The organism is Pseudomonas sp. GL_091, assembly GCF_057837725.1.
This window is the reverse complement of the sequence record NZ_CM174451.1, coordinates 5,521,372-5,577,222: the sequence shown is the minus strand read 5'-3', so window position 1 is coordinate 5,577,222 and position 55,851 is coordinate 5,521,372. Positions and strand designations below refer to the sequence as shown.

Genomic DNA, 55,851 nt, shown 5'->3' with positions numbered 1-55,851 from the left:
TGCAGCCAGGCCACTCCGGACTACGCCAGAGGCTGATCACCCATCGACAGGCCTCAGTTGCCGATGGTCATTTGTCCCGCTGCATCCTGGTCAAAATATTGCGGAATCGGGTAGTTGAAGCTATTCAGCCAGCGCTGCATGGCCAGGTCACGTTCGGTGGCCGAAGCGGTTTGCAGTTTAGTGGAGGCAACCACACCGCGAATCTGCAGCTGCAACCACTGTTCGGTGCCTTGTTGATACGGCGAAGAGGGGCCCGGCTCAATGGCCCAGGCAGTGGTGGACAGGCAAGCCATGCACACGATCAACAGCCTTTTGGTATTCATCTCGACTCCTCGTACGTTCTACTTGTTCGCACTGGTAGCGGCATCGGCTACCTCAGTCTTGCGATTCCCATCGGTAGCCACCACTTTTTTGGCGGAGGCCTTGAGTTTTTCCGCGCGGGTTTGAGCCTCTACGACTTGCTTGGGGCTCAAGTCGGCGCGGGTCACGAGGTCGGCAGCCGCCTTCCAGTTATCCTGGTAGATCAGCAGCGTCACCATATTGAGTGCCGCCAGTGTGTTTGCCTGTTTGAGCTCCATGGCGGTCATGAACTCAAAGCGTGCTTCAGGGATCCGTCGCTGATTGAGGTAGACGACTCCCAGGTCATTGCGCATCCTGTCGTCGGTGGGGGCCATCTTCACCGCACGCTCAAGGTGAGTGGCAGCGTTGGCGTTATCATTTTTGGCGGCGGCCAACTGGCCCAGGCCATGTTCCCCTTCAGCCGCCAGACAGGTGCCGAGCAAGCTTTCGTACAACGGCTGCGCGTCGCCGCTACGCCCCATCAAGCGCAGCACCCGAGCCTTGCGCAGGCGAACCTGGACCAGGTTATCCGGCAAACCTTCCAGATTCGCCAGGCTGGCATACAAACGGCCTTCTTCGGCCATGTTGTCGGCCAGGTTCAAGGACAGTTCCTGCTCCGAACCGGGCTTGGCACAGCTGGCCGGTCGCGAAGACAGGCCATTGCTGGCACAACCTGCGAGCATTAATGTCGCCGCTATTGCAATGACTGCTTTCATCGAATGTCCCCTGGCTACAACACGTTGAACGCCTGGCCAATGGCAATACAGCTGGCCCGGCAAGCGTGCAAAGTCACCATTACGCGTGAGGGCGAGGCAAGTCTGGTTCAGGCTTCGGTTCATTGCGAGAGCCCGCTGAGACTGTCGAAGTCGCCATTTTCCAGGAAAAACATGCGGTAGAAGTTCGGGTCGTAATTGCGCAGCTGCTCGCCAGGCAATGACGGTAGTTGTGCATTGGCCGCCAGTGGCTGGACCAGATGCGGGGTGACGATCATCAGCAGTTCGCGCTCTTCACGGTTGATGGTGTTGTCGCGGAAAAACGCGCCCAGAACCGGGATATCGCCCAGCCCCGGAAACTTGTTCACCTGGGAGTCGTTGTGGGAGCTGATCAGGCCGCTGATGACGAAGCTTTCGCCGTCGGCCAGGGAGATGCTGGTATCGGTACGGCGCACGGTCAGGGCCGGGACTACCGTGCCGGCGATGCTCACGGCGTTGGTGAAGTCCAGTTCACTGACTTCCGGCGCCACCTTCAGCGCGATACGGTTTTTCCCGACGATGGTCGGCGTCAGGGTCAGGCGGATACCGAATTCCTTGTACTCGATGGACACGTTATCGCTGCCTGAACTGGGCACCGGAATCGGTATTTCACCGCCGGCCAGGAAGCTCGCACTCTGCCCGCTGAGCGCTACCAGGCTTGGCCGCGCCAGGGTGTAGGCGAAACCGCTGCCTTCCAGCGCGTTGAGCGCCACCAGGGTATTGCCGGTTGCAAAAGTGAGGTTGAAGTTGTTGTTATTCACCGGTACCACCGGTGTGACAATGCCGCCGATGGTGGGCAAGGTTCTCGGCGAACCGAACAGGAAGTTGCCGCGAATGCCGAAAATCGAGGCGGAGGCTTCCTTGAGCTTGGTCCGGCTGACTTCAACGAAGCGGATATCGGTCTGCACCTGGCTCGGCAGCAGCGGGTCGTCGGAGGGCACCGACGGCACGCTGGCCAGCGCCGCCGTGGCCTTGCCCTTGACGAACACCATGCTTTGGCGCGGCGTTTTCGAACAGGCGGTCCAGACCATCAGGCTGGTGGTCCCCGGCGCAAGGCCCGTGAGTATGAACGCGTTGCTGCCGCTGGGTTGCACGTCGGCAATCTTCGGGTCACCCACTGCCAGTTGCGTTACCGGAACGGGGCTGCGCAGTTCACTCTGCAGCCCCTGACCGACCTCGTACGTTGTCGGCCAATTATCCAATTGCGGGCAATTGGCCGGCGCGGCCTGAGCCGCATCCACGCTGAGGCCCATCCAGAACAGGCCATGGAAAATTCGCTTGAAAGCGGGCACGGTACGAAGGCTCATTAAGTACATCCTCACTGGATAGACCGTCTTTAGGCGGACTGAGTTGTCTCGGATCACTTCACGGGGATCGGGCTATCCCCCCCAATGCGCCAGACCACTCATCCATGGCCCTGACGTTATTCTTTGCGCGCTACACACGAACGGGCGCACTTCGCTGATCTGGCGGGATAGCGAGCGACCTTTGCTGAAACGGTTTTTAGTGATCCGGTTACCTGGACTGCCCGTCGGAGCAATACTCGCGCCTATGGGCCGACCTGGTTCCCCCGGAAAGTCATCGGCACTGAAGGTACAGAGCCGAAAAACGCCTGCCAGGATCATGGTGAGGTAACTCCTTTTGCCAATCCGCTGTCTGATCACTGAAGCTGACGTGGAAAATCGAGCCGTCATGACTTCTTATTGTTTGAAGGTAGTTCAATCAAACCAAAGTGCCATGAATTTAAACAAAACCATTGGTGCAAAGGCTGGAGATAGGCGGGTGGGCAAGGTCGCAGCACAGTGCGGTTGCCTGAAATTGACGGGTGCGCTGAAGGCCATAAACAAAAAAGGCCCGCATGCTCAAGCATGCGGGCCTTTGGCATCACTGATTGAAGATCAGTGCTTGCTGTCCTGGTTTGACAACGCCAGCAGCTGCTTTTCCTGGTTCCAGTCGAAAGGCTCGTCGTTCTGTTCGGCTTCGAAACGGCGCTCTTCCAGTGCCTGATACAGGTCGATTTCATCATCGGGCATGTAATGCAGGCAGTCACCGGCGAAATACCACAGCAGGTCGCGCGGGACCAGGTGAGCGATTTGCGGATAGCGCGTGATGACCTGGCACAGGATGTCCTGGCCCAGGTACTGGCTTTCGATCGGGTCGATCGGCAGCGATGCAAGCAGCTCGTCGAAGCGCTCAAGGAACAAGGCATGACTTTCGTCGGGAACCTGCTCGGCCTCACCTACGGCGACCAGGATGCTGCGCAGGTGGTCGAGTAAAACGAGATGATCGGCAACGATGTTGGACACGAGATAAGTCCTCAAGAGCAAAACGGGCGCGGGAGTATAAAGCGCCTGCGCCCGTTTTTACATGCTTGAAGGGATCAGCGGACTTTTCCCTTGGCCAGTGCCAAAGCCTTTTGATCAAAGTCATCGACATCGATCACCTTGCGCCGGGCCGCTTCGGCTTCACGCAGGGTTTGGGCTTCCACCGGCTGCAACACGCCAGCCTCGAGCGCGGCATCGATCACCGACTCGCCGGCCAGCGGTTTGACCTGGCCACTCTTGAGTGCCACGTGCAGTTTTTTCTGCAGCGGTTGTGCGGCGCTCAACAGATTGCAGGCGTGTTGCAATGCCCCGACCGGATCGTCGCTCGCTTGTGGGCGATAGCAACCCAGGAGCAATTCCTCCAGGGCTGGGTCACCCTTGGCACGGCCAATCAACCCAGCGACTTCGGCACCGAGTTTGTCCGATGGCCCTTTGTGCCGGCGACCGAACGGGAACACGATCACCCGCAACAGGCAGCCGACGACTTTGTTCGGGAAATTATTCAACAGCTCATCCATGGCCCGATCCGCCTGGCCCAGGCTTTCTTCCATGGCCCAGGCCAGCAGCGGTGTCATGTACTGCGGTGAGTCGAGATCGCTGTAGCGCTTGAGTGCGGCCGAGGCCAGGTAGAGGTTGCTCAGCACGTCACCCAGCCGTGCGGACAGGCGTTCGCGGCGTTTCAGTTCACCACCCAGCAGCATCATGCTGAGGTCGGCGAGCAGGGCGAATGCAGCGGCCTGACGATTGAGGGCGCGGAAATACCCCTGGCTGAGTTTGTCGCCCGGGGTGTGTTCGAGGTGGCCGAAACCGAGATTGAGCACCAGTGTGCTGGCGGCGTTGCTCACGGCAAAACCGATGTGCTTGAGCAGCAGACCATCGAATTCTCTGAGCGCCTGATCCTTGTCTTCACGGCCGGCGAGGGCCATTTCCTTGAGCACGAAGGGATGGCAGCGAATCGCGCCCTGGCCGAAGATCATCAGGTTGCGCGAGAGAATGTTCGCGCCTTCGACAGTGATGAAAATCGGCGCGCAATTCCATTTGCGGCCGAGGTAATTGTTCGGCCCCATGATGATCGCCTTGCCGCCGTGCACATCCATGGCATCGCTGATGCAGTCGCGGCCGCGCTCGGTCAGGTGGTACTTGAGAATCGCCGACAGCACCGACGGTTTCTCGCCCAGATCGACCGCGTTGGCGGTCAGCATGCGGGCGGCGTCCATCATCCAGGTGTTGCCACCAATGCGCGCCATGGCTTCCTGAATGCCTTCGAAAGTGGCAATCGGCACATTGAACTGCTCGCGAACCTGAGCGTATTGGCCCGTCACCAGACTGGTGAACTTGGCCATGCCAGTGCCCACCGCCGGCAGGGAAATCGAACGCCCGACCGACAGGCAATTCATCAGCATCATCCAACCCTTGCCGAGCATCTCCTGGCCGCCGATGAGGAACTTCAGGGGAACGAACACGTCCTTGCCTGAGTTCGGGCCATTCATGAACGCGGCGCCCAACGGCAGGTGCCGGCGGCCGATTTCGACACCGGCGATGTCGGTCGGAATCAGTGCCAGGCTGATGCCCAGGTCTTCCTTGTCGCCCAGCAGGTGATCCGGGTCGTAGGCCTTGAAGGCCAGGCCGAGGAGGGTGGCCACCGGGCCGAGGGTGATGTAGCGCTTTTCCCAGTTCAGGCGCAGGCCGAGGACTTCCTGGCCCTCCCATTCACCTTTGCAGATCACCCCGGAGTCCGGCATGCCGCCGGCGTCGGAGCCGGCCAAGGGGCCGGTGAGGGCAAAGCACGGGATGTCATCGCCGCGTGCCAGGCGTGGCAGGTAATGATTGCGTTGTTCGTCGGTGCCGTAATGCAGCAACAGTTCGGCCGGGCCGAGGGAGTTGGGGACCATCACGGTGGAGGCGAGGTCGCCGCTGTGGCTCGCCAGTTTCATCGCCACTTGCGAGTGGGCATAGGCGGAGAAGCCCTTGCCGCCAAACTCCTTGGGGATGATCAAGGCGAAAAAGCCGTTGTCCTTGATGAACGTCCAGACTTGCGGCGACAGGTCCATGGTTTGACCGAGCTGCCATTCATTGACCATGGCGCAGAGTGCGTCGGTCGGCCCATCGATGAAAGCCTGTTCCTCTTCATTCAATTGCGCCTTGGGATAGGACAGCAGCTTGTTCCAGTCTGGACGGCCGCTGAACAGTTCGCCGTCCCACCAGACCGTGCCGGCGTCAATGGCATCGCGCTCGGTTTGCGACATGGGCGGCAGGGTTTTCTGGAACCAGTTGAACATCGGCGCGCTGAATAATTTGCGGCGCAGGTCGGGCAGCAGCAAGGGCGCGGCGACGGCGGCGATCAATACCCAGTAAACCAGCAACAACCAGCCCGGCGCGCGGCTGAAAGCGCCCATTGCCACGACATAGACGGCCACGATGCTCAGGGCGGGCAGTGGGGCGATGCGGCGATGGGCCAAATAAGCAATCCCGACCAGCAGAACCAGTATCCACAACAGCAGCATATTCATTCCTCCGTGAAACCAGGGCGAACCAGCCCACAGAGCTTAGACGGCATCCGCGAAACAGGCTGGTTGGAGCGATGTGTTTGGAATCGTGGGAAAAACGTTCATTGAGCGAGCGGCAATGCGCCCATGTTTGGCCGAAATGTCGTTATCTCTGTGCTGAAGCTCTCGCTAGACTCGGGGCTTCCCCAGGAGATTATTCTCATGCACGAGTATCTGAGTCCCGGCCGCTTCATCGATAGTGACCATCCGTCCGTGGTGGAGTTCGCCGAACAACACCGTGGCGCCAGTCGCGATCCGCTAGAGCAGGCGATCAGTCTCTATTACGCCGTGCGCGAAGCGGTGCGCTACAACCCGTACACATTCAGTCGCGATCCGCAGACCCTGCGCGGCAGTTATGCGCTGGCGGCCGGGGAGAGTTACTGCGTGCCCAAGGCCACGCTGCTGGCAGGTGCAGCGCGGCATTGCGGGATTCCCGCACGGATCGGCCTGGCGGATGTGCGCAATCATTTGTCGACGCCACGGCTGCTTGAGTTGCTCAAGAGCGACATGTTCGCCATGCACGGCTACACCGAATTCTATTTGCGGGATCGCTGGGTCAAGGCGACACCAGCGTTCAACCGCAAACTCTGCGACCTGTTCAATGTGGCGCCGCTGGAGTTCGACGGGATCAACGACAGCGTTTTTCATCCCTTCAACCGCGATGGCGCGAAGCTGATGGAGTACCTCGTCGATCACGGCCAGTTCGCCGACGTACCTGAAACGTTCTTTTTCGAACACTTGGAAAAATGCTATCCGCACCTGTTCGGAGAGCAACAGCAAGCGCTGTTGGGTGACATGCAGAGCGATTTGAGTCGCGCCTGATCCGGCGTATGCTGCCTGCCCACTTACCGAAAAAGAGGCGGTCATGCTGAAGATCTGGGGTCGGAAAAACTCGTCGAATGTCAGAAAACCATTGTGGGCCGCCGAAGAACTGGGGCTGGCCTACGAGGCTATCGACGCAGGTGGTGCCTTTGGTGTCGTCGATACGCCCGAATACCGCGCCATGAATCCCAATGGTCGCGTGCCTGTCATTGAAGACGACGGTTTTGTGTTGTGGGAATCCAACGCCATCGTGCGTTACCTGATGGCCTTGCATGCTGACGGCACGGCCTGGTACCCGAACAATCTTAAGGCCCGCGCCACTGCCGATAAGTGGATGGACTGGACCACCTCAAGCTTTGCCGGCCCGTTCCGCACCGTGTTCTGGGGCGTGCTGCGTACCCCGGCAGACCAGCAGGACTGGACCGCCATCAAGGCGGCGATCAAAGAATGCGACACGCTGCTGGCGATGGCCGATCAGGCGTTGGCGAACAAGCCCTACCTGTCCGGAGACGAGATCGGCATGGGCGATATTCCCCTGGGCAGTTTCATTTATGCCTGGTTCGAGATGCCGATCGAGCGTGCGCTGCAACCCCACCTGGAGGCCTGGTACGCACGGTTGAAACAGCGTCCGGCGTATCAAAAGGCGGTCATGACCGCGTTGACTTAATACTCACTATCGACACGCTTGACTGTACTTGTGTGGCGGCGACAAGCACCATTGTGCTGGTTCGCTGCGGCTGTATTGTTCGCCGCCGCCCATACTTATCCCTTTCCTCCCTTCTTGGTGCGTAAATCAGATATGAGTTCCGCTCTGTCCATCCGGCAGCTAACCAAAACCTACGGCAACGGTTTCCAGGCCCTGAGTGGTATCGATCTGGATGTCGCCGAAGGTGACTTCTTCGCCTTGCTCGGCCCCAACGGCGCCGGCAAATCCACGACCATCGGCATTCTCTCGACCCTGGTGAACAAGACCAGCGGCACGGTGAATATCTTCGGTCACGACCTGGACAGGAATCCTGCGCAGCTCAAGCGTTCCATCGGCGTGGTGCCTCAGGAATTCAACTTCAACCAGTTCGAAAAGACCTTCGACATCGTCGTGACCCAGGCCGGCTACTACGGCATCCCGGCGAAAATCGCCAAGGAGCGCGCCGAGCAGTACCTGACCCAACTCGGCCTGTGGGACAAGAAGGACGTGCCGTCGCGTTCACTGTCCGGCGGCATGAAGCGTCGCCTGATGATTGCCCGTGCGCTGGTGCATGAACCACGCCTGCTGATCCTCGACGAACCGACTGCCGGGGTGGACATCGAACTGCGTCGCTCGATGTGGAGCTTCCTCACCGAGCTGAACCAGAAAGGCATCACCATCATCCTCACCACCCACTACCTGGAAGAGGCTGAGCAGTTGTGCCGCAACATCGGCATCATCGACCACGGCACCATCGTCGAGAACACCAGCATGAAGCAGTTGCTTAGCCAATTGCATGTGGAAACGTTCCTGCTGGATATGAAGAACACGTTGCAAGTGGCGCCTCAGTTGATCGGCTACCCGGCCAGACTGGTCGATAGTCACACCCTGGAAGTCCAGGTGGACAAGTCCATGGGCATCACCGCGTTGTTCACCCAGTTGGCGCAGCAGAACATTGAAGTGCTGAGCCTGCGCAACAAAACCAATCGCCTCGAGGAGTTGTTCGTGTCCCTGGTGGAGAAAAATCTGTCGAAGGTGGCGGTATGAGTTCCGAGCTGCGCCCCAACCTCGTAGCACTCAACACCATCGTTTACCGTGAAGTCCGGCGTTTCACCCGGATCTGGCCGCAGACCTTGCTGCCGCCGGCCATCACCATGGTCCTGTACTTCGTGATCTTCGGTAATCTGATCGGCCGGCAAATCGGCGACATGGGTGGCTTCACTTACATGGAGTACATCGTGCCGGGGCTGATCATGATGTCGGTGATCACCAACTCCTACGGCAACGTGGTGTCGAGTTTCTTCGGCAGCAAGTTCCAGCGTTCCATTGAAGAACTGATGGTCTCGCCGCTGTCGCCGCACACCATTCTGATCGGCTACACCCTGGGTGGCGTGCTGCGTGGCTTGATGGTGGGGATCATCGTGACCCTGCTGTCGCTGTTCTTCACCCATTTGCAGGTGCATCACCTTGGCGTGACCATTCTGGTAGTGGTGCTGACCGCGACGATCTTCTCGCTGCTGGGCTTCATCAACGCCGTGTTTGCGCGCAACTTCGATGACATTTCGATCATTCCGACTTTCGTGCTGACACCACTGACCTACCTGGGCGGGGTCTTCTACTCGATCACCTTGCTGCCGCCGTTCTGGCAGACCGTGTCCCTGGCCAACCCGGTGCTGCACATGGTCAACGCATTCCGTTACGGCATCCTCGGTGTATCGGATATCCGCATCAGCGTGGCCATCGCCTTCATGCTGGTCGCGACCGCGGTGTTGTATCTCGGTAGTGCGCGGTTGCTGGTCAGCGGGCGCGGGATGCGTACCTGAGGGATACCGCGTCGCTTTCAATCGCGAGCAGGCTCGCTCCCACAGGGGATCTTGTTCGCCGCGTAGATTGAATGTGGGAGCGAGCCTGCTCGCGAAGGCGTCAGCCCAGACACCACAAAAAAACGGCCTCCCAAGTGGAGGCCGTTTTGCATTATCACATCCGGTTCTTCTTGCGCCGCTTCCACTGTCTGGCCACCCACCAGCGCCAATACATCATCACCAGGAAGTAGGCCAGTGCACCGAGTGCCAGCCCCGTCACTACCGAGCCCAGCAGAAACGGTTGCCACAAGGTCGAGATTTCACCCCTGATCCATTCCCAGGTCAGTGAGTCCGGCAACTGCCGGGCGGGAACGTCCATCAGCCAGGCACCGGCCTGGTAGGTGCAGAAGAATACCGCGGGCATGGTGATCGGGTTGGTCAGCCAGACCAGGCTCACGGCAATCGGCATGTTGCCGCGCACGATAATGGCGAGGATGGCCGCCAGCAGCATCTGCAGCGGGATCGGCAGGAACGCGGCGAACAGCCCCACTGCCATGGCGCGGGCAACGGAGTGGCGATTGAGGTGCCACAGGTTCGGGTCATGCAACAGCGTGCCGAGAAAGCGTAAGGACTTGTGTTCCCTGATGCTCATCGGGTCTGGCATGTAACGTTTGAATAAGCGCCGGGGCATAAGGCTTCTCGGTCGGTCAGGGCGGCAAGTATGTCTGGATTCTATGAGCTGCCCATTCAGATTTTGTGACAATTATTGACGACGCCCATCCGACGGGCGGGCTAAGCCTTGAGGGTACTCTCAAGGACGGGCTTATGCGCACAGGGATGATGGCGCTGGCGTTGGGTCTGCTGACCTTGCGCTTTTTACCGGCACTGCCGCCGGTCTGGTTGTGGCTGGCGATGCCGGTGGCGGGTTTGATGTTGCTGCCGTTCAGGACGTCTCCGGTGGCGTTTTACTTGTTCGGTTTGAGCTGGGCCTGCGCGAATGCGCAGTGGGCGCTGGACGACCGGTTGCCGCCGACGCTGGACGGAGAAACCCGCTGGGTCGAAGGGCGGGTCACCGGCTTGCCCCGGCATGACGACGGTGTCGTGCGATTCGAATTGACCGACATCCAGTCCCGGCGTACCCGGCTGCCGCGGCAAATGCGCCTGGCCTGGTACGGCGGGCCGCCGGTGAGCAGTGGCGAACGCTGGCGCCTGGCAGTCAAGTTGAAGCGCCCGGCCGGGCTCCTCAATCCGCAGGCCTTCGATTACCAGGCCTGGTTACTGGCACAACGCATCGGGGCGACCGGGACGGTCAAGCAGGGCGAGCGTCTTGCACCAGCCCAATGGGCCTGGCGCGATGGAATCCGTCAGCGTTTGCTGGCGGTGGATGCCCAAGGGCGAAGCGGCGCGTTGACGGCATTGGTACTCGGGGACGGCGCCGGGCTGAGTCGCGAAGACTGGCAGGTATTGCAGGACACCGGCACGGTGCATCTGTTGGTGATTTCCGGGCAGCACATCGGATTGCTGGCGGGCGTCGTGTATCTGCTGATCGCCGGCCTGGCCCGCTTTGGGCTATGGCCGAACCGTCTGCCATGGTTGCCCTGGGCGTGCGGCCTGGCATTCGCCGCTGCGCTCGGTTACGGGATGCTGGCCGGATTCGAGGTGCCGGTGCAGCGGGCCTGCCTGATGATTGCAATGGTGTTGTTGTGGCGTCTACGGTTCCGTCATCTCGGAGCATGGTGGCCACTGTTGTTGGCACTCAACGGCATATTGCTGCTGGAGCCGCTGGCGAGTCTTCAGCCTGGTTTCTGGCTGTCTTTCGCGGCCGTGGCAGTCTTGATATTGACCTTCGGCGGACGTTTGGGGCCCTGGCGTTGGTGGCAGACCTGGACCCGTGCCCAATGGCTGATAGCAATCGGGCTGTTCCCGTTGTTACTGGCTTTGGGGTTGCCAATCAGTCTCAGCGGGCCGCTGGCCAATTTGTTCGCGGTGCCCTGGATCAGTCTGGTGGTCCTGCCACCGGCGTTGCTCGGGACGCTGTTGCTGCCGGTGCCTTACGTGGGTGAGAAGTTGCTGTGGCTGGCGGGCGGCCTGATCGACGGCTGGTTCAGGGGGTTGGAACTCGTCTCCGGTCAGGTGCCCGCGTGGGTGCCCGCAACAGTCCCGCTATGGGCCTGGGTAATCGGTGCCAGTGGCGCCTTCTTGCTATTGCTGCCGCGAGGCGTACCGATGCGCCCGTTAGGGTGGCCCATGCTGTTGATGCTGGTTTTTTCGCCCAGGCCGATGTTGCAGGAAGGCATGGCCGAAGTCTGGCAATTGGATGTCGGTCAGGGCCTGGCGATCCTGGTGCGCACTCGGCATCACACGTTGCTGTATGACGCCGGACCGCGTTTCGGTGAACTCGACCAGGGGGAGCGGGTGGTGCTGCCGACGTTGCGCAAACTGGGGGTGAAGGGGCTCGATCTGATGCTGATCAGCCACGCCCATGCCGATCATGCCGGTGGTGCCCCGGCGATTGCCAAGGGCTTGCCGGTGAAACAGGTGGTCAGTGGTGAACCGTCAGACTTGCCTGTGGAGTTGCAGGCCGAGCGGTGTGAGAGCGGCCGGCAATGGACCTGGGATGAAGTCGATTTCCAGCTTTGGCATTGGCCATTGGCCGGCGACAGCAACCAGAACTCCTGTGTCTTGCTGATCGAGGCCAATGGCGAACGGTTGCTGTTGAGTGGCGACATCGATGCCGCCGCCGAGAGAGCCCTGCTGGACAGTCCGTTGGCCCTGCCCACCGATTGGCTGCAGGCGCCACACCACGGCAGTCGCAGTTCGTCGTCCAAGGCCCTGCTGGATGTCCTGCAACCTAAAGGTGCGCTGATCTCCCGCGGGCAGGGCAATTCGTTTGGCCATCCGCATGCGACGGTCATCGCGCGTTATCAAAAACGTGGAATGGCGATCTACGACAGCGCCGAACAAGGTGCCATTCGTCTGCAACTGGGACGCTTCGAGCCGCCGTGGTCAATGCGTCAGGAACGGCGTTTCTGGCGCGATCCGCCGCCCTTGAACAGATAACCGAGCGTTATTAAAGCCCGACCGGATGCGACATCACGGTCTTCGGTGCTTGCACCCCCTATGTTAGAGTGGCGCACTTTTTCGAGGGGACTGTCACTGTGTGGGAATTGGTCAAATCCGGCGGCTGGATGATGTTGCCGATCATTCTGAGTTCCATCGCGGCCATGGCGATCGTCGCCGAACGCCTCTGGACCCTGCGAGCCAGCCGCGTGACCCCGGAGCACTTGCTCGGGCAGGTCTGGGTCTGGATCAAGGACAAACAACTCAATAAGGAAAAACTCAAGGAACTGCGCGCCAACTCCCCGTTGGGCGAGATCCTGGCGGCCGGCCTGGCCAACTCCAGGCATGGTCGCGAGATCATGAAGGAGTGCATCGAAGAGGCCGCACAACGGGTCATCCATGAGCTCGAACGCTACGTCGCCGCCCTTGGCACCATCGCCGCCATGGCGCCGTTGCTGGGCCTGCTGGGTACGGTGCTGGGCATGATCGATATTTTCAGTGCGTTCACAGGCAATGGCATGACCACCAACGCCTCGGTACTGGCCGGTGGTATTTCCAAGGCCCTGATCACCACGGCTGCGGGCCTGATGGTGGGTATCCCCTCGGTGTTCTTCCACCGTTTCCTGCAACGCCGGATCGATGAGCTGGTGGTGGGCATGGAGCAGGAAGCGATCAAGCTGGTCGAAGTGGTGCAGGGCGATCGCGATGTGGACCTGACCGGGAGCAAAGCGTGAAATTCCGCCGCAAACCACGGGAAACGGTGGACATCAACCTCGCGTCGCTGATCGACGTGGTGTTCATCCTGCTGCTGTTTTTTGTCGTGACCACCACCTTCACCCGTGAAACCCAGCTGCGCGTCGATCTGCCGGAAGCGGTCAGTGGCACGCCGGCCGACGATCAGAGCAAGCCTTTGGACATCGCCATCAGCGCCGACGGCGTGTTCTCGGTGAACAACCAGATTTTGCCGAAAAGCGACCTGGCTTCGCTGATGGACGCGCTGCAAAAAGCAGCCAACGGCGACACCAACCGACCGCTGTCCATCAGCGCTGATGGCAAGACTCAGCATCAGTCCGTGGTGACTGCCATGGATGCGGCCGGCAAACTCGGCTTCAGTCATTTGCGCATGATCACCATCGAGGCGGCGCCCCCGGCGCCCTGATGGCCATGTCCGATCGATTGCTCGCCGCGTGGTACGCAGGTCATCCGGCCCTGAAACTGTTGCAGCCATTGGAATGGCTGTACCGGCGCGTGGTAATGAACAAGCGCAAACGCTTTCTGGCGGGTGAGGGCGAGATCTATCAGCCGCCGGTGCCGCTGATCGTGGTCGGCAACATCACCGTGGGTGGCACCGGCAAGACGCCGCTGATTCTGTGGATGATCGAGCACTGCCAGCGCAGCGGCCTGCGGGTCGGAGTGGTCAGCCGTGGCTACGGCGCCAAACCGCCGCAGTTGCCATGGAGGGTCGAGGCCGAGCACAGCGCCGACGTCGCCGGTGACGAGCCGTTGCTGATCGTCCAGCGCACGGGCGTGCCGCTGATGATCGACCCCAATCGCAGCAACGCCGTCAAAGCCTTGCTTGCCAGTGAGCCGCTGGACCTGATCCTGTCCGACGACGGCATGCAGCACTACCGCCTGGCCCGTGACCTGGAACTGGTGCTGATCGACGCCGCCCGCGGCCTGGGCAACCGTCGATGCCTGCCTGCCGGGCCATTGCGCGAACCAGCCGAGCGCCTGCAAAGCGTCGACGCGGTGCTCTACAACGGTGCCACGGCCGACCGCGAGGACGGTTTTGCCTTCCAGTTGCAACCCACCACGCTGGTCAACCTGCGCAGCGGCGAACGACGTCCCCTCGACCACTTCGGCGCAGGCCAGTTTGTGCACGCGGTGGCCGGCATCGGCAATCCGCAACGTTTCTTCAAGACCCTCGAAACGCTACACTGGCAGCCGGTTCCACATGCGTTTGCCGACCACGCCGAATACAGCGTGGAGACGTTGAATTTCACGCCGTCATTGCCGTTGGTAATGACGGAAAAGGACGCGGTGAAATGCCGTGCCTTTGCTACCGCCGACTGGTGGTACCTGGCGGTCGATGCCGTGCCGTCGCCGGCCTTCGTGGCCTGGTTCGACACACAGCTGATGCGCCTGCTGCCGGCTCGTTTGTTGCCTTAACTCCATTTTTTCCAGGGAATGCTCATGGACACCAAATTGCTCGATATCCTCGCTTGCCCGGTCTGCAAAGGTCCGCTCAAGCTCAGCGCCGACAAGACCGAGCTGATCAGCAAGGGTGCAGGCCTGGCCTACCCGATTCGCGACGGCATCCCGGTGATGCTCGAATCCGAAGCACGTACCCTGACCACCGACGAGCGCCTGGACAAATGACTACAGCCTTTACCGTCGTCATTCCGTCGCGTTTCGCCTCTACCCGCCTGCCAGGCAAGCCACTGCTGCTGATCGCCGGCAAGCCGATGATCCAGCACGTCTGGGAACAGGCGAGCAAAAGCGGTGCCGAGCGTGTGGTAGTCGCCACCGACGATGCGCGCATTATCGAGGCCTGCAAGGGCTTCGGCGCCGAAGTGGTACTGACCCGTGAAGACCACAACTCCGGCACTGATCGCCTGGCCGAAGTCGCGATGAAACTGGGCCTGGCGCCCGATGCCATCGTGGTCAACGTACAGGGCGACGAACCGCTGATCCCGCCAAGCGTGATCGACCAGGTGGCCGCCAACCTGGCTGCTCATACCGAAGCGCGCATGGCCACCCTGGCCGAGCCGATCGAAGACGTGGACACCCTGTTCAATCTCAACGTGGTCAAGGTCGTCAGCGACCTCAATGGCCTGGCGCTGACGTTCAGTCGTTCCACTTTGCCCTGGGCGCGGGATGCATTCGCCGTGAACCCTGAGCAGTTGCCCGAAGGTGTGCCGTACCGCCGCCATATCGGCATTTATGCCTACCGCGCCGGTTTCCTGCAGGATTTCGTCAGCTGGGGTCCATGCTGGCTGGAAAACACTGAGTGCCTGGAACAGCTGCGTGCCCTGTGGCATGGCGTGCGGATCCATGTGGCCGACGCACTGATCGCGCCGCCAGCCGGTGTCGATACCGTTGAAGACCTAGAGCGCATTCGTCGCCTGCTGGAGAAGTGATGCGGGTTCTGTTTGTCTGCCTGGGCAACATCTGCCGCTCTCCCACGGCCGAAGGCGTGCTGCGGCATAAGTTGCGCGAGGCCGGCTTGGCCGATCAGATTGAAGTGGCCTCCGCAGGCACCGGCGACTGGCATGTCGGCAAGGCGCCGGACAAGCGCAGTCAGACCGCGGCGAAGCTGCGCGGTTATGACTTGTCCGCCCAGCGCGCCCGGCAAGTCTCCCGCGCCGATTTCGCCACCTACGACCTGATCCTGGCGATGGACAACAGCAATCTGCGCAACCTCAAGGCCTTGCAACCGGCCAAGGGCAAGGCCGAGTTGGATCTGTTCCTGCGTCGCTATCAGTCGGACGTCGATGAGGTCCCAGACCCGTATTACGACGGCGACCAAGGCTTCGAACAGGTGTTGGACCTGATCGAGCGCGCCAGTGATTTGCTGGTGATCGAATTGAAGGGACGGTTATGAGTTTGCAGGTTCAATCGCAGGTTTCGCTCAAGCCGTTCAACAGCTTTGGCGTGGATGTCCAGGCTCGGCTGTTTGCCGAGGCTCATAGCGACGCCGATGTGCGCGAAGCCCTGGCCTATGGGCTGGGACACGAGGTGCCGGTGCTGGTGATCGGCGGCGGCAGCAACCTGCTGCTGACGGCGGACATCGATTCGCTGGTGCTGCGCATGGCCACCCGCGGGATTCGCGTGCTGAGCGATGAGGGCGGCAAAGTGGTGATCGAGGCCGAGGCGGGCGAGCCCTGGCATCCCTTTGTGCAACACACACTGTCCCTGGGGCTGTCCGGCCTGGAAAATCTCAGCCTGATTCCCGGCACTGTCGGTGCGGCACCGATGCAGAACATCGGCGCTTATGGTGTCGAGATCAAGGACGTGTTCGCCGGCTTGACCGCCCTCGATCGTCAGACCGGCGAACTGCGCGACTTCACATTGCAAGAGTGCAACTTCGCTTACCGCGACAGCCTGTTCAAGCAGGAGCCGGGGCGTTGGTTGATCCTGCGTGTGCGTTTCGCCCTCGACCGCGCAGCGCATCTGCATCTGGAATACGGCCCGGTGCGTCAGCGCCTGACCGAACAAGGCATCGAGCATCCGACCGCCAGCGATGTCAGCCAGGCCATTTGCAGCATCCGCAATGAAAAACTCCCGGACCCGGCCGTACTCGGCAATGCCGGCAGCTTCTTCAAGAACCCTTTGGTGTCGGCGGCGCTGGCGGCACGGCTCAAGGGCGAATACCCGGACCTGGTGGCCTATGCGCAACCCAACGGGCAGATGAAGCTGGCCGCCGGTTGGTTGATCGAGCGGGCAGGGTGGAAGGGTTTCCGTGAGGCTGATGCTGGCGTGCATAAAATGCAGGCGCTGGTGTTGGTCAATTACGGGAGTGCGAGCGGCATGCAATTGCTCCATCTGGCGCAGCGCATCCAGAAAGACATTTTCGAGCGTTTCCATGTCGATCTGGAAATGGAGCCGAACCGGTATTGAGCTAAGCTTTCAAGACGGATCAAAAAGCCCTGCACAACTTCACTTGTGCAGGGCTTTTTTGTTAATGCTCGGTTAACTTAGTCAGCTAACGATGCACACTCTTGCTCCACCAAAGGCCCGGTGCAGACGTCTGCGACTGCATAAGAGAGCCCATTAGCCTGAGTCGATCTGCGTGCGACCCACCGAGATCCAGCGGCAGATTGCTCGACCCCATAACTCAAGATCTATGCGGGCGTGCCCATGATTACCCTGAAACTCAATGGTCAAGACCATCAACTCGACGTCAGCGAGGACATGCCGCTGCTCTGGGCGATCCGCGACGTGGCCGGTTACAACGGCACCAAGTTCGGCTGCGGCATGGGCCTGTGCGGCGCCTGCACCATTCATATCGAAGGGGCTCCGGCACGCAGTTGCATCACGCCCATCGGCTCAGTCGCCGGACAGAATGTCAGCACCATCGACAACCTGCACGCCGACCCGATCGGCAAAGTCGTGCAGCAAGCCTGGCTCGACACGGCGGTCGCCCAATGCGGCTTCTGCCAGGGCGGGCAAATCATGTCGGCGACGGCGCTGCTCAAGACCAATCCGAACCCGAGCGACGAGCAGATCGAAGAAGCCATGGTCGGCAACATCTGTCGCTGCGGCACCTACAATCGCATCAAGACCGCGATCCGCCAGGCCTCCACCCACCTGAAGGAGGCCAAGGCATGAGCCGCTTACCGAATGATTTCGCCCTGAGCAATCTGAGCCGGCTCAGTCGCCGTGGCTTCCTGAAAAGTGTGGGTGCCACCAGTGCGCTGGTATTGGCGGCGAGCTGGGGCTGGCAAGACGCATTTGCCGAAGAAAAAGAGAAAAAGTTCGGCGCCGACGGCATGCCCCACGGCTGGGTCGACGATCCGAAAGTCTACGTGAGCATCGCCGCGGATGGCACGGTGACCGTGATCTGCAACCGCTCGGAGATGGGCCAGGGCGTGCGCACCAGTTTGACCATGGTGGTGGCCGATGAACTGGAAGCCGACTGGGCGATGGTCAAGGTGCAGCAGGCCCCCGGCGATGAAGTGCGCTTCGGCAACCAGGACACCGACGGCTCGCGCAGCATGCGTCACTGGTACGAGCCGATGCGCCGCTGCGGTGCCGCTGCGCGGACCATGCTCGAACAGGCCGCTGCCGCACAATGGAAAGTGCCGGTCGGTGAGTGTCACGCGCAACTGCACAAGGTCGTCCATGAGCCTTCTGGCCGCGAAATCGGATATGGCGCCCTGGCCTCCGCCGCAGGCGCGTTGCCGGTTCCGGCCCGCGACAGCCTGAAGCTCAAGCAACCCGCTGAGTTCCGTTACATCGGCAAGGAAGGCACCAAGGCCATCGATGGGGAGGACATCGTCAACGGCCGTGCGGTGTACGGCGCCGACGTGCATTTCGACGGCATGCTGTACGCGACCATTGCGCGGCCCACGGTGTATGGCGGCAAAGTCAAAAGCTTTGATGGCAGCTCGGCGATGAAAGTCCCCGGCGTGGTCAAAGTGGTACAGATCGAAAGCCGGCCTTTGCCCTCGGAGTTCCAGCCCCTGGGCGGCATCGCCGTGGTGGCGAGCAATACCTGGGCAGCGATCAAGGGCCGCGAGGCGCTGAAAATCGAGTGGGACGACGGCCCCAACGCCAGCTACGACTCGATTGCCTATCGCAAGGAACTTGAAGCGGCCTCGCTCAAGCCCGGCAAGGTGGTGCGCAATACCGGCAACCTCGAAAAGGCCATGGCCAGCGCCGATAGCACCCTGGAAGCCACCTACTACTTGCCGCATTTGTCACAGTCGCCGATGGAACCGATGGTCGCCATTGCGCGGTTCAAGGACGGTGCCTGCGAAGCCTGGGGGCCAAGCCAGGCGCCGCAGGTCACCCGGGAACGGATCGGTGAACGCCTAGGCCTGCCGTTCGACAAAGTCACGTTCAACGTGACCCTGCTCGGTGGCGGATTCGGGCGCAAGTCCAAGCCTGACTTCATCATCGAGGCCGCGATCCTCGCCAAGGAGTTCCCCGGCAAAGCGGTGCGGGTGCAATGGACCCGCGAAGACGACATCCACTGTTCCTACTTCCACACCGTGTCGGCCGAATACCTCAAGGCCAGCCTGAACAAGGATGGCCTGCCGTCCGGCTGGTTGCACCGTACGGTGGCGCCGAGCATCACCGCGTTGTTTGCGCCGGGCATGAACCATGAGGCGGCGTTCGAACTGGGCATGGGCTTCACCAACATGGCGTATGCGATCCCCAGCATTCGCCTGGAAAACCCCGAGGCAACGGTGCATACCCGGGTGGGTTGGTATCGCTCGGTGTCGAACATTCCCCATGGCTTCGCGATCCAGAGCTTTATCGATGAGCTGGCGCACAAGGCCGGGCAGGACCCACTCAAGTACCAGATAAGATTGCTCGGCCCGGACCGTCAGATCGATCCGCGCACCTTGAGTGAAGAGTGGAACTACGGCGAATCCCCCGAGCGTTATCCGATCGACACCGCGCGTCTGCGCACGGTACTGGAGACCGCCGCCAAAGCCGCCGGTTGGGGGCGTGAGTTGCCCAAAGGGCGCGGTTTGGGCCTGGCGGTGCATTACAGCTTCGTGACATATGTGGCGGCGGTGATCGAGGTGGAGGTCAAAGACGACGGCACACTGGTGGTGCACAAGGCCGACATCGCCGTCGATTGCGGACCACAGATCAACCCCGAGCGGATTCGCGCGCAATTCGAAGGCGCCTGTGTCATGGGCCTGGGTAATGCGGTGCTGGGGGAAATCAGCTTCAAGGACGGTAAAGTGCAGCAGGATAACTTCCACATGTACGAGGTGGCGCGCATGTCTCTGGCGCCAAAAGAAGTGGCAGTGCATCTGGTGACGCCGCCGGGCAACGTCCCATTGGGCGGTGTGGGTGAGCCGGGCGTGCCACCGATTGCGCCGGCACTGTGCAATGCGATCTTTGCTGCCACCGGCAAACGCATCCGCAACCTGCCGGTTCGTTATCAGCTGTCGGGCTGGCAGAAGGCTGGCGCCTGATGGACAGCGCTGATCTGAACGTCCTGCGCAGTGTGTTGCAATGGCATCGCGCCGGTCAGCGGGTGGTGTTGTACAGCGTGGTCGAAACCTGGGGCACTGCGCCCCGGGCACCCGGGGCCATGCTTGCCTTGCGCGAAGACGGCATGGTGATTGGTTCGGTTTCCGGCGGGTGTGTCGAGGATGACTTGATCGCCCGGCTGCACGACGGGCGCCTTGCGCTTGAGGGGCCGCCAGTGCAACTGATCACCTACGGCGTGACCCGCGAGGAAGCAGCACGTTTCGGCTTGCCTTGCGGTGGCACCTTGCGCTTGACCGAGGAGCGTATCGACGATGGGGATTGGGTCGAGCAATTGCTCGCCCGATGCGAGGCCCATGAAATCGTTGCGCGCGAACTGAACCTGGCCACCGGCGAAGTGCTTTTGCAGCCGGCCAATAAAGCTGATGTGTTGACATTCGACGGGCAGACCTTGCGGGCGATCTATGGCCCGCGCTGGCGCTTGCTGCTGATCGGCGCGGGGCAGCTATCGCGCTATGTGGCGGAAATGGCCCGGCTGCTGGATTTCGAGGTACTGATTTGCGATCCGCGTAGCGAGTTCGTCTATGGCTGGGAGGAGCAGCACGGAAGATTCGTTTCGGGCATGCCGGATGAGGCGGTATTGAACATCCAGACCGATGAACGCACGGCCATCGTGGCCTTGACCCATGATCCGCGTCTGGACGACATGGCGCTGCTCACAGCCCTGGATTCCAGGGCTTTTTACGTCGGGGCGCTGGGCTCGCGGGTCAACAGCCAGAAGCGCCGGGAAAACCTGGCTCAACTGGGTTTGTCGCAATCGGCGATTGACCGCTTGCATGGTCCGATCGGTTTGCACATCGGCAGTCATAATCCAGCGGAAATTGCCTTGTCGCTCATGGCGGAAATCGTGGCGGTCAAAAATGGCGTCGAACTGAAGCAGAAGAAAGTCTTGCGGGAGAGCGTATGAGCAAGTCCATTGGCGTCGTCGTACTGGCAGCGGGGCAGGGCAGCCGGTTTCGCCAGGTGGCGGGTGCTGAAAAGGATAAATTGGTGGCCGATTGCACTGGGCGTGACGGCGTAGTGCGGTCCGTCATCGAGCACACGTTGGTCAACCTGCCGGCGGCGCTGGACAAACGCGTGCTGGTGACCACTGCTGACCGCCCGCAAGTGGTTCGTATGGCTCAGGCCTATGGTTGCGAGATTGTACTGATCGAATCGACGGGAATGGGTGACAGCATTGCCGCGGGAGTCGCTGCCTGCAAGCAACTCGATGGCTGGCTGATGGTGCTGGGGGATATGCCGTTCATCCTGCCGTCCAGTATCGAGCAAGTGATGGCCGGAATTGGCGATGACAGTATCAGCGTGCCCGTGCAGGGCGGTGGGTACGGGCATCCAGTCTGGTTCGGACGGGACTTCGCAGCGGGGTTGATGGCGTTATCCGGGGATCGTGGCGCCAAACCGTTGTTCGCCCAAGGGCGGGTGGTTGAGGTGGCAGTGGATGATCCCGGTGTGTTGTGGGATGTGGATGTGCCTGAGGCACTAACCTTCAGACCAATATAGATCCTTGTGGGAGCGAGCCTGCTCGCGATAGCAATCTGGCATCCAGCAGAGATGCAGTCTGATCCACCGCTATCGCGAGCAGGCTCGCTCCCACAAGGGATTGCTGTGAAGTCCGGACATAAAAAAAGCCCCGCCTGGGATCACCAGGCGGGGCTTTTTAGTGGCCGATGGAATCAGACGAGAGGTTTAGGCTCGTGTTCTTTTTCCTGGGCTTGCTCGTGTTGCTCTACCGCTTCCTGAACGGAGCGGGGCGCTTCGTGGATCACCGACTCAACCGGCTCGGCAGCCACTTCAGCGGCCGGGGCAGGCGCTGCCTCAACCACTTCAGCAACAACCGGTGCAGGCTCGGCAGCGACAACCGCTTCAGCCGGAGCAGCAGCGGCAGCCAGTTCAGCTTCCTTCTGCAGACGCTCGGCTTCGCGCTTGCGACGACGCACTTCACGCGGGTCGTTAGGCGCACGGCCACTTGGCGTCAGGGCGCTGGCAGGAGCAGCTTCGACTACCGGAGCAGGTGCTTCGGCAACGACCGGTGCTTCAACGACAGGCGCTTCAACCATTTGTGCTGGAACCGGTTCTGCAGCGGCAACCGCCGGCTCGGAAACCATGGCTTCAGCCACTGGGGTTTCTGCGGCAGGTGCAGCGGCTTCAGCGACGGCTGGCTCGGCAACCCAGTTGAATGCGGTTTGCTCTTCGCGAACTTCACGCACGGTTTCAGTCACGGTCTCAACAACCGCTTCTGCAGCCTGGGTAGGTGCTTCTACCACTGGCGCTGGCTCGGCAGCCGCTTCAACAGCAGGCTGAGCTTCTGGCGCTGGCGCCACTTCGATTTCCGGCGAGGCGGTGATTTCGACCGGTGTGGTCGCTTCAACGACTGGCGCTTCAACCGGAGCTGCTTCCAGGGTTGCGGCAGTGGCGCGTTCGGCTTGCACATTGGCTTCAGCTTCGGCTGGAGCGCTGATCACGCTGCTGGCAACGGCTGCGGTGACAGCCAGGCCGGCGGCCAGATCGGCAACGCTTGGTGCTTCAGCGTTTTCGCCAGACTCGGACTCTTCCGAACCTTCGATCACGTTGCCGTTGGCGTCACGCTGACGCTCGCGACGGTTGCTGCGACGACGCTGACCACGGGAGCGGCGGCGTGGACGATCGCCTTCGGCGCTTTCCTGACCGTCTTCCTGCAGTTGCTCTTCGTTGGTGACCAGTTCTTCTTCAGTTGCGGCTGCGGCAGCTTGTTCGGCACGTGGCTGACGTTCTTCACGCGGTGGGCGTGGAGCGCGTTCTTCACGTGGCTGGCGAACTGGACGCTCTTCTGCGGTAGCAGCGGCGGCCGGAGCAGCCGGAGCAGCCGGAGTAGTCGGAGCGGCATCCAGAGGCTCGCGCAGTTCACGAACGCGTTCTTCACGCTCGCCACGTGGCTTGCGATCTTCACGCGGAGCGCGCGGTGCGCGTTCTTCACGAGGAGCGCGTGGTGCGCGTTCTTCGCGGGCTACTGCCGGAGTTTCTTCGCGGGTCTCGCGAGGTTCGCGCACTTCCCGTGGCTGACGCTCTTCACGCGGTGCGCGTTCTTCACGCGGTGCACGTTCTTCGCGGGGTTTGCGCTCTTCATCGCGGCGAACGTTACGGTTGCGGCTTTGCTGGCGACCGTTGCGACGCTCTTCGTTGCGGGCCGGACGCTCGGCGGCAGGCTTTTCAACCACAACCGGCGCGACAGGCTCTTCCTTGGTGGCGAACAGGCTGACCAGCGATTTCACCAGGCCTTTGAACAGGCTTGGCTCCGGTACGGCGACCGGGGCAGGGGCTGGAGCGGCCACTTCGGTCGGAACCGGAGCGTTGGCACGGGCCGGCGCCGTCTTGACCGCTGCTTCCTGGCGAACCAGGGTGCGGGTCGCAGCGGCTGGCTGGACTTCTTCGACTTCGGCAGCGGCAGCGGCGATTTCGTAGCTGGACTGGTTGGTCGCGGCTTCCGGGCTGTCGTCACGCAGGCGCTGCACTTCGAAATGTGGCGTTTCGAGGTGATCGTTCGGCAGGATGACGATGCGGGCGCGGGTGCGCAGTTCGATCTTGGTGATCGAGTTGCGTTTTTCGTTGAGCAGGAACGCGGCCACCGGGATCGGCACTTGTGCACGAACTTCGGCGGTACGGTCTTTCAGGGCTTCTTCTTCGATCAGGCGCAGGATCGCCAGGGACAGCGATTCAACGTCACGGATGATGCCGGTGCCGTTGCAACGCGGGCAGACGATGCCGCTGCTTTCGCCCAGGGATGGACGCAGGCGCTGACGGGACATTTCCAGCAGGCCGAAGCGCGAAATGCGACCGACTTGCACGCGAGCGCGGTCGGCTTCCAGGCATTCGCGGACTTTCTCTTCCACGGCGCGCTGGTTCTTGGCAGGGGTCATGTCGATGAAGTCGATGACGATCAGGCCGCCGATGTCGCGCAGGCGCAACTGACGGGCGATTTCCTCAGCCGCTTCAAGGTTGGTTTGCAGTGCGGTTTCTTCGATGTCGCTGCCTTTGGTGGCGCGCGCCGAGTTGATGTCGATGGACACCAGGGCTTCGGTCGGATCGATAACGATGGAGCCGCCGGAAGGCAGTTCGACAACGCGCTGGAAGGCGGTTTCGATCTGGCTTTCGATCTGGAAGCGGTTGAACAGCGGAACGCTGTCTTCGTACAGTTTGATCTTGCTGGCGTACTGCGGCATCACCTGGCGGATGAAGGTCAGGGCTTCGTCCTGGGCTTCAACGCTGTCGATCAGCACTTCGCCGATGTCCTGGCGCAGGTAGTCGCGGATCGCGCGGATGATCACGTTGCTTTCCTGATAGATCAGGAACGGCGCGGAACGATCCAGCGAGGCTTCCTTGATAGCGGTCCAGAGTTGCAGCAGGTAGTCGAGGTCCCACTGCATTTCTTCGCTGCTGCGGCCCAGGCCGGCAGTGCGCACGATCAGGCCCATGTCGGCCGGGGCAACCAGGCCGTTCAGCGCTTCACGCAGTTCATTGCGCTCTTCGCCTTCGATGCGACGGGAGATACCGCCGGCACGCGGGTTGTTCGGCATCAGCACCAGGTAACGACCGGCCAGGCTGATGAAGGTGGTCAGGGCGGCGCCCTTGTTGCCACGTTCTTCTTTTTCGACCTGAACGATGACTTCCTGGCCTTCGCTCAGGACGTCCTTGATGTTGACGCGACCTTCCGGGGCTTTCTTGAAGTATTCGCGGGAGATTTCTTTGAGGGGCAGGAAGCCGTGGCGCTCAGAGCCGAAATCGACAAAGGCAGCCTCGAGGCTTGGTTCGATGCGAGTAATCCGGCCTTTATAGATGTTGGCCTTCTTCTGCTCGCGTGCACCGGATTCGATGTCCAGGTCGTAGAGGCGCTGGCCATCTACCAGTGCAACACGCAACTCTTCGGGTTGAGTTGCGTTAATCAGCATTCTTTTCATGTAGTACCGTCGGTTTCCGGGCTGCCGGAAACGGCGTTCGGCACACACGACTTCTCACGGTCGGTGTCAGGTGCGTCGGGAGTGGTTGGCCATTTCCCGTGTCCAGCGAAGTCCGGCCAATGTGGGCCTTCATCGCGACGTACGCGTCCTGCTTGCTGTGGCTACTTAAGCACTCAGTCAGGAGGAGGAATCAACCAGCGGCTGTGGACGAGATGAAGCGTCTTGAGAAAGCCTGTTGCTACACAGTCCGGCGGTTGTGCATCTCCACCCTACACGTATCCCTGATAATTCGGGTGCTGCCGCGCGCAGAATCCGCAGCGGGTTGGCATTTACCGTGAGCTCCGATAGGGGAGGTCACGCATCATGGCTAATTTAGGCGTTGTTTCCGATGCCTTCGCTCGGGGTCATTCGCAACTGACTGCACTTTGTGAACTGGCCGTGAATATGGCTCGCAAAACGAGTGAGAAACTCTGCTTTGTGGCGTGATTCAGGCCTCATGTCACCTGCGCTCGTTACACCTGCAAACTCCACCGTTACGTAGCGAAAGCCCCGTAGGACGGCCTCGCGTCCTGGTGAATTGCGTTGGTCAGGGCCGGTTTTTGACCGTTGGTCCGCTGTCCAGGCCGCTTTTGGCGACGTTCGCGACTATAGCAGTAATGATTAAGTGCTTCAATTCCATAAAAAATTGTTATCATCCGCGGCATGACGACGACTACCCCCCCGACTCCAGGCGTACAACTGCTTGAGGTCTCGCCGGAATATGCCGGCCAACGTATTGATAATTTCCTTCTCGCCCGACTCAAAGGCGTGCCCAAGACCTTGATTTACCGCATTTTGCGCAAGGGCGAAGTGCGCGTGAACAAAGGTCGGATCAAGCCCGAGTACAAGCTGCAGGCGGGCGATATCGTGCGCGTGCCGCCGGTTCGTGTGCCTGAGCGCGACGAGCCCGTGCCACTGGCACAAGGCCTGCTGCAGCGACTCGAGGCCTCGATTGTCTTCGAAGACAAGGCGCTGATCGTGATCAACAAGCCTTGCGGCATCGCCGTTCACGGCGGCAGCGGCTTGAATTACGGAGTCATCGAAGCCTTTCGTCAGTTGCGTCCCGATTGCAAGGAACTCGAACTGGTTCATCGTCTCGACCGTGACACCTCCGGCCTGCTGATGATCGCCAAGAAGCGCAGCATGCTGCGTCACTTGCACACAGCCTTGCGCGGTGATGGCGTTGATAAGCGCTATATGGCGCTGGTTCGCGGTAACTGGGCATCCTCGATCAAGCAAGTTCGAGCGTCGCTCGGTAAGAGCAATCTGCGCTCCGGTGAGCGTATGGTCGAGGTCGACGAGGAGGAGGGCAAGGAGTCTGTGACCGTGTTCAAGGTCCTGCGTCGCTTTGGCGACTTTGCCACCCTGATTGAAGCCAAGCCGATCACCGGCCGCACTCACCAGATCCGCGTCCACACATTGCACGCCGGGCACTGCATTGCCGGCGACACCAAGTACGGCGATGACGATTTCAGTAAGGAAATCCGCGATCTGGGCGGCAAGCGCCTGTTCCTGCACGCCTACATGCTGACCGTGCCGCTTCCCGATGGTGGTGAACTGAAGCTGCAAGCGCCGGTCGACGAGATGTGGGCCAAAACCGTGGAGCGATTGAGTGCGCCCATCTGATTACAAGCTGCTGATCTTTGATTGGGACGGCACCCTGGCCGACTCCATTGGTCGGATTGTCGAGGCGATGCACGTTGCCTCCCAGCGTTCCGGTTTTGAGCTGCGCGATGATCTGGCCGTCAAGGGCATCATCGGCCTGGGCTTGCCGGAAGCGATCCGCACCCTGTACCCCGAAATCGGCGACGCCGAGCTGATCGCGTTCCGCGAGCACTATGCTGAGCATTACATTGCGTCGGAGGCTGTGCCTTCGCCGCTGTTCGAAGGTGTGGTCGAGTCTCTCGAGGCGTTTCGTGCCGAGGGCTATCATCTGGCTGTGGCGACCGGCAAGGCCCGTCGCGGGCTGGATCGGGTGTTGAAGTCCCATGGCTGGGAGAATTACTTCGATATCACTCGCGCCGCCGACGAGACCGCCAGCAAGCCCCATCCGCTGATGCTCGAGCAGATTCTCGCGCATTGCGAGGTTCGCCCGGAGCAGGCGTTGATGGTCGGTGATTCGTCCTTTGATTTGCAGATGGCGCGCAACGCCGGCATGGGCTCGGTGGCCGTCAGTTATGGCGCCCAATCGATCGATGCGTTGAAGTTGTATGAGCCGCGACTGGCCATCGACCGCTTTTCAGAATTGCATGCCTGGCTGAGTCAGCGGGCTTAACCGGTTGTATTTGGGGTGGATGGCATGACCGACGAATGGAAGGCGCCCGCCAAGGCGAGCGCAGAGAGCGGTGACGACAAGAGCTGGAAGCTGCTGGAAAAGACGCTGCTGGCCGGCGTGCAGGAGCAGCGCCGGTCCCGTCGCTGGGGGATATTCTTCAAATCACTGACTTTTGTGTATCTGTTCGGCGCAATTGCCCTGTTTTCGCCGCTGATGGATATGGAGAAGGCAGCTACCCTCAGTGCCAATTACACGGCGTTGATCGATGTGACAGGCATGATTGCCGACAAGGAGCCGGCCAGCGCAGACAATATCGTTGGCAGCCTGCGCGCGGCTTTCGAGGACAAGAAGGTCAAGGGTGTCATCCTGCGCATCAACAGCCCGGGCGGCAGTCCGGTGCAGTCGGGTTATGTCTATGACGAGATCCGTCGCCTGCGCGGCCTGCACCCGGACACCAAGCTGTATGCGGTCATTTCCGACTTGGGGGCTTCCGGCGCTTACTACATCGCCAGCGCGGCAGATCAGATCTACGCCGACAAGGCGAGCCTGGTCGGCTCCATCGGTGTGACGGCAGCCGGTTATGGTTTTGTCGGCACCATGGAGAAGCTGGGCGTCGAGCGTCGCACCTACACCTCTGGCGAGCACAAGTCGTTCCTCGATCCGTTCCAGCCACAGAAGCCGGAAGAAACCGCCTTCTGGCAGGGTGTGCTCGATACGACCCACAAGCAGTTCATCAGCAGCGTCAAGCAGGGGCGCGGCGATCGCCTGAAGGACAAGGATCATCCGGAGCTGTTCTCCGGTCTGGTCTGGTCCGGCGAGCAGGCGCTGCCACTGGGGTTGATCGATGGGCTGGGTAATGCCAGTTCGGTTGCGCGGGATGTGATCGGCGAGAAAGAGCTGGTGGACTTTACCGTTCAGGAGTCGCCATTCGATCGCTTCTCGAAAAAACTCGGTGCCAGCGTGGCTGAGCATTTGGCGATGTGGATGGGATTTAACGGTCCGTCGTTGCGTTGATTCTGAAGTGGCATGAAAAACCGGCCTGCGTCAGGCTGTGTGAAAACCTAGCAATCTGCGCGGCACTCAAAGAAAATGCTTCGTATCGAAAGATACGGAGCATTTTTCGTTATGGCCTACATCCAGGGACAGTCCCGCAGTCAGACCAGCCTATTTCCGGTCTCGCTGGAAGAGTTGATCCCCGAGGATCACCTCGTTCGCGTTATCGACCTTTACGTCGCCAAGCTGGATCTGGCGCGACTGGGCTTTGATAAAGCACTTCCTAAAAGTACCGGCCGGCCCTCTTACGATCCAGCCGATCAGCTAAAACTCTACCTCTACGGTTATTTCCAGCGGATCCGTTCATCACGGCGCCTCGAAGCCGAGTGTCAGCGCAATATCGAAGTGATGTGGCTGATCAATCGACTCAAGCCCGATTTCAAGACCATCGCCGACTTTCGTAAAGACAACAAACCCGCTTTCATCGCGACGTGCCGGGCCTTCGTCCAGTTTTGCCGCACGGCGGGTTTGATAACCGGCGAGTTGGTGGCCATTGATGGCAGCAAGTTTCAGGCGGTCGCCTCTTCACGGCGTCATACGAATTTGAAGCGGCTCCAACATCAAGAGCAGAAGCTGGAGAAGCGCATCGCCCAATATTTGGCAGAGCTGGACGAGGCAGATAAAACCGAAGCCGGCGAAAAGATTAACCGTAGTGCGATCAGAACGACTTTGACGCAACTTGAAGTCAGGCATTCCAATAACTTGACGTGCCAGGCGCTGATGAAATCGATGGAGCTTGAGCAATTCAATACCCACGAAAGCGATGCGCGAATGCTGCGAACGCACAAAGGGCCTCGGGTCGGGTACAACGTACAGACAGCCGTGGACGCTGAGAACTGCATGATCGTGCACCATGAAGTGACTCAGGACAGCGATGATCGCAAGCAACTTGAACCGATGGCCAAGGCCGCCAAGGAACAACTTTCGCAAGATGAACTGACGGTCACTGCAGATGCGGGCTACTCCAATGGCAAGCAGTTCCAGGCATGTGAGGATGAGAACATCACCGCTTATGTGCCTGTGGCGCGATCACTCAACTCCTGCGGCAAGGAACAGGCACTTTTCGATCGAACAGCATTTGCCTACGATGCGTCGCAAGATCGATATCAATGCCCTGCCGGAAAATGGCTGATCTTTAAACAGATCAGCAACAAAGGCCGGATCTACCAGTCGGCGCTCAGCGACTGTGCAAGCTGCCCGTTAAAAGCGCAATGCACCGAAGCCCAGCGCCGATACCTCTCACGCCATCTGCACGAAAAGGCATTCGAGCGAATGGAGCAGCGAATGCAGGCGCATCCCGACATGATGGTCAACCGCAGATCCATCGTCGAACATCCCTTCGGCAACCTTAAACAGTGGTTATTTGGTAATGCTCGCTTCTTGCTGCGACAGCTTGAAGGCGCGAGAGCTGAAATGGCCTTGGCAGTGAACGCCTACAACCTGAAAAGAGCGATTAACGTGTTAGGCGTGCGCCAGATGATGGCGTTGATGGGCTGAAAGGCCTTTTTTCGTCTGCTGTGAGCACAAAAGCAAACGCCCCGAACAAGTCGGGGCGTTTGTTGGAACCGTCATCAGCGTGTTTTCACACAGCCTGTGCGTGGCCGGTTTTTTAGTATTGAGTGTCAGGGTATTTGCACGCCTTCTGCCAACAGCATGTCGATCAGGCGAATCAGCGGCAGGCCGATCAGGCTGGTGGCGTCGGGGCCCTCTGTGCTGCGAAACAGGCTGACCCCCAGGCCTTCGGCCTTGAAGCTGCCTGCGCAGTCGTAGGGTTGCTCGGCGTGAAGGTAGCGTTCGATGCGGATTGCATCGAGTGTGCGCATGTGTACGGTGAAGGGCACACAATCGACCTGGCAGTGCCCGGTCTGGCTGTTGAGCAGGGCCAGGCCGGTCAGGAACGTCACGCTGGCACCGCTGGCGGCCAGCAGTTGCTCGCGGGCTTTTTCGAACGTGTGGGGCTTGCCGATAATCCGGTTTCCCAGCACTGCGACCTGGTCGGAGCCAATTATCAGATGAGCGGTATGGCTGTCGGCCAGGGCGCGCGCTTTCTCTTCGGCGAGGCGCTTGACCAGCTCGATGGCGGGCTCATCCGGGCGATGGCTTTCGTCGATATCCGGCGAGCTGCAAGTGAAAGGCAGCTGCAGGCGGGTCAGCAATTCCCGGCGATAGACCGAGCCAGAAGCGAGTAATAAAGGCAGCATGCGCATCTCCAGAAGGCAGGTGCGAATTCTAGCGAGGCTTGCAAGTGACGGACAGGGCTGAATTTCCTTTGACATGGGCGGGTGCATCCCTATAATGCTGCGCCTATGTTGAATGACCCGATTCCACCTCACGTTGACCCGCGCAAATTGGCTGATCGTGGCACCACCCTTCAAGGTGAAATGCTGCTGGCCGATTTGGAGAGACTCTGCGACCCGCTTTCCGACAATGTCGGTACGGTGCAGGCTAAATTCGTTTTTGAACGAGATGAACGTAAATCTGTGGTCATCCACAGCTTTATCGACACTGAAGTCAAAATGGTTTGCCAGCGTTGTCTTGAGCTGGTCACCCTGCCGATCCACAGCGAATGCAGTTACGCCGTGGTGAAGGAGGGTGCGAATACCCAGTCGTTGCCGAAAGGTTATGACGTGCTGGAACTGGGCGAAGATCCTTTGGATCTGCAGTCACTGATCGAGGAGGAGCTTCTGCTCGCCTTGCCCATTGTGCCTGCTCATCATCCGGAAGAATGCCAGCAGCCGGCGGGTCTCGATGAGCCCGAACCGAGCGAGGACGAGGTAACGCGGTCCAACCCGTTCAGTGTATTGGCGCAGTTAAAGCGTGACCCAAACGTTTAGGAGTTAATCAATTATGGCTGTTCAGCAGAACAAAAAATCCCGCTCTGCCCGTGACATGCGCCGTTCGCACGACGCTCTCGAGGCTAGCACCCTGTCTGTAGAAAAAACCACCGGTGAAGTTCACCTGCGTCACCACGTATCGCCAGAAGGCGTATACCGTGGCCGTAAAGTGATCGACAAGGGCGCTGACGAGTAATCACTTGTCCGCTCAAGTCATCGCGATTGACGCAATGGGCGGGGACTTCGGTCCCCGCAGCATTGTTCAGGCCAGCCTTGCTTGCCTGTCTGCTACGCCCTCGCTGCACCTGACCCTCGTCGGTCAACCCTCCCTTCTTGAAGAATTGATCGCTGGCCATTCGGCTGTGGATCGCGCGCGCCTGTCGATTGCCCCGGCGAGCGAAGTCATCACCATGGACGAAAAACCGGCCCAGGCCTTGCGCGGCAAACCTGACTCGTCGATGCGCGTGGCGCTTGAGTTGTTGCGTGACGGCAAGGTCCAGGCCTGTGTCAGTGCCGGCAACACCGGGGCGCTGATGGCGTTGTCGCGGTTCGTGCTCAAGACCCTGCCGGGCATTGACCGTCCGGCCATGGTGGCGGCGATTCCGACACAAAAGGGTTACTGCCAATTGCTCGACCTGGGCGCCAACGTCGATTGCAGTGCCGAGCATCTGTTGCAGTTTGCGGTCATGGGTTCGGTTGCCGCAGAAACCCTGGGCATAGCGCGCCCGCGAGTGGCCTTGCTGAACATCGGCACCGAAGACATCAAGGGCAATCAGCAGGTCAAGCTGGCAGCGACGTTGTTGCAAGGCGCCCGGGGCATCAATTACATCGGCTTTATCGAGGGCGACGGTTTGTACCGTGGCGAAGCGGATGTGGTGGTGTGTGACGGTTTTGTCGGCAACATCCTGCTCAAATCCAGCGAAGGTCTGGCGACCATGATTGCCGCGCGCATCGAGGCGTTGTTCAAAAAGAACATGGCCTCTCGCGTGGTCGGTGCGCTGGCGCTGCCGTTGATGAAGCGTCTGCAGACTGAACTGGCGCCTGCCCGGCACAACGGCGCGAGCTTTCTCGGCTTGCAGGGCATTGTGGTGAAAAGCCACGGTTCTGCCGGGGTCCAGGGTTTTCAAAGTGCCATTCAGCGTGCCTTGATCGAGATTCAGGAGAATCTTCCCGAGCGCCTGCACGGTCGTCTGGAGGATTTGTTGCTTTAGGCGTTTTCGTCGGACAATGCTTAAATGTGACCGCTTGGTTCGATGGGCCATCCAACTGTCAGTTTCTTGCGTCCCCAAAGCGGGGCGCCAACTCTCCGACGACAAGATCATTAGGGGCTTGTTACATGTCTGCTTCCCTCGCATTCGTCTTTCCCGGACAGGGTTCGCAGTCCCTCGGCATGCTCGCCGAGTTGGGCGCACAACATCCGGTTGTCCTTGAAACATTCAAAGAAGCTTCCGATGCACTGGGTTACGACCTGTGGGCACTGACCCAGCAAGGGCCGGAAGAGCAACTCAATCAAACCGATAAAACCCAGCCGGCCATTCTGACCGCCTCTATCGCCCTGTGGCGTCTGTGGCTGGCCGAAGGTGGTGCGCGTCCGGCTTACGTTGCCGGGCACAGCCTGGGTGAATACAGCGCACTGGTCGCGGCAGGCAGTCTGAGCCTGGGCGACGCGGTGAAGCTGGTCGAGCGTCGTGGCCTACTGATGCAGGAAGCCGTGCCGGCCGGACAAGGCGGCATGGCCGCCATCCTCGGACTGGACGATGCCGACGTACTGGCAGCCTGTGCCGAAGCGGCGCAAGGTGAAGTGGTCAGTGCGGTCAATTTCAACTCGCCGGGCCAGGTGGTCATCGCTGGTGCCAAGGCTGCCGTCGAGCGCGCGATCGAAGGCTGCAAGGCGCGTGGTGCCAAGCGCGCCATGCCGTTGCCGGTCAGCGTGCCGTCGCACTGCGAGCTGATGCGTCCGGCGGCCGAGCGTTTCGCCGAGTCGATCGCCGCGATTGACTGGCAGGTCCCGCAAATTCCTGTGGTGCAGAACGTCAGTGCTGGTGTGCCTGCCGATCTGGAAACCCTCAAGCGCGATCTGCTTGAGCAGCTTTACAAGCCAGTGCGCTGGGTTGAATCGGTCCAGGTGCTGGCCACCAGGGGCGCGACCCAGCTGGTCGAATGCGGTCCGGGCAAAGTGCTGGCCGGTCTGAACAAGCGCTGCGCCGAAGGCGTGTCGACATCCAACCTCAATACCCCAGACGCTTTCGCTGCCGCTCGTGCAGCGTTGGCCTGAATCAGGAGAAGCTTGCATGAGTCTGCAAGGTAAAGTTGCACTGGTCACCGGTGCAAGTCGTGGCATCGGCCAGGCCATCGCCCTGGAACTGGGTCGTCAGGGCGCCATCGTTGTTGGTACCGCGACCTCCGCGTCGGGTGCTGAGCGCATTGCCGCCACCCTGAAAGAAAACGGCATTCAAGGCACCGGTCTTGAGCTCAACGTCACCAGCGACGAGTCCGTGGCAAGTGTTCTGGCGAGCATTCAGGAGCAGTTCGGTGCGCCGGCGATTCTGGTCAATAATGCCGGTATCACCCGCGATAACCTGATGATGCGCATGAAAGACGACGAGTGGCACGACGTTGTCGATACCAATCTGAACAGTCTGTTCCGCCTGTCCAAGGGCGTTTTGCGCGGCATGACCAAAGCTCGTTGGGGCCGAATTATCAGTATTGGCTCGGTTGTGGGTGCCATGGGCAACGCAGGCCAAGTAAACTACGCTGCCGCCAAGGCCGGCCTGGAAGGTTTCAGCCGTGCACTGGCGCGTGAAGTCGGTTCGCGTTCGATTACGGTAAACTCGGTGGCCCCAGGGTTCATCGATACCGATATGACCCGTGAACTGCCCGAGGCACAGCGTGAAGCCTTGCAGACGCAGATTCCGCTGGGTCGTCTGGGACAAGCTCAAGAGATCGCGTCCGTGGTCGCTTTTCTTGCGTCGGACGGTGCGGCTTACGTTACCGGAGCTACAATCCCGGTGAACGGCGGGATGTACATGTAATTCAAATGTGACGGATTGCTTCAAAAAAATGTCATACGAGCTGTCTAAAATCCGTTATAAAGCTGCAATCTATTTATAGGCAGAGGGTCACCGGGTTCGAGGAGTGAAGCTTTCAGTTGAAAAGCTGAAAAGCCTTTCTATACACTTACCCACTGGCCAGCTGCCTGAATTTGTCCATTAGGAGTGAAAACAAGGTATGAGCACCATCGAAGAGCGCGTCAAGAAAATCGTTGCTGAGCAACTGGGCGTTAAAGAAGAAGAAGTGGTCAACACTGCTTCCTTCGTTGAAGACCTGGGTGCCGACTCCCTTGACACCGTTGAGCTGGTGATGGCTCTGGAAGAGGAATTCGAGACCGAAATCCCTGACGAAGAAGCCGAGAAGATCACTACTGTACAAGCTGCAATCGACTACGTTACTAGCCACCAGGCGTAATAGTTTGTAATCGTTGCTCGCTGTCATGGAAAAACCGCACTGCCATCACGGCGTGCGGTTTTTTCTTTAGGCCTGATGCAAAGTCGTCATTTGAAAAAGGAGAGTGCTGTGTCGCGTAGACGCGTCGTAGTCACCGGTATGGGTATGTTGTCGCCACTGGGCACGGATGTGCCGAGCAGCTGGCAGGGCATTCTGGCTGGCCGCAGTGGCATTGGTCTGATCGAACACGCCGACCTTTCTGCCTATTCCACCCGTTTTGGCGGCTCGGTAAAGGGCTTCAATGTCGAGGAATACCTGTCGCTCAAGGAAGCCCGCAAGCTCGACCTGTTCATTCAATACGGTCTGGCCGCAGGTTTTCAGGCGGTACGCAATGCCGGCCTGGAAGTTACTGACGCCAACCGTGAGCGTATCGGTGTGGCCATGGGCTCGGGTATTGGCGGTCTGACCAATATCGAAGAAACCGCCCGCACCCTGCACGAGACCGGCCCACGACGGATCTCTCCGTTCTTCGTGCCAGGCTCGATCATCAATATGATTTCCGGTTTCCTGTCCATCCATCTGGGGGCACAGGGACCTAACTACGCCATCGCCACGGCCTGTACCACCGGTACCCACTGCATTGGCATGGCAGCCCGCAACATCATGTACGACGAAGCCGACGTGATGATTGCCGGCGGCGCCGAGATGGCGGCCTGCGGTCTGGGCATGGGCGGCTTCGGTGCCTCCCGCGCGCTGTCGACCCGCAACGACGAGCCGACCCGCGCCAGCCGTCCATGGGACAAGGGCCGCGATGGCTTTGTATTGTCCAATGGTGCCGGTGCGCTGGTGCTGGAAGAGCTCGAGCACGCCAAGGCGCGTGGCGCGACCATCTACGCCGAGCTGATCGGCTTTGGCACCAGTGGCGATGCCTACCACATGACCTCGCCGCCAGCCGATGGCGCGGGTGCTGCGCGCTGCGTCACCAATGCGCTGCGCGATGCCAAGATCAATGGCGATCAAGTGCAGTACATCAACGCCCACGGCACTTCGACTCCCGCAGGCGACCTGGCCGAAGTCAATGCGATCAAGTCGGTGTTCGGCGATCACGCCTACAAGCTGGCCGTCAGTTCCACCAAGTCCATGACCGGTCACCTGCTGGGTGCGGCGGGCGCGGTCGAGGCGATCTTCAGCGTGCTGGCGATCAACAGCCAGGTAGCGCCGCCGACCATCAACCTCGATGAGCCGGACGAAGGTTGCGACCTCGATTTCGTGCCGCACACTGCGCGCAACATGGATATCGATGTGGTGGTGTCCAACTCCTTCGGTTTTGGCGGCACCAACGGTTCGCTGGTGTTCCGCCGGTTCGCAGGCTGATGGACAGCTGGGTCGACGGTCAGCCGGCTGACGCTTTGTCGCTGAAGGATCGCGGCCTGGCTTATGGCGATGGTCTGTTCGAGACCATCGCCGTGCGCAAAGGGCAGCCCGTGTTGCTGGACCGGCATCTGTCGCGTCTGGCTGACGGCTGTTCGCGTTTGGCAATTACTGCTGATCATGAGTTGGTCCGCAGCGAGTTGCTGGCCTACGCTGCGGCGCTGGGTGACGGGGTGCTCAAGCTCATCCTCACCCGTGGCGACGGTCTGCGCGGTTACGCCCCCGATCCTTCGGCTCAGGCCCGACGCATTTTGCAAGGCAATCCACCCGTTGCTTACCCTGCCGTGCATGGCGAGCAGGGTGTTCGTTTGTTTCCTTGCACCACGCGATTGTCCAGACAGCCATTACTTGCCGGCCTCAAGCACCTGAATCGTCTTGAACAAGTCCTCGCCCGTGCCGAATGGCAGGACACCGAGCATGCCGAAGGCTTGATGCTCGATCAGGCCGGTCGTGTGATTGAAGGCGTGTTCAGCAACGTGTTCCTGGTGCGTGATGGTGTGCTCATCACCGCTGACCTCAAGCGCTGCGGCGTGGCAGGCGTGATGCGCGCCGAAGTAATGTTTCAGGCCAAGTCGCTGGGAATCCCCACGCAAATCACCGATATCCCCCTCGAACAGCTGCAATGGGCTGACGAAGTCTTTGTCTGCAACAGCGTGTATGGTATCTGGCCGGTGCGCGCCTATGCTGCTCTTCACTGGCCGGTTGGGCCGCTCACCCGTAAACTCCAAACCATTGCCCGTGTGCTACTGGATGCTTGATACGTGAGACGTAAACTCTTGCTGCTGCTGGAAACCGGAGTGGTTCTGGCGGGGCTGCTGATGGGTGCTTCAGCCTGGAAAATTCATTCGGCGCTGGTACAGCCGCTGAACATTGCCCAGGAACAATTGCTGGATGTGCCCAAGGGCACCACGCCGACCCGCACCTTCTACCGACTCGAAGCCAATGGCGTCATCAAGGACGCGTTCTGGCTGCGGGTGTATTGGCGCTTCAATCTCGCCAAACAACCCCTGCACAGTGGCGAATATCGCCTGCAACCGGGCATGACCGTCGAAGGCCTGATCGACCTGTGGAAACGCGGGGAAATGGTTCAGTACAGCCTGACCCTGGTCGAAGGCTGGAATTTCCGTCAGGTCCGCGCAGCGCTGGCCAAGGAAGAAAAGCTCGATCATAGCCTCAACGGTTTGAGCGATAGCCAGGTCATGGACAAGCTCGGCCACACCGGGATTTTTCCGGAAGGGCGCTTTTTCCCTGACACCTACCGTTACGTGCGCGGCATGTCCGATATCGAGCTGCTGAAAACCGCTTACGACCGCCTCGACGAAGTGCTGGCCAAGGAGTGGGAGCAGCGCTCTTCCGATGTGCCGTACACCGAGCCCTACCAGGCGCTGATCATGGCTTCGCTGGTGGAAAAGGAAACCGGCGTACCGCAGGAGCGCGGGCAGATTGCCGGCGTGTTTGTGCGCCGCATGGCGATAGGCATGCTGCTGCAGACCGACCCAACGGTGATCTACGGCCTCGGCGACCGCTACAGCGGCAAGCTGACCCGGGCTCATCTCAAGGAATCGACGCCCTATAACACCTACATGAATGCGGGCCTGCCGCCGACCCCGATTTCGATGGTCGGTCGTGAAGCCATCCATGCGGCACTCAATCCGGTGGAGGGCAATAGCCTTTACTTCGTGGCGCGTGGTGACGGCACTCATGTGTTCTCCGACGACCTGGATGCCCACAACAATGCTGTAAAGGAGTTCCAGCTCAAGCGTCGCGCCGATTATCGCTCCAGTCCGGCGCCCGCTACTGCGCCCGAGTTGCCGCCAACCCAGGCTGAGCAAAACGGTACGCAGGAGGCCAAGGCTTCGCAGGAGCAGGCGCCGATCCCGGCCGCTTCGCCGAACACGGCTCCCGAGGCGCTGCCGCAAGATCCGACGCCGGCCCCTGAAACGTCGGCCTCTGATGCCAATGCACCGAAAAGCTCGCAATGACTCTGACTAAGGACTGCCTGTGACTGGCTTGTTTATTACTCTGGAAGGCCCGGAAGGCGCCGGCAAGAGCACCAACCGCGAATACCTGGCCGAGCGCTTGCGCGCCGCCGGCATCGAGGTGGTGCTGACCCGCGAGCCGGGTGGCACGCCGTTGGCCGAGCGCATCCGTGAAGTGCTGTTGGCCCCGGTCGACGAAGTCATGAACCCGGATACCGAGTTGCTGCTGGTGTTCGCGGCACGTGCCCAGCACCTGGCCGAAGTGATTCGTCCGGCGCTGGCCCGCGGTGCCGTGGTCTTGTGTGATCGTTTTACCGATTCGACGTACGCCTATCAGGGCGGCGGTCGCGGTTTGTCGCTGGAGCGCATCGCGACCCTGGAAACCTTCGTTCAGGGTGATCTGCGCCCGGACCTGACGCTGATTTTCGATCTGCCTGTCGAGGTCGGTCTGGCCCGCGCCAGCGCTCGCGGTCGTCTGGATCGCTTCGAGCTCGAAGGCCGGACCTTTTTCGATGCCGTGCGCAGTGCCTTCCTCAAGCGAGCCGAGGCGGATCCGGCGCGTTATGTGCTGGTCGATGCTGCCCAGCCGTTGGCAAAGGTCCAGCAATCGCTGGATGCCTTGCTGCCGCGCCTGCTGGAGTTGAGCCGTGGCTGAGGCCTACCCATGGCAGGAAAGCCTCTGGCAGCAACTGGCCGGTCGCGCCCAGCATGCGCACGCCTACCTGCTGCATGGCCCGGCGGGGATCGGCAAGCGGGCACTGGCCGAGCGCTTGATGGCCAGCCTGTTGTGCCAGCGCCCGAACGCGCTGGAAGCCTGCGGCGAATGCAAATCCTGCCTGCTGCTCAAGGCTGGCAGTCACCCGGATAACTACATCCTGGAACCGGAAGAAGCCGACAAGGCGATCAAGGTCGATCAGGTTCGCGACCTGGTCGGTTTCGTGGTGCAGACCGCGCAGTTGGGCGGGCGCAAAGTGGTGCTGATCGAGCCGGCCGAGTCGATGAACATCAACGCCGCCAACGCCTTGCTCAAAAGCCTTGAAGAACCGTCCGGCGATACCGTTCTGTTGCTGGTCAGCCATCAGCCGAGCCGTTTGTTGCCAACCATCAAGAGTCGCTGCGTGCAGCAGGCCTGTCCGCTGCCGGGCGAGGCCATGAGCTTGAAGTGGCTGGCCCAGGCGTTGCCGGAGTGTTCCGAAGAAGAGCGCGTCGAACTGCTGACGCTGGCCGCCGGTTCGCCACTGGCGGCGGTCAATCTCCAGGCCCAGGGCGTGCGGGAGCAGCGCATGCAAGTGGTGGAGGGGGTGAAGAAACTCCTCAAGCAACAGCAGTCGCCGACGCAATTGGCCGAAGAATGGAAAAATATTCCGATGTTGCGCCTGTTCGATTGGTTCTGCGATTGGTCGAGCTTGATCCTGCGCTATCAGTTGACCCAGGACGAAGCCGGCCTCGGCCTGACCGATATGCGCAAGGTCGTGCAATACCTGGCGCAGAAAAGCGCCCAGGGCAAAGTCCTCGATATCCAGGACTGGATCCTCGCGCAGCGGCAGAAAGTCCTGAGCAAGGCCAATCTTAATCCAGCCTTGTTGCTGGAGGCATTGCTGGTGCAATGGGCGTCGTTGCCTGCCCAACGATGACTGTCTGCGCCTAGACTCTGAGTATCAGAACATCCGACTGTCCCACCCATTCGATACAAGTTGCAGCCCTTTATGCTCGTAGATTCCCATTGTCACCTTGATCGCCTCGACCTGGTCGCCCACGACGGCTCCCTGGATGCTGCCCTGGATGCTGCCCGACAGCGCGGGGTAGGGCACTTTCTGTGTATCGGAGTCAGCGCGGACAATGCGGCCGACGTCAAAGCCCTGGCCGAACGTTATGACGACGTCGACTGCTCGGTGGGTGTGCACCCTCTGGATGTGCAGCCGGGTGCCGCGCCGGCGCTGGACTGGCTGTTGCAGGAGCTCAATCACCCGCGGGTGGTGGCGATTGGCGAAACAGGCCTCGACTACCACTACGAGCCGGAAGCTGCAGAGTTGCAGCAGGAATCCTTCCGCCTGCACCTGCAAGCTGCGCAACAGACCGGCAAACCGGTGATCATCCATACCCGTGGCGCCCGCGCCGATACCCTGGACTTGCTGCGTGAAGCGGCACTGCCCCAGGCAGGCGTATTGCATTGCTTTACCGAAGACTGGGAGATGGCGAAGGCTGCGCTGGACATGGGCTATTACATTTCCCTGTCCGGGATTGTCACTTTCCGCAATGCCGACGCGTTGCGCGATGTGGCCAGCAAGGTGCCGGCTGACCGATTGCTGGTGGAAACCGACTCGCCGTACCTGGCGCCGATTCCCTATCGCGGCAAGCCAAACCTGCCGCAGTACGTGCGTGAAGTTGCGGAATTTCTGGCAATGTTGCGTGGTGAGCCCTACGAGCGGTTTGCCGAGCAAACCACGGCGAATTTCAAGCGACTGTTCCCGCTGGCACACGTAAAAGGTTAAATCGCAGGCAAAAAAAACCCGGGTTCTGGGGGGTGAATCCGGGTTAAGACCATTAGGAGTAAAACAATGGCACGCGGTCCGTTGGTACCAATATCGGCGTGACACTTGGGGGAGATGCCCCGCCGACAGTTCAAGTATTGATCAGGATTGCGCCTCGTCCAGTTTGGCGGCCCGGGTTTTTAAACAAATTTGGAATACGTGCGCTTCGGAAGAGTTCTCATCACCCTGTAAACGTGCGCGGAATGACCAGAAAGCGCAGATATGGTCGGATGATCCGTGCATTTTTGCGTAAGTTAGGCATAATACGCGGCTTCGAATTTTGACCCCGACAGACCTTTTCTTATGCATAAAGAACCTCGTAAGGTCCGTGAATTCCGTCGCCGCGAGCAGGAAATTCTCGATACCGCGCTCAAGCTGTTCCTCGAACAAGGTGAAGACAGTGTCACCGTCGAGATGATTGCTGATGCCGTCGGTATCGGCAAAGGCACGATCTACAAGCACTTCAAATCCAAGGCGGAAATCTATCTGCGCCTGATGCTCGACTACGAGCGCGATTTGAACGCTCTGTTGCATTCGGCCGATGTCGACAAGGACAAGGAAGCCCTGTCCCGGGCCTACTTCGAATTCCGCATGCGCGATCCACAACGCTATCGCCTGTTCGACCGCCTCGAAGAAAAAGTGGTCAAGGGCAACCAGGTGCCGGAGATGATCGAGGAACTGCACAAGATCCGTGCCTCGAACTTCGAACGCCTGACCCTGCTGATCAAGGGCCGGATCAGCGAAGGCAAGCTGGAAGACGTGCCACCTTACTTCCACTATTGCGCATCCTGGGCGCTGGTGCACGGTGCCGTCGCGCTGTATCACTCGCCGTTCTGGAGCAATGTGCTGGAAGATCAGGAAGGTTTCTTCCAGTTCCTGATGGACATCGGCGTGCGCATGGGCAACAAGCGCAAGCGCGACACCGACACTCCCAGCAGCTGAGCCATTCAGTTGCCTTATTGCGCCATGATTTCGCTACTTGGCGCAGTACCGCAGGAATATACTCAGGTAGAGGACTTGCTAAAACTTGATTTCTGAGTCAAGTTTTAGTGGCCCGATATTCTTCCGCCGGAGTGACCATGATCGTTGATCGTCAAGGCAGGCGTTTTCGCAACTTGCGAATCAGCCTGACCTCAGCCTGCAATTACGCCTGTACCTACTGCGTGCCCAACGGCAAGCGGCTGGTGGCTGCGCAGGATGAATTGTCGGCCGAAGCCATGGCGCGCGGCGTGGCTTATCTGATTGAAGCGGCGGGCATCGAGCGTCTGCGCATTACCGGTGGCGAGCCGCTGGTCAGCCCGAAACTCGAAGCGTTCATGACGGCGGTCGGGCAGATGGGCCTTGAAGACATCAGCCTGACCACCAATGGCCAGTTGCTAGCGAAGAAACTGCCGCTGCTGCTGAACGCCGGCATTCGGCGCCTCAACGTTTCCCTCGATACCCTCGACGCCAGTGCGTTCCGTGGCATTGCCCGGGGCGGCGACCTGGCCACCGTGCTCAACGGCATGAGCGAGGCCAGTGCGGCCGGCATGAAGATCAAGGTCAACATGGTGCCGCTGCGCGGGCAGAACCTTGATCAAGTGATGCCGCTGCTCGACTACTGCCTGGAGCGCGGTTATGAACTGCGCTTTATCGAGCTGATGCGCATGGGCCACCTGGCCAACGATTCCAATGCCTTTCTGCAACAGTTCGTCAGCCTCCAGCAATTGCTGAGCCTGATCGGCGAGCGCTACGAATATCTGCAAGCCGACGCGCCCGTCGATGCGACAGCGGTGCGCTATGAAATTCCGGGGCAAGGCCATTTCGGCGTGATCGCCAACGAAAGTGTGCCTTTCTGCCGTACCTGCTCGCGCCTTCGTTTGTCTTCTACCGGGTGGCTGCATGGCTGCCTGTCGTCGAGCAATCGCCATTACATCGGCGACCTGCTGGACAAGCCGCGCCACCAGGCGCTGCCGGCCTTGCAGAGGCTTCTGGTGAAAGCCTTGGGTGACAAGCAGGAAGTGGCGTTCTCTGGTGGCGCGACCGTGATGAAAATCATCGGCGGCTGATCCTGCGCAATCGCGAGCAAGCTCGCTCTCACAGGTGATACGCAATTCCCTGTGGGAGCGAGCCTGCTCGCGATGCGATCTGTCAGATGCTGATGTTAATGAGCTGGCGCGGAAGCTGCATCCTACGGCCATTCGCCGGTTTTCCGACACCGGCCTCTGGAGGATAGGATGCGTAGCCTGGTTTTGCTGCTGGCCGTTTTGGCACTTGGTGGCTGCATGAACGTCAGCGATATGGCCGAAGGGACTCGTTACCATATGAGCGATGCGGGATTGCTCGACCATAGTGACAGCCATCGTGTAAACAACCTGCGCATTCAGCCGGACTCGTTCGTCTACATCGCCCAGGGCGCTTTCATGCCGCCAGGTAGCGCCGTTTACCCGCGGCCCAACGTGATTGCCGAAGTCGCGTTCGATGGCTTCGTCGAATACTTCCCTATGGTCCGCCGTGCCCGTACGCCGGAAGGCCTCGACCAGGCCATGGGCGCCGCCCGTGCCGCCGGTGCGCACTATCTGCTCTACACTCGCTTCGCCAAGTCTGACGACCGTATCGGCAACTCGGACGAGTGGCTGGATCAGGAGGCCCTGGATCGTCTCGGCATCGACAGCGGTATGATTCAGATCATGTTGATCGAGACCAGCACCCAGTATTTGATTGATACTGCGACCATCAAGAGTCGTGGCGGTTTACTGACGTTCCACGATAAAAAACCCGAAGACCTGATGGGCCCGCCGCTGGAGCAATATGCGCGCAGCCTGCTGGGGCTCAGCGACCAGTAATTTCAAGGAGAACACCATGAGTGGCCCGCAAAAAGCCAACGACCTGCTGGGGCAAATCCCCAAGACCAAAGGCTTGCCGCCGGTGCACCTGTGGAATCCCGATTTCTGCGGCGACATCGACATGCGCATCGCCCGAGACGGCACCTGGTATTACCTGGGCACGCCGATCGGGCGCAAGCCGATGGTCAAGCTGTTCTCCACTATCATCCGCCGCGATGGCGATGATTATTTCCTGATCACTCCGGTCGAAAAGGTCGGCATCAAGGTCGACGATGCACCGTTCGTGGCGATTGCCGTCGATGTGGAAGGCGAGGACGAGGCGCAGCTGTTGCGCTTTACCACCAACGTTGATGAATTCACCGAGGCCGGTGCCGGGCATCCGATGCGCGTGGTCATCGACCCGGTAACGCAAGAGCCAGCCCCTTACGTACATGTGCGCAGCAATCTTGAAGCGTTGATCCATCGCAACGTGTTCTATCAATTGGTGGAGCTGGCAGTGAGTCGCGAGATCGACGGCCAGCGTTGGCTGGGTGTCTGGAGCGGCGGCGAGTTCTTCCCCATCGGTCTTGAGCCCTGACATATAACCCTGTGGGAGCGTGCTTGCTCGCGAAAGCGCTGGGTCAGTCGACATTTGTGTTGGATTTGACTCCGTCTTCGCGAGCGAGCCCGCTCCCACAGTTGATCTGTGTCGACCACAGGTTCCAGGTTCGCTGCAAATCCCTTGCGGGAGCAAGCCTGCTCGCGATTTGACCGCGCAGCGGTCACTGCCCAAACGCCATTCCTTCCGTCACTTCCCTGAAATATTCCTTGCCCGCCCGAACCCGTTTCGGTTATCACTTTGTACATGATTAGACAGGTACGATTTGACAAGAAACAACGGGTGGTCGACGAACTCATCCGGCGCATCGAAGGCGGCCTCCTGCAGGACGGTTTTCATTTGCCGGGCGAGCATCAGTTGGCTCAGGAATTCAACGTCAGCCGAGGCACTTTGCGTGAGGCCCTGGCCGAATTGAAACGGCGCAACTACATCGCGACGCAGAGCGGGGTGGGCTCCATCGTCACGTTTGACGGAGTGGTACTCGACCAGCGCAGCGGCTGGGCGCAGGCGCTGGCCGACAGCGGGGCGCTGGTCAATACCGAAGTGTTGCGGCTGGAGGCGGTAACCCGTCCTGACCTGCTGTCGCGTTTCGGTACCGACAAATTCATTACCCTCGACCGTCGCCGCCGTTCCAATGACGGCACGCTGGTCTCCCTCGAACGTTCATTGATGCCCGCCACCGGCGGTCTGGAAAGCCTGCCGCGTGTGGGGCTGATCGACAACTCCCTGACCATCACCCTGGCCGCTTACGGCTATATCGGTGAACGTGGCGATCAATGGATCGGTGCCGAGCCGTTGAATGCTGCAGATGCCGAACTGCTCGGCCGCCCCGAAGGCACGGTATTCCTCAAGGCCTTGCGCACCACCTACGACCGGCAAAACCGCTTCATGGAGCAAGTGGAAAGTTTGCTCGACCCTGTGCATTTTCGCCTGCACCTGCAATTTGGAACTTCGAAATGACTGCGCTCAACCGTGCCTTGGGCGCGTTCTATGGACTGGCCCTGGGTGATGCCCTGGGCATGCCGACCCAATCTTTGAGCCGCGTTGAAATCCAGGCGCGCTTTGGTGAAATCACCGACCTGCAAGACGCCGGCCCCGATCAGCCGATTGCCGCCAACATGCCCAAAGGCTCGATTACCGACGACACCGAACAGGCGATCCTGGTCGGCCAGTTGTTGATTGACGGCGGGGGCAAGATCGAACCGTCGGTGCTCGCACAGCGTTTGATCGAATGGGAGGCGGTGATGCAGGCCAAGGGCTCGCAGGATCTGCTCGGCCCTTCGACCAAGCGCGCCATCGAGATGATCCTCGCCGGCCATTCGCCGGAAGAAGCGGGGCGCTACGGCACCACCAATGGCGCCGCGATGCGCATTACGCCTGTGGGGATCGCGGCGAATGTCGCCGATCCGCAGCGTTTCATTGAAGCGGTCGTGCAGGCCTGTCAGGTCACCCACAACACCACGCTGGGGATCTCCAGCGCGGCGGCGGTGGCGGCGGTGGTGTCTGCTGGCATCAACGGCATGGACCTGGGCCAAGCGTTGAACCTCGGCCAGCATATCGCCCAGCAAGCAGAAAGCCATGGCCATTGGGTGGCCGGTGGACGCATTGCCTCGCGCATCAGTTGGGCGCGGAGCATCAGCGTCGATCATGACAACGGTTTGTTGGCAGATTTACTGTACGACGTGATCGGCACATCGGTGGCTTCCCAGGAGTCGGTGGTGGTGTCGTTCGCCCTGGCCCAGCAAGTGGCCATCGGTGAAATGAACGCCTTCGATGCACTGTGCATGGCCGCCAGCCTGGGCGGCGACACGGATACCATCGCGGCGATTCTGGGCGCGATGCTTGGGGCCTGTTTGGGTCTTGAGAGCTGGCCTGTCGAGATGATCGACAAGGTCAAGGTGGTCAATAATCTGGAGCTTGAGCCCCTTGTGAAAGGACTACTCGTCCTGCGTTGATTGAACTGACGCTTTCGCGGGCAAGCCCGCTCCCACAGGTTTAGTGCAAGCCTCAGGGTTCACGCTGTACCTGTGGGAGCAGGCTTGCCCGCGAAGGGCGCACCGCGCAATCAAGATTATTCACCCGCAAAGGAGCGCACGAACTTGGCCAGGATGGCCGGGCTGTTGTGTCGATTTCCCGAATTGCCCACAACCACAACAAATGGCAACAGGAGCATTTTCATGAGTTCAACCAACGCCGGGCAAAGCGCCGGGCAACTGGAAACCCGTGGCATCGAACCGGTGCCGGAGGCTGAGTGCAACGGGCATCCGCTGCAACTGTTCTGGGTCTGGTTCGCCGCCAACATTTCCATCCTCGGCCTGCCGCTGGGCGCGACCCTCGTGGCCTTTCGCGGGTTGGCGATCTGGCAGGCGGTCATTGTCGCGATCATCGGTGCCGCCGGTTCCTTCGCGGTGGTCGGGATCATCTCCATCGCCGGCCGTCGTGGCCGTGCGCCGAGCCTGACCTTGTCGCGAGCGATCTTCGGTGTGCGCGGCAACATCGGCCCGACCCTGGTTTCGCTGATGTCGCGCCTGGGCTGGGAAACCGTCAACACCACCACGGCCGCGTTCGTGCTGCTGTCTCTGTGCTCGATCCTGTTCGGCTCGCCGGTGCAAGCCAAGAGCGCGCCGGTGCTGACCCTGGTGTTCATCGCGATTTTCGTGTTGCTGACCTTGTCGGTGTCCGGCCTCGGCCATGCGACATTGCTGGTGATTCAGAAGTGGGCGACCTACGTTTTCGGCGGGTTGAACATTCTGGTTGGCGGCTTCCTCTGCGCGACCATCGACTGGAGCGCGGTGTTCAACGCAACGCCTGCGCCGCTCAGCGCGATGATCATCGGCGTCGGCACCATGGCCGCCGGCACCGGCATCGGTTGGGCCAACGCCGGTGCGGACATGTCGCGCTACCAGCACCGCAGCGTCAAGGCGGTGCGTCTGGTGGCGTCGGCGGCGTTCGGCGCGGGGATTCCGCTGGTGTTGCTGATCACCCTCGGCGGCCTGCTGTCGGTGGGCAACAACGACCTGGCCCAGGCCACTGACCCGATCATCGCGATCCGCGACATGTTGCCGACCTGGATGGCCGTGCCGTATCTGATCACCGCGTTCGGTGGCCTGCTGCTGTCGAACAACCTGTCGGTGTACTCCGCCGGCCTGACCACGCTGACCCTGGGTTTGAAGGTCAAACGCGTCTATGCGGTGGTGGTGGACATCGTCGCGATCTTCGCCGGTTCGATCTACTTCATGCTGATCGCCGACAGTTTCTACGGCCCGTTCATTACCTTCATTTCCCTGCTGGCGGTGCCGATCACTGCGTGGGTCGGGATCTTCGTGGTCGACCTGATTCACCGTCACTACTACAGCCCCAAGGACCTGCTGGACGTCAGCCCGAGCAGTGCCTACTGGTATCTCGGCGGCATCGAGTGGCGTGCCTTCGGTGCCTGGGCAATCGCCATTGTGCTGGGCTTCAGCTTCACCACCATTGGCACCACGGCGGAAAATATCTGGTTCAAGGGTTTCCTGGCCGACTCGTGGCTGGGCCACAACGGCCTCGGCTGGATCGTGACCTTCGTGGTGGCTGGCGGGATTTATTTCGTACTCGGCGGGGCGAAAGATCGTCGCGCCACGCAGGTCGAGAACGCTCATGCCTAGAATGCTGCACACCGGCCAGGTCATCATCGACCTGGTCATGGCCGTGGACAAACTGCCCGAGGCGGGCGGCGACGTGCTGGCACAGTCCGCCAGTTTCGAGGCCGGCGGTGGCTTCAATGTGATGGCGGCCGCACAGCGTAACGGATTGCCGGTGGTCTACCTCGGCCGCCATGGCACCGGCCGATTCGGTGACCTGGCCCGTGACGCGATGAATGCCGAAGGCATCCGCATCGGCATTGCCGGCCGCGCCGGGCGCGATACCGGGCTGTGCATCGCCATCACAGACGCTTCAGCGGAGCGCAGCTTCGTGTCCTACATCGGCGCCGAGGGCGAGTTGAGCGCCGAGGACCTGGCCAGTGTGCCGGTGGAGGCGGGCGACTATGTTTACGTCAGCGGCTACAGCCTGCTGCACGTCGGCAAGGCGCAAGCGCTGGTGGATTGGACGCTGGCGCTGCCGGGCGCAGTCAACGTGGTGTTCGATCCGGGGCCGCTGGTGGATTCGCCGGACGAGCCGATGATGCAAGCCTTGCTCGCACGCATCGATGTGTGGACCAGCAATGCCGTGGAGGCGCTGAAATTTACCGGCGCGTCGGACATTGCCGAGGCGCTGGATTGCCTGGCCAGACATCTGCCGGCCAAAGTGCTGATGGTGGTACGCGACGGGCCCAACGGTTGCTGGATCAGCCAGGGCGGCGAGCGTCGGCATGTGTCGGGATTCAAGGTCGACGCGGTGGACAGCAATGGTGCGGGCGATGCCCATGCCGGTGTGTTTGTGGCGGGACTGGCGCAAGGTTTGTCGGCCTTCGATGCGGCGCAGCGGGCCAATGCGGCGGCGGCGCTGGCGGTCACCCGTTGGGGCCCGGCGACTTCGCCGGGGGCGGCTGAAGTGGATGAGTTGATCCACATGACTTTCAGCGACTGATCCATTGTCATCGCGAGCAGGTTCGCTCCCACAGGGTTTTGCGTTCGCACATCGAATTTGTGGTCTGGCACAGATCCTGTGGGAGCGGGCTTGCCCGCGAAGAGGCCCTAAAACTCCACACATGATCCGGCACTCACTTGCCTTGCGCAGCGCCTCAATCAATTCCTGTCTGCACATTCCTGATAACGCAATATTCTTCGCTCCAGCTTCTGTCCTCAAATTGGCAACTATTGACTGTCATCGTCGTCATCACCCGAGCTGCCGCTAGTGGTCGAGCCGAGTCCGCCGCTGCTGGGTGTTTTGCTGCCTGGCAAACTCATACCGCCCTGACGTCCCGCGTCATTGCCTTGAACCCGCGGGTCGGTGCCGGTGGAGGGCGGCAGGTTGTGGTCGATCGTGGTGCCATCGGTATTCATGCCGGGGGCACTCTTGATGGCGGGGGCCCTGGGTTTTTCCACCGGATTGGTCGGGCCGGTGCTCGAGCCGATGGTCCCGGCGAAGGCGGCACAGGACAAAAGGGCAGTGAGAACAAGGGCGGTCAACCTGGACAGGATCATGGTGTTGTCTCCAACGAGTAGAGTCCTTACCTGATTAGTACGCCCTCGACCCGGATGGGTGCATTGTTAGCGACGAACGGCTCAGGCCTGCTCCAATGCGCTAACCGCTGTGGCGCTACGCCAGACCAATCGGCCTACGGTGATCAACCAGTTGAGCGCAGCCACTGCCAACACCGTGAGCAACAGCGTGGCCATGCCTTGCTCGACGATGATTTTTCCGGCCAGCAGCGGAAAGCCGAACACGCCGATGAAGTACGACAGGCTGAACAGCAGCAAGGATTGTGCGGTGGTGCCGTTCGGCGCTTCATTGGCGGCCAGGCCGTTGATCACCGAGTAGGTCAGGCCGTAACCGATCCCGAGCATCACCGCCGCGAGCACGTAGCTGAAGCTGCTGTCGACGAAAAAACCGAACATCACGATTGAGGCCAGCATCAACCCCGAAAGCACACACGATGCACGGAACGGGTCGCGCTTGACCACGAAACCGGCAACCAGCATGCGGCCGCTGATCGCCGCGCTCATGAAGCCGAGGAAGAACAGCGAATAGTCGAGCGAGCGTGCCGCGGCATAGCTGGTTTGAAAGCTCGACAGACCGCCGAACACGCAGCCGCCGAGGCCAACCATGATGATCGGGAATACGGCCCTGGACGACAGCACCTGACCCGCTGCGCGCCAGGAAATCCGCGACATGCTGCCAGATTGCGCGGGCGCCTGTTTCAATTGTCGATCCAGGCGCCAGAACAGCAATACGCCGATCAGGCTGGCCAGCGCCGCCAGATAAAACGCCGCGGTCACCGGGTAGCCGAGCGCACTCGCCGCGCGGCCGAGCAACGGGCCGCTGCCGATCCCGGTCATCATGCTGCCCGACAGCAGGGCGAAGTATTTGGCGCGCTGCGAGGGTGTCACCAGACTCGCCACGATGATTGGCCCAAGGGTGTAGAACACACCCCAGCCCAGGCCCAGCAGCAGCCCGAAGAACAACAGCAGATGACCGAAGCCAGGGGTCAGGGCGAAGCCCAGGCTGGCCGCTACCAGCAATACTCCGAACAGTGCCACCGAACGGGCGGCGCCAAGCAAGTCGGACAAATGACCGGAAACAATCACCGCCGCAAAGGTGCTGAGCATCGCCGCCGAAATCACGCTCCCTGCATCGTGTTCGTTACCGCCGCGAGAACCAATCAGCAACGACAGCAAAAACGTCGAGCCGTAGGACAGCGACAACAGGTAACTGGCGAGGCAAAACAGGCCGAACAGCTTGCTTGAAACTGGGGGTGTTGCGGTAGACATGACGCGGTTCCTTGACCGGCTAAATGGGCAGCGCAGCTATCTAACCACGCAGTGCCCAAATGTTAGGTCCGAGGTTATCGATTCCAGGGTTAGTGTTGGCCGGAGTAAAGCTTCCAGACACTTTTGTGGCGGATCAGCATTTGTGGCGAGGGGGCTTGCCCCCGTTGGCCTGCGAAGCAGGCCCTTTCTCAGCGATTGCGTTACACCAGAAAGACTCCAGTGTTTTTATTGGGGTTGCTGCGTAACCCAACAGGGGCAAGCCCCCTCGCCACAAGTACCGCGCCGACTTAGTATGGCGTTTTCCACTTTTGACAAGGCACGTCCATGACGATCGAAATCCGCCCGGCGACCCCCAGTGACGCACCGCAAATCCTCGCGTTCATCACTGAACTGGCCGACTACGAACGTGCCCGCCATGAAGTCATCGCCAGCGTTGCCGATATCGAGCGCAGCCTGTTCAGCGAAGGCGCCACCGCCCATGGCCTGATCTGCCTGCGCGACGGTGCACCCATCGGTTTCGCGGTGTTCTTCTTCAGCTATTCCACCTGGCTTGGCAGCAATTGCCTGTACCTCGAAGACCTCTACATCACCCCGCAACAGCGCGGCGGTGGTGCGGGCAAGACCCTGCTGCGGCATCTGGCAAAAATCGCCTGCGCCAACGACTGCGGCCGTTTCGAGTGGAGCGTGCTGGAGTGGAATACGCCGGCCATCGATTTCTACAAATCCCTGGGGGCGCAGCCGCAGGAGGAGTGGGTGCGCTATCGGATGGATGGGGCGGTGTTGCGGGATTTCGCAGCGGGTAACTGATCGCTTCTAAAAGATCGCAGCCTTCGGGCTGCGATTTTTTGTCTTGTCTCATAATATGGGATTGATATTTATATATTGAGATTTGTCCCGGCGCAGGTTTATAGTCCCGCTCACTCACTGCCAATAACCAAAACAGGTGAAGCGATGCAGGCGCAATTGATCGCGCTCGACTGGGGGACAACCTCATTACGTGCTTACAAACTGGCTGAAGACGGGCAAGTGCTCGAACAGCGTTCGCTGTCGTCGGGGATCATGCAGCTGCCGAAAGCGCCGCGAATCATTGGCGGCCGGGAATGCGCCGATGGTTTCGAACTGGCCTTCGATGAGGCTTGCGGCGACTGGCTCGATGCCCAGCCGGATTTGCCGGTGATTGCCTGCGGCATGGTCGGCAGCGCCCAGGGTTGGAGCGAAGCGGCCTACCGTGACACGCCGGCGAACGTCGCCACGCTCGGTACTTCCTTGCAAACCGTGCGTAGCCTGCGCGGCGTCGATGTGCACATCGTGCCCGGCGTCATCGAGCGTTCGCCTTTGCCGAACGTGATGCGCGGCGAAGAAACCCAGGTGCTCGGCGTGCTGCAAAACCTGACAGGCGAGGCGGGCGCTGATCTGCTGATCGGTCTGCCGGGCAGCCATTCGAAATGGGTGGAAGTGGCCGACGGCTGCATCGTGCACTTCGACACTTTCATGACCGGCGAAGTCTTCGCCGTGCTCAGTCAACACAGCATTCTCGGGCGCACCCAACAATGTGGCGCGTCTTTCGATGGCGATGCGTTTGATCGCGGCGTGCGGGTCGCGTTGTCGGCGGATGGTGAAATCGGTCCGCTGTCGACGATGTTCAGCGCCCGCAGTCTCAGGCTGACCGGTGAGTTGAGCGCCACCGCCCAGGCGGACTATCTGTCCGGCCTGCTGATCGGCCATGAGTTGGTGGCCCTGGCCAATGTCCAGCGGCGCCGGCGCAACAGCGTGCACCTGCCTTCGATCATCCTCATCGGCAACACCCAACTCTGTGCCCGCTACAGCCGCGCGCTCGACGTCTGCGGTTTTGCCCGGGTAACCCTGGCCGAACAGGCCACAGAACGCGGATTGTGGCAATTGGCACTGGCTGCCGGCCTGGTCACGTGCACCGCATCCCGTTAAACCTGACTGGAGTCCTGACATGCTCAAACAAGCCCTGGCGCAAAACGGCCTGATCGCGATCCTGCGCGGCCTGCGTCCGCAGGAAGCAGCCGCCATCGGCGAAGTCCTGTACGCCGCCGGATTTCGCGTCATTGAAGTGCCGCTCAATTCCCCTGAGCCGTACGAAAGTATCCGCATCCTGCGCAGTACCTTGCCCGCCGATTGTCTGATCGGTGCCGGCACGGTGTTGACGCCGGAACAGGTCGAGCAAGTGAAAGCCGCGGGCGGCCAGGTGATCGTCATGCCCCACAGCGATCCGAAGGTTTTGCGCGCGGCGAAAGCGGCGGGGCTGTACCTGTCGCCGGGTGTCGCCACGCCGACCGAAGCTTTCGCGGCACTGGCTGAAGGCGCGGACGTGCTGAAGATGTTCCCGGCCGAGCAGATGGGCCCGGCAGTCGTCAAAGCCTGGCTCGCGGTGCTGCCGGCCGGAACCCTTCTGGCGCCGGTCGGCGGGATCACGCCGGACAACATGCAGTCGTTCATCGACGCCGGCGTCAAAGGTTTCGGCCTCGGCTCCGGTCTGTTCAAACCGGGCATGACGCCTGCGCAAGTGGCGGCCAATGCCAAGGTCTACGTCGCTGCCTGGAAAGCCCTTCGCTAAGACTTCTTTGAGCGCCGAGCGCGCTGCATCTAATAAGAGAGCCAATAGATGAAAATCACCAAACTGACCACCTTCATCGTTCCGCCGCGCTGGTGCTTCCTCAAGGTCGAAACCGACGAGGGCGTCACCGGTTGGGGCGAGCCCGTAGTCGAAGGCCGCGCCCACACGGTTGCCGCTGCCGTTGAAGAATTGTCCGACTACCTGATCGGCAAAGACCCGCGCAACATCGAAGACATCTGGACCGTGCTCTACCGCGGCGGCTTCTACCGTGGCGGCGCGATCCACATGAGCGCCCTGGCCGGTATCGACCAGGCCTTGTGGGACATCAAGGGCAAGGCGCTGGGTGTGTCGGTCAGCGATCTGCTGGGTGGTCAGGTGCGGGACAAGATTCGTGTGTATTCGTGGATCGGCGGTGACCGTCCGGCAGACACCGCGCGGGCGGCGAAAGAAGCGGTCAGCCGGGGTTTCACTGCGGTGAAAATGAACGGCACCGAAGAGCTGCAGTTCCTCGACACCTTTGAAAAAGTCGACCTGGCGCTGGCCAACGTCGCCGCCGTGCGGGACGCCGTCGGCCCGAACGTCGGTATCGGCGTGGACTTCCATGGCCGCGTGCACAAGCCCATGGCCAAGGTGCTGATGAAGGAACTCGACCCGTACAAACTGATGTTCATCGAAGAACCGGTGCTCAGCGAAAACTACGAAGCGCTGAAAGAACTGGCACCGCTGACCAGCACGCCGATTGCCCTGGGCGAACGGTTGTTCTCGCGCTGGGATTTCAAGCGCGTGCTCAGCGAAGGTTATGTCGACATCATCCAGCCGGATGCCTCCCACGCCGGCGGCATCACCGAAACCCGCAAGATCGCCAACATGGCCGAAGCCTACGACGTGGCGCTGGCGCTGCATTGCCCGCTGGGCCCGATTGCCTTGGCGGCGTGCCTGCAACTGGACGCGGCTTGCTACAACGCGTTCATCCAGGAACAGAGCCTGGGCATCCATTACAACGAGAGCAACGACTTGCTCGACTACGTCAAAGACCCACGGGTGTTCGACTACGACAAAGGCTTCGTGAAGATCCCGAACGGCCCGGGCCTGGGTATCGAGATCAACGAGGAATACGTGATCGAACGCGCCGCCATCGGCCACCGCTGGCGCAACCCTATCTGGCGCCATGCCGATGGCAGTTTTGCCGAGTGGTGAGTGATCTCTGATTCACCACAAATCCCCTGTAGGAGCGAGCCTGCTCGCGATGTTGTATCAGTCGACATCAATGCTGAATGACACACCGCTATCGCGAGCAGGCTCACTCCCACAAGGGGGCTGCGTCAGTCTTTAGAACGACCTCAATAACCATAAGAAGAGGCACCCCTCATGCAACCGCAAACCCTCACCGGGCAGGCGTCGTTGGTGACGCCCAGCCGCAAGCGTTTTTTCATCATGGTGCTGTTGTTCATCACCGTGGTGATCAACTATCTGGACCGTAGCAACCTGTCGATTGCCGCCCCGGCATTGACCAGTGACCTGGGTATCGACCCGATCCACGTCGGCCTGATCTTCTCTGCGTTCGGCTGGACCTACGCTGCCATGCAAATCCCCGGTGGCTGGCTGGTGGATCGTGTGCCGCCACGGATTCTGTACAGCGTCGCCTTGCTGCTGTGGTCGGTGGCCACGGTGATGCTCGGCTTCGCCGCCAGCTTCATCGCACTGTTCGTGTTGCGCATGGCGGTCGGTGCCCTGGAAGCACCGGCCTATCCGATCAACAGCCGCGTGGTCACCACCTGGTTCCCTGAGCGCGAACGCGCCACGGCCATCGGTTTCTACACATCCGGGCAGTTCGTCGGCCTGGCGTTCCTGACGCCGGTACTGGCCTGGCTCCAGCACGAGTTCGGCTGGCATATGGTGTTTGTCGCCACCGGCGCGGCGGGCATTGTGTGGGCGGTGATCTGGTACGCGGTGTATCGCGAACCACGGGATTTCAAAGGCGCCAATGACGCAGAGATTGATCTGATCCGCGAGGGCGGCGGGCTGGTGGATATCCAGGCCGAACAAGCCAAGGTCAAAGCAAAATTCAGCTGGACCGACCTGGGCATTGTCCTGACCAAGCGCAAGCTATGGGGCATTTACCTCGGGCAGTTCTGCCTCAACTCGACCCTGTGGTTTTTCCTCACCTGGTTCCCGACCTACCTGGTGAAATACCGCGGCATGGACTTCATCAAGTCCGGCCTGTTGGCATCGCTGCCGTTTCTCGCGGCCTTTGTCGGTGTACTGTGTTCCGGTTTCTTCTCGGACTTTTTGATCCGTCGCGGTTACACGGTAGGTTTCGCCCGCAAGTTGCCGATCATAAGCGGCCTGCTGATTTCCACCTCGATCATCGGCGCCAACTTTGTCGAATCGACGCCGTTGGTGATTGCCTTCCTCGCGCTGGCATTCTTTGGCAACGGGTTGGCTTCGATTACCTGGTCGCTGGTGTCGACCTTGGCTCCGGCACGCTTGCTCGGGCTGACCGGCGGGGTGTTCAACTTCATCGGCAACCTGTCGGCGATTGCCACGCCTATCGTGATCGGCTTCCTCGCGACGGGTGATTCTTTTGCCCCGGCAATCACCTACATCTCGGTGCTGGCGTTGATTGGCGCACTGTCCTACATCCTGCTGGTGGGCAAGGTCGAGCGTATCAAGTTGTAGTCGTGGCGCGCGGGCGACCATAATGCCGCCCGTTCACTCGCTCAACGGTAGCTGGATATGCAGGAAGACGCCCCAAAAATCGCCAAGGACGCCGCGCCGACCGGCACCCAGACCCTGCTTCGCGGGTTGGGTGTGGTCCAGGCTGTGGCCAGCGGCGCCCGCGATCTCAAGGAA

The 55,851-nt window shown here is 60.5% G+C and carries 56 protein-coding genes (1 of these 56 only partly in view); 46 read left to right on the top strand and 10 right to left on the bottom strand.

The window, feature by feature from the left end; translation table 11 throughout:
* Positions 1-53 precede the first annotated feature (53 nt).
* The 5 genes from AC3ITY_RS25285 to AC3ITY_RS25265 all read right to left on the bottom strand — a co-directional run bounded on the left by AC3ITY_RS25285 (position 54) and on the right by AC3ITY_RS25265 (position 5,919).
* Positions 54-323, bottom strand: a complete 270-nt coding sequence (locus AC3ITY_RS25285) for a DUF3613 domain-containing protein (protein WP_489305681.1) — start codon at positions 321-323, stop codon at positions 54-56.
* 18 nt (positions 324-341) lie between these two features.
* Complete coding sequence (locus AC3ITY_RS25280) at positions 342-1,055, bottom strand: tetratricopeptide repeat protein (protein WP_489305680.1); 714 nt, start codon at positions 1,053-1,055, stop codon at positions 342-344.
* Positions 1,056-1,174: 119 nt separating this feature from the next.
* Positions 1,175-2,398 carry a type II and III secretion system protein family protein gene (locus tag AC3ITY_RS25275; protein WP_489305679.1) on the bottom strand — a complete coding sequence of 408 codons (1,224 nt, stop codon included), beginning with the start codon at positions 2,396-2,398 and terminating at the stop codon, positions 1,175-1,177.
* Positions 2,399-2,989: 591 nt separating this feature from the next.
* Entirely contained in the window at positions 2,990-3,397 is a 408-nt protein-coding gene (locus tag AC3ITY_RS25270) for a PA2817 family protein (RefSeq protein ID WP_150754013.1), read from the bottom strand.
* A 74-nt stretch (positions 3,398-3,471) separates the two neighbouring features.
* The gene (locus AC3ITY_RS25265; RefSeq protein ID WP_489305677.1) at positions 3,472-5,919 is read right to left on the bottom strand and encodes an acyl-CoA dehydrogenase; all 2,448 of its coding nucleotides are present in this window, start codon (positions 5,917-5,919) and stop codon (positions 3,472-3,474) included.
* Between the two features lie 204 nt (positions 5,920-6,123).
* Between AC3ITY_RS25265 and AC3ITY_RS25260 the strand changes: the two genes are divergently transcribed.
* From AC3ITY_RS25260 to AC3ITY_RS25245, 4 genes are all read left to right on the top strand, one after another.
* Positions 6,124-6,783 carry a transglutaminase-like domain-containing protein gene (locus AC3ITY_RS25260; protein WP_489305675.1) on the top strand — a complete coding sequence of 220 codons (660 nt, stop codon included), beginning with the start codon at positions 6,124-6,126 and terminating at the stop codon, positions 6,781-6,783.
* A 43-nt stretch (positions 6,784-6,826) separates the two neighbouring features.
* On the top strand, positions 6,827-7,450 hold the full coding sequence (locus tag AC3ITY_RS25255) for a glutathione S-transferase family protein (protein ID WP_489305673.1): 624 nt from the start codon (positions 6,827-6,829) through the stop codon (positions 7,448-7,450).
* Between the two features lie 132 nt (positions 7,451-7,582).
* Positions 7,583-8,515, top strand: a complete 933-nt coding sequence (locus tag AC3ITY_RS25250) for an ABC transporter ATP-binding protein (protein WP_223534354.1) — start codon at positions 7,583-7,585, stop codon at positions 8,513-8,515.
* The gene (locus AC3ITY_RS25245; protein ID WP_046037490.1) at positions 8,512-9,291 is read left to right on the top strand and encodes an ABC transporter permease; all 780 of its coding nucleotides are present in this window, start codon (positions 8,512-8,514) and stop codon (positions 9,289-9,291) included. The genes AC3ITY_RS25250 and AC3ITY_RS25245 overlap by 4 nt, the downstream gene beginning before the upstream one ends.
* 154 nt (positions 9,292-9,445) lie before the next feature.
* Here the strand turns inward: AC3ITY_RS25245 and AC3ITY_RS25240 are convergent, their stop codons facing one another.
* Positions 9,446-9,961, bottom strand: coding sequence for a DUF2062 domain-containing protein (locus AC3ITY_RS25240; RefSeq protein ID WP_489305672.1), 516 nt, complete (start codon positions 9,959-9,961; stop codon positions 9,446-9,448).
* A 134-nt stretch (positions 9,962-10,095) separates the two neighbouring features.
* Here AC3ITY_RS25240 and AC3ITY_RS25235 point away from each other — a divergent pair, with 134 nt between their 5' ends.
* The 12 genes from AC3ITY_RS25235 (at position 10,096) to AC3ITY_RS25180 (ending at position 21,564) form a co-directional block, all read left to right on the top strand.
* Positions 10,096-12,330 carry a DNA internalization-related competence protein ComEC/Rec2 gene (locus AC3ITY_RS25235; RefSeq protein WP_489305671.1) on the top strand — a complete coding sequence of 745 codons (2,235 nt, stop codon included), beginning with the start codon at positions 10,096-10,098 and terminating at the stop codon, positions 12,328-12,330.
* A 98-nt stretch (positions 12,331-12,428) separates the two neighbouring features.
* Positions 12,429-13,064 (top strand): MotA/TolQ/ExbB proton channel family protein, encoded by a 636-nt coding sequence (locus AC3ITY_RS25230; protein WP_489305669.1) that lies wholly within the window; start codon positions 12,429-12,431, stop codon positions 13,062-13,064.
* Positions 13,061-13,489, top strand: coding sequence for an ExbD/TolR family protein (locus AC3ITY_RS25225; protein WP_489305667.1), 429 nt, complete (start codon positions 13,061-13,063; stop codon positions 13,487-13,489). The genes AC3ITY_RS25230 and AC3ITY_RS25225 overlap by 4 nt, the downstream gene beginning before the upstream one ends.
* Complete coding sequence (lpxK, locus tag AC3ITY_RS25220) at positions 13,489-14,499, top strand: tetraacyldisaccharide 4'-kinase (RefSeq protein ID WP_489305666.1); 1,011 nt, start codon at positions 13,489-13,491, stop codon at positions 14,497-14,499. The genes AC3ITY_RS25225 and lpxK overlap by 1 nt, the downstream gene beginning before the upstream one ends.
* Before the next feature lie 24 nt (positions 14,500-14,523).
* Entirely contained in the window at positions 14,524-14,709 is a 186-nt protein-coding gene (locus AC3ITY_RS25215; RefSeq protein ID WP_003179363.1) for a Trm112 family protein, read from the top strand.
* Positions 14,706-15,470, top strand: coding sequence for a 3-deoxy-manno-octulosonate cytidylyltransferase (kdsB, locus tag AC3ITY_RS25210; protein ID WP_477754719.1), 765 nt, complete (start codon positions 14,706-14,708; stop codon positions 15,468-15,470). Before AC3ITY_RS25215 ends, kdsB begins: the two co-directional genes overlap by 4 nt.
* Positions 15,470-15,934 carry a low molecular weight protein-tyrosine-phosphatase gene (locus tag AC3ITY_RS25205; protein ID WP_489305665.1) on the top strand — a complete coding sequence of 155 codons (465 nt, stop codon included), beginning with the start codon at positions 15,470-15,472 and terminating at the stop codon, positions 15,932-15,934. Before kdsB ends, AC3ITY_RS25205 begins: the two co-directional genes overlap by 1 nt.
* On the top strand, positions 15,931-16,950 hold the full coding sequence (murB, locus tag AC3ITY_RS25200; RefSeq protein ID WP_489305664.1) for a UDP-N-acetylmuramate dehydrogenase: 1,020 nt from the start codon (positions 15,931-15,933) through the stop codon (positions 16,948-16,950). The genes AC3ITY_RS25205 and murB overlap by 4 nt, the downstream gene beginning before the upstream one ends.
* A 240-nt stretch (positions 16,951-17,190) precedes the next feature.
* Positions 17,191-17,661: a (2Fe-2S)-binding protein gene (locus AC3ITY_RS25195; RefSeq protein ID WP_489305662.1), complete on the top strand. Its 471-nt coding sequence runs from the start codon at positions 17,191-17,193 to the stop codon at positions 17,659-17,661.
* The gene (locus AC3ITY_RS25190; RefSeq protein WP_489305660.1) at positions 17,658-19,988 is read left to right on the top strand and encodes a xanthine dehydrogenase family protein molybdopterin-binding subunit; all 2,331 of its coding nucleotides are present in this window, start codon (positions 17,658-17,660) and stop codon (positions 19,986-19,988) included. Before AC3ITY_RS25195 ends, AC3ITY_RS25190 begins: the two co-directional genes overlap by 4 nt.
* Entirely contained in the window at positions 19,988-20,971 is a 984-nt protein-coding gene (locus AC3ITY_RS25185; protein ID WP_489305659.1) for an XdhC family protein, read from the top strand. The genes AC3ITY_RS25190 and AC3ITY_RS25185 overlap by 1 nt, the downstream gene beginning before the upstream one ends.
* Positions 20,968-21,564, top strand: coding sequence for a nucleotidyltransferase family protein (locus AC3ITY_RS25180; RefSeq protein ID WP_489305658.1), 597 nt, complete (start codon positions 20,968-20,970; stop codon positions 21,562-21,564). Before AC3ITY_RS25185 ends, AC3ITY_RS25180 begins: the two co-directional genes overlap by 4 nt.
* Before the next feature lie 173 nt (positions 21,565-21,737).
* On the opposite strand, the gene rne is transcribed toward AC3ITY_RS25180, so the two are convergent.
* On the bottom strand, positions 21,738-24,995 hold the full coding sequence (gene rne / locus AC3ITY_RS25175) for a ribonuclease E (RefSeq protein ID WP_489305657.1): 3,258 nt from the start codon (positions 24,993-24,995) through the stop codon (positions 21,738-21,740).
* A 702-nt stretch (positions 24,996-25,697) separates the two neighbouring features.
* On the opposite strand from rne, the gene rluC reads away from it, so the two are divergent.
* The 4 genes from rluC (at position 25,698) to AC3ITY_RS25155 (ending at position 29,859) form a co-directional block, all read left to right on the top strand.
* Complete coding sequence (gene rluC / locus AC3ITY_RS25170) at positions 25,698-26,660, top strand: 23S rRNA pseudouridine(955/2504/2580) synthase RluC (RefSeq protein WP_151214580.1); 963 nt, start codon at positions 25,698-25,700, stop codon at positions 26,658-26,660.
* Positions 26,647-27,309, top strand: coding sequence for an HAD-IA family hydrolase (locus AC3ITY_RS25165; protein WP_489305655.1), 663 nt, complete (start codon positions 26,647-26,649; stop codon positions 27,307-27,309). Before rluC ends, AC3ITY_RS25165 begins: the two co-directional genes overlap by 14 nt.
* A gap of 24 nt (positions 27,310-27,333) precedes the next feature.
* Positions 27,334-28,323 (top strand): S49 family peptidase, encoded by a 990-nt coding sequence (locus AC3ITY_RS25160; protein ID WP_223456172.1) that lies wholly within the window; start codon positions 27,334-27,336, stop codon positions 28,321-28,323.
* Between the two features lie 111 nt (positions 28,324-28,434).
* Positions 28,435-29,859 (top strand): IS1182 family transposase, encoded by a 1,425-nt coding sequence (locus tag AC3ITY_RS25155; protein ID WP_489305654.1) that lies wholly within the window; start codon positions 28,435-28,437, stop codon positions 29,857-29,859.
* A 125-nt stretch (positions 29,860-29,984) separates the two neighbouring features.
* Here AC3ITY_RS25155 and AC3ITY_RS25150 read toward each other — a convergent pair whose 3' ends face one another.
* Positions 29,985-30,563, bottom strand: a complete 579-nt coding sequence (locus tag AC3ITY_RS25150) for a Maf family protein (RefSeq protein WP_489305652.1) — start codon at positions 30,561-30,563, stop codon at positions 29,985-29,987.
* 105 nt (positions 30,564-30,668) lie between these two features.
* Here AC3ITY_RS25150 and AC3ITY_RS25145 point away from each other — a divergent pair, with 105 nt between their 5' ends.
* The 20 genes from AC3ITY_RS25145 to AC3ITY_RS25050 all read left to right on the top strand — a co-directional run bounded on the left by AC3ITY_RS25145 (position 30,669) and on the right by AC3ITY_RS25050 (position 48,570).
* Complete coding sequence (locus AC3ITY_RS25145) at positions 30,669-31,196, top strand: YceD family protein (protein WP_008050439.1); 528 nt, start codon at positions 30,669-30,671, stop codon at positions 31,194-31,196.
* Positions 31,197-31,209: 13 nt separating this feature from the next.
* Positions 31,210-31,392 (top strand): 50S ribosomal protein L32, encoded by a 183-nt coding sequence (rpmF, locus tag AC3ITY_RS25140; protein WP_003179396.1) that lies wholly within the window; start codon positions 31,210-31,212, stop codon positions 31,390-31,392.
* 4 nt (positions 31,393-31,396) lie between these two features.
* Positions 31,397-32,407: a phosphate acyltransferase PlsX gene (gene plsX / locus AC3ITY_RS25135; RefSeq protein ID WP_489305650.1), complete on the top strand. Its 1,011-nt coding sequence runs from the start codon at positions 31,397-31,399 to the stop codon at positions 32,405-32,407.
* Positions 32,408-32,532: 125 nt separating this feature from the next.
* Entirely contained in the window at positions 32,533-33,471 is a 939-nt protein-coding gene (gene fabD / locus AC3ITY_RS25130; RefSeq protein ID WP_489305649.1) for an ACP S-malonyltransferase, read from the top strand.
* Positions 33,472-33,487: 16 nt separating this feature from the next.
* Entirely contained in the window at positions 33,488-34,228 is a 741-nt protein-coding gene (gene fabG / locus AC3ITY_RS25125) for a 3-oxoacyl-ACP reductase FabG (RefSeq protein WP_007987168.1), read from the top strand.
* Positions 34,229-34,424: 196 nt separating this feature from the next.
* Positions 34,425-34,661, top strand: a complete 237-nt coding sequence (acpP, locus tag AC3ITY_RS25120) for an acyl carrier protein (protein ID WP_003175607.1) — start codon at positions 34,425-34,427, stop codon at positions 34,659-34,661.
* Between the two features lie 108 nt (positions 34,662-34,769).
* Entirely contained in the window at positions 34,770-36,014 is a 1,245-nt protein-coding gene (fabF, locus tag AC3ITY_RS25115) for a beta-ketoacyl-ACP synthase II (protein ID WP_489305647.1), read from the top strand.
* Positions 36,014-36,829, top strand: a complete 816-nt coding sequence (pabC, locus tag AC3ITY_RS25110; protein WP_489305646.1) for an aminodeoxychorismate lyase — start codon at positions 36,014-36,016, stop codon at positions 36,827-36,829. The genes fabF and pabC overlap by 1 nt, the downstream gene beginning before the upstream one ends.
* A 3-nt stretch (positions 36,830-36,832) precedes the next feature.
* Positions 36,833-38,053, top strand: coding sequence for an endolytic transglycosylase MltG (gene mltG, locus AC3ITY_RS25105; RefSeq protein ID WP_489305645.1), 1,221 nt, complete (start codon positions 36,833-36,835; stop codon positions 38,051-38,053).
* Between the two features lie 19 nt (positions 38,054-38,072).
* On the top strand, positions 38,073-38,705 hold the full coding sequence (gene tmk / locus AC3ITY_RS25100; RefSeq protein WP_151214585.1) for a dTMP kinase: 633 nt from the start codon (positions 38,073-38,075) through the stop codon (positions 38,703-38,705).
* Entirely contained in the window at positions 38,698-39,684 is a 987-nt protein-coding gene (locus AC3ITY_RS25095) for a DNA polymerase III subunit delta' (protein WP_489305643.1), read from the top strand. Before tmk ends, AC3ITY_RS25095 begins: the two co-directional genes overlap by 8 nt.
* Before the next feature lie 72 nt (positions 39,685-39,756).
* A complete protein-coding gene (locus AC3ITY_RS25090) occupies positions 39,757-40,542 on the top strand; it encodes a TatD family hydrolase (RefSeq protein WP_489305641.1) in 786 nt (261 codons plus the stop codon).
* Positions 40,543-40,884: 342 nt separating this feature from the next.
* Complete coding sequence (locus tag AC3ITY_RS25085) at positions 40,885-41,523, top strand: TetR/AcrR family transcriptional regulator (protein WP_007997056.1); 639 nt, start codon at positions 40,885-40,887, stop codon at positions 41,521-41,523.
* A 137-nt stretch (positions 41,524-41,660) separates the two neighbouring features.
* Entirely contained in the window at positions 41,661-42,629 is a 969-nt protein-coding gene (locus tag AC3ITY_RS25080; protein ID WP_489305640.1) for a GTP 3',8-cyclase MoaA, read from the top strand.
* A gap of 168 nt (positions 42,630-42,797) precedes the next feature.
* Entirely contained in the window at positions 42,798-43,406 is a 609-nt protein-coding gene (locus AC3ITY_RS25075) for a DUF4823 domain-containing protein (protein WP_489305639.1), read from the top strand.
* 16 nt (positions 43,407-43,422) lie between these two features.
* The gene (locus tag AC3ITY_RS25070) at positions 43,423-43,983 is read left to right on the top strand and encodes a DUF1285 domain-containing protein (RefSeq protein ID WP_489305638.1); all 561 of its coding nucleotides are present in this window, start codon (positions 43,423-43,425) and stop codon (positions 43,981-43,983) included.
* A 267-nt stretch (positions 43,984-44,250) separates the two neighbouring features.
* The gene (locus AC3ITY_RS25065; RefSeq protein WP_489305636.1) at positions 44,251-44,964 is read left to right on the top strand and encodes a GntR family transcriptional regulator; all 714 of its coding nucleotides are present in this window, start codon (positions 44,251-44,253) and stop codon (positions 44,962-44,964) included.
* Positions 44,961-45,959, top strand: a complete 999-nt coding sequence (locus tag AC3ITY_RS25060) for an ADP-ribosylglycohydrolase family protein (RefSeq protein ID WP_489305635.1) — start codon at positions 44,961-44,963, stop codon at positions 45,957-45,959. Before AC3ITY_RS25065 ends, AC3ITY_RS25060 begins: the two co-directional genes overlap by 4 nt.
* Positions 45,960-46,181: 222 nt before the next feature.
* Complete coding sequence (locus AC3ITY_RS25055) at positions 46,182-47,648, top strand: purine-cytosine permease family protein (protein ID WP_489305634.1); 1,467 nt, start codon at positions 46,182-46,184, stop codon at positions 47,646-47,648.
* On the top strand, positions 47,641-48,570 hold the full coding sequence (locus AC3ITY_RS25050; RefSeq protein WP_489305632.1) for a PfkB family carbohydrate kinase: 930 nt from the start codon (positions 47,641-47,643) through the stop codon (positions 48,568-48,570). The genes AC3ITY_RS25055 and AC3ITY_RS25050 overlap by 8 nt, the downstream gene beginning before the upstream one ends.
* Positions 48,571-48,797: 227 nt before the next feature.
* Here AC3ITY_RS25050 and AC3ITY_RS25045 read toward each other — a convergent pair whose 3' ends face one another.
* Together AC3ITY_RS25045 and AC3ITY_RS25040 are read right to left on the bottom strand one after the other, a co-directional pair.
* The gene (locus AC3ITY_RS25045; protein WP_489305630.1) at positions 48,798-49,127 is read right to left on the bottom strand and encodes a hypothetical protein; all 330 of its coding nucleotides are present in this window, start codon (positions 49,125-49,127) and stop codon (positions 48,798-48,800) included.
* 81 nt (positions 49,128-49,208) lie between these two features.
* On the bottom strand, positions 49,209-50,414 hold the full coding sequence (locus tag AC3ITY_RS25040) for an MFS transporter (protein ID WP_489305629.1): 1,206 nt from the start codon (positions 50,412-50,414) through the stop codon (positions 49,209-49,211).
* Between the two features lie 324 nt (positions 50,415-50,738).
* On the opposite strand from AC3ITY_RS25040, the gene AC3ITY_RS25035 reads away from it, so the two are divergent.
* From AC3ITY_RS25035 to AC3ITY_RS25010, 6 genes are all read left to right on the top strand, one after another.
* Positions 50,739-51,221 (top strand): GNAT family N-acetyltransferase, encoded by a 483-nt coding sequence (locus AC3ITY_RS25035; protein ID WP_095943999.1) that lies wholly within the window; start codon positions 50,739-50,741, stop codon positions 51,219-51,221.
* A gap of 144 nt (positions 51,222-51,365) precedes the next feature.
* Positions 51,366-52,358 carry a 2-dehydro-3-deoxygalactonokinase gene (locus AC3ITY_RS25030; RefSeq protein ID WP_489305628.1) on the top strand — a complete coding sequence of 331 codons (993 nt, stop codon included), beginning with the start codon at positions 51,366-51,368 and terminating at the stop codon, positions 52,356-52,358.
* A gap of 19 nt (positions 52,359-52,377) precedes the next feature.
* Entirely contained in the window at positions 52,378-52,998 is a 621-nt protein-coding gene (locus AC3ITY_RS25025; protein ID WP_489305626.1) for a 2-dehydro-3-deoxy-6-phosphogalactonate aldolase, read from the top strand.
* 48 nt (positions 52,999-53,046) lie between these two features.
* Complete coding sequence (gene dgoD / locus AC3ITY_RS25020) at positions 53,047-54,195, top strand: galactonate dehydratase (protein ID WP_223456192.1); 1,149 nt, start codon at positions 53,047-53,049, stop codon at positions 54,193-54,195.
* Positions 54,196-54,366: 171 nt separating this feature from the next.
* The gene (locus AC3ITY_RS25015) at positions 54,367-55,677 is read left to right on the top strand and encodes an MFS transporter (protein ID WP_489305625.1); all 1,311 of its coding nucleotides are present in this window, start codon (positions 54,367-54,369) and stop codon (positions 55,675-55,677) included.
* A gap of 57 nt (positions 55,678-55,734) precedes the next feature.
* Positions 55,735-55,851, top strand: partial view of an IclR family transcriptional regulator gene (locus tag AC3ITY_RS25010; RefSeq protein ID WP_489305624.1) — the start only. The gene runs 687 nt beyond the window's last position; the window shows 117 of its 804 coding nt (coding positions 1-117); it begins with the start codon at positions 55,735-55,737; the stop codon falls past the right edge of the window.

What these genes read in the sequence shown, in the direction of transcription:
- AC3ITY_RS25285 (WP_489305681.1), bottom strand. Translation starts at nt 323, where the DNA reads ATGAATACCAAAAGGCTGTTGATCGTGTGCATGGCTTGCCTGTCCACC.
- AC3ITY_RS25280 (WP_489305680.1), bottom strand. Translation starts at nt 1,055, where the DNA reads ATGAAAGCAGTCATTGCAATAGCGGCGACATTAATGCTCGCAGGTTGT.
- AC3ITY_RS25275 (WP_489305679.1), bottom strand. Translation starts at nt 2,398, where the DNA reads ATGAGCCTTCGTACCGTGCCCGCTTTCAAGCGAATTTTCCATGGCCTG.
- AC3ITY_RS25265 (WP_489305677.1), bottom strand. Translation starts at nt 5,919, where the DNA reads ATGCTGCTGTTGTGGATACTGGTTCTGCTGGTCGGGATTGCTTATTTG.
- AC3ITY_RS25260 (WP_489305675.1), top strand. Translation starts at nt 6,124, where the DNA reads ATGCACGAGTATCTGAGTCCCGGCCGCTTCATCGATAGTGACCATCCG.
- AC3ITY_RS25255 (WP_489305673.1), top strand. Translation starts at nt 6,827, where the DNA reads ATGCTGAAGATCTGGGGTCGGAAAAACTCGTCGAATGTCAGAAAACCA.
- AC3ITY_RS25250 (WP_223534354.1), top strand. Translation starts at nt 7,583, where the DNA reads ATGAGTTCCGCTCTGTCCATCCGGCAGCTAACCAAAACCTACGGCAAC.
- AC3ITY_RS25245 (WP_046037490.1), top strand. Translation starts at nt 8,512, where the DNA reads ATGAGTTCCGAGCTGCGCCCCAACCTCGTAGCACTCAACACCATCGTT.
- AC3ITY_RS25240 (WP_489305672.1), bottom strand. Translation starts at nt 9,961, where the DNA reads ATGCCCCGGCGCTTATTCAAACGTTACATGCCAGACCCGATGAGCATC.
- AC3ITY_RS25235 (WP_489305671.1), top strand. Translation starts at nt 10,096, where the DNA reads ATGCGCACAGGGATGATGGCGCTGGCGTTGGGTCTGCTGACCTTGCGC.
- lpxK (WP_489305666.1), top strand. Translation starts at nt 13,489, where the DNA reads ATGGCCATGTCCGATCGATTGCTCGCCGCGTGGTACGCAGGTCATCCG.
- AC3ITY_RS25215 (WP_003179363.1), top strand. Translation starts at nt 14,524, where the DNA reads ATGGACACCAAATTGCTCGATATCCTCGCTTGCCCGGTCTGCAAAGGT.
- kdsB (WP_477754719.1), top strand. Translation starts at nt 14,706, where the DNA reads ATGACTACAGCCTTTACCGTCGTCATTCCGTCGCGTTTCGCCTCTACC.
- AC3ITY_RS25205 (WP_489305665.1), top strand. Translation starts at nt 15,470, where the DNA reads ATGCGGGTTCTGTTTGTCTGCCTGGGCAACATCTGCCGCTCTCCCACG.
- murB (WP_489305664.1), top strand. Translation starts at nt 15,931, where the DNA reads ATGAGTTTGCAGGTTCAATCGCAGGTTTCGCTCAAGCCGTTCAACAGC.
- AC3ITY_RS25195 (WP_489305662.1), top strand. Translation starts at nt 17,191, where the DNA reads ATGATTACCCTGAAACTCAATGGTCAAGACCATCAACTCGACGTCAGC.
- AC3ITY_RS25190 (WP_489305660.1), top strand. Translation starts at nt 17,658, where the DNA reads ATGAGCCGCTTACCGAATGATTTCGCCCTGAGCAATCTGAGCCGGCTC.
- AC3ITY_RS25185 (WP_489305659.1), top strand. Translation starts at nt 19,988, where the DNA reads ATGGACAGCGCTGATCTGAACGTCCTGCGCAGTGTGTTGCAATGGCAT.
- AC3ITY_RS25180 (WP_489305658.1), top strand. Translation starts at nt 20,968, where the DNA reads ATGAGCAAGTCCATTGGCGTCGTCGTACTGGCAGCGGGGCAGGGCAGC.
- rne (WP_489305657.1), bottom strand. Translation starts at nt 24,995, where the DNA reads ATGAAAAGAATGCTGATTAACGCAACTCAACCCGAAGAGTTGCGTGTT.
- rluC (WP_151214580.1), top strand. Translation starts at nt 25,698, where the DNA reads ATGACGACGACTACCCCCCCGACTCCAGGCGTACAACTGCTTGAGGTC.
- AC3ITY_RS25160 (WP_223456172.1), top strand. Translation starts at nt 27,334, where the DNA reads ATGACCGACGAATGGAAGGCGCCCGCCAAGGCGAGCGCAGAGAGCGGT.
- AC3ITY_RS25155 (WP_489305654.1), top strand. Translation starts at nt 28,435, where the DNA reads ATGGCCTACATCCAGGGACAGTCCCGCAGTCAGACCAGCCTATTTCCG.
- AC3ITY_RS25150 (WP_489305652.1), bottom strand. Translation starts at nt 30,563, where the DNA reads ATGCTGCCTTTATTACTCGCTTCTGGCTCGGTCTATCGCCGGGAATTG.
- AC3ITY_RS25145 (WP_008050439.1), top strand. Translation starts at nt 30,669, where the DNA reads ATGTTGAATGACCCGATTCCACCTCACGTTGACCCGCGCAAATTGGCT.
- rpmF (WP_003179396.1), top strand. Translation starts at nt 31,210, where the DNA reads ATGGCTGTTCAGCAGAACAAAAAATCCCGCTCTGCCCGTGACATGCGC.
- fabD (WP_489305649.1), top strand. Translation starts at nt 32,533, where the DNA reads ATGTCTGCTTCCCTCGCATTCGTCTTTCCCGGACAGGGTTCGCAGTCC.
- fabG (WP_007987168.1), top strand. Translation starts at nt 33,488, where the DNA reads ATGAGTCTGCAAGGTAAAGTTGCACTGGTCACCGGTGCAAGTCGTGGC.
- acpP (WP_003175607.1), top strand. Translation starts at nt 34,425, where the DNA reads ATGAGCACCATCGAAGAGCGCGTCAAGAAAATCGTTGCTGAGCAACTG.
- pabC (WP_489305646.1), top strand. Translation starts at nt 36,014, where the DNA reads ATGGACAGCTGGGTCGACGGTCAGCCGGCTGACGCTTTGTCGCTGAAG.
- AC3ITY_RS25090 (WP_489305641.1), top strand. Translation starts at nt 39,757, where the DNA reads ATGCTCGTAGATTCCCATTGTCACCTTGATCGCCTCGACCTGGTCGCC.
- AC3ITY_RS25085 (WP_007997056.1), top strand. Translation starts at nt 40,885, where the DNA reads ATGCATAAAGAACCTCGTAAGGTCCGTGAATTCCGTCGCCGCGAGCAG.
- AC3ITY_RS25080 (WP_489305640.1), top strand. Translation starts at nt 41,661, where the DNA reads ATGATCGTTGATCGTCAAGGCAGGCGTTTTCGCAACTTGCGAATCAGC.
- AC3ITY_RS25075 (WP_489305639.1), top strand. Translation starts at nt 42,798, where the DNA reads ATGCGTAGCCTGGTTTTGCTGCTGGCCGTTTTGGCACTTGGTGGCTGC.
- AC3ITY_RS25070 (WP_489305638.1), top strand. Translation starts at nt 43,423, where the DNA reads ATGAGTGGCCCGCAAAAAGCCAACGACCTGCTGGGGCAAATCCCCAAG.
- AC3ITY_RS25065 (WP_489305636.1), top strand. Translation starts at nt 44,251, where the DNA reads ATGATTAGACAGGTACGATTTGACAAGAAACAACGGGTGGTCGACGAA.
- AC3ITY_RS25060 (WP_489305635.1), top strand. Translation starts at nt 44,961, where the DNA reads ATGACTGCGCTCAACCGTGCCTTGGGCGCGTTCTATGGACTGGCCCTG.
- AC3ITY_RS25055 (WP_489305634.1), top strand. Translation starts at nt 46,182, where the DNA reads ATGAGTTCAACCAACGCCGGGCAAAGCGCCGGGCAACTGGAAACCCGT.
- AC3ITY_RS25050 (WP_489305632.1), top strand. Translation starts at nt 47,641, where the DNA reads ATGCCTAGAATGCTGCACACCGGCCAGGTCATCATCGACCTGGTCATG.
- AC3ITY_RS25045 (WP_489305630.1), bottom strand. Translation starts at nt 49,127, where the DNA reads ATGATCCTGTCCAGGTTGACCGCCCTTGTTCTCACTGCCCTTTTGTCC.
- AC3ITY_RS25040 (WP_489305629.1), bottom strand. Translation starts at nt 50,414, where the DNA reads ATGTCTACCGCAACACCCCCAGTTTCAAGCAAGCTGTTCGGCCTGTTT.
- AC3ITY_RS25035 (WP_095943999.1), top strand. Translation starts at nt 50,739, where the DNA reads ATGACGATCGAAATCCGCCCGGCGACCCCCAGTGACGCACCGCAAATC.
- AC3ITY_RS25030 (WP_489305628.1), top strand. Translation starts at nt 51,366, where the DNA reads ATGCAGGCGCAATTGATCGCGCTCGACTGGGGGACAACCTCATTACGT.
- AC3ITY_RS25025 (WP_489305626.1), top strand. Translation starts at nt 52,378, where the DNA reads ATGCTCAAACAAGCCCTGGCGCAAAACGGCCTGATCGCGATCCTGCGC.
- dgoD (WP_223456192.1), top strand. Translation starts at nt 53,047, where the DNA reads ATGAAAATCACCAAACTGACCACCTTCATCGTTCCGCCGCGCTGGTGC.
- AC3ITY_RS25015 (WP_489305625.1), top strand. Translation starts at nt 54,367, where the DNA reads ATGCAACCGCAAACCCTCACCGGGCAGGCGTCGTTGGTGACGCCCAGC.